Consider the following 57,671-nt stretch of genomic DNA (forward strand, 5'->3'; position numbering starts at 1 on the left):
CAAAAAATGGCAAGAAATCCAGCCTGCCCAAATTTGACCGGATAGTTCCGGTAATGGTGCGGCAGGACTGCTATTCAATACATCAGCTGCCGTCAGGCACATGGGTCATTAAGTTCCCCGTCTCCTCCGGCAGGAGTCAGATAGCAGTGCCCATTGCCACTTCCGAATACCATACAAAAAGGCTCCAGGACCTGGCAGGAGGTTCCTGCCGACAAGGGTCCATGGAGATATGGCATGGTAAAGACGGAGAGTGGTATGCTGCTATATCATTAATATACGAGACTCACTTAAACGAGCCGTGCGGCGTAATCGGGGTCGACTTCGGCATAGTAAAGCTTGCCGTGCTGTCCAACAACATCTTTTTTGATGGCCGCCAGGTCAGATGGCGCAAGGAAAGGTGGGCAGCAAGGAGGGCTGCACTTCAGCAGGCGGGCAGGCTTTCCCGAGTCAAGAAGGAAGCCGGCCGCGAAACAAGGTGGATGCGGTATATCAACCACTGCATCTCAAAGCGCATAGTTGAAATAGCGAAAAAAGAAGGCAAGGCCATCGCACTGGAGAACCTGCTGGGTATCCGCGAGCGAACCAAAGGGTCAAAGAAGTTCAACCGGATGATGTCCGGGTGGAATTTCAGAGAACTGGCTTCATTTATCGAATACAAGGCAGCCCTTGCCGGAGTGCCCGTAATCTACGTCGACCCCAAGGAGACCTCCAAGACCTGTCCAAAGTGCGGGAATGCTTCCCGGTATAACCGGAAGACCCAAGGCTGGTTTAGATGCATAAAATGTGGCTACCAATCTGATGCGGACAGGGTGGGGGCAATAAACATAGCCGCGAAAGCGCTCGATGCTCTTGGGGCATGACCCTGGGAGAAAGGGGAGTGTGACACCCCTTAAGGCCAAGGCGATGAAGGCAGGAAAACTGCCTGAGTGCTGGCTAACCTGCGGCTTAAAGCCGCCGTCCCACGTTGGGATGCCCCCTAATTCATTAGGGGGAGGATGTCGCTATGTAATCTACAGCCTTTTTTTTCGTCTTGCAGCATACTGCCGTAAAACCATTTTCTTCAGGGATTCTACTGCTTTAGACATTTTTGCTCGTAGGTCCAATCAAGAATTTCCTTAGGTGTAGCCACATAAAACACTTCCTTGTAGTTTCAGCTTAATTAGCAACTATGATTGTATTTTTATGCGGTTTTTACACATAAAATATAACCCCTCCAGGAACACCAGACTCTTCTGGTGATTTCTGGAAGGGGCAGTCCTCGGCAAGCCTTGTGTGATGGGCATTTTAAAAATGGTGCGCCTAGGAGGATTCGAACCCCCGCAAACCCGGCTCCGGAGGCCGGTGCTCTATCCCCTGAGCTATAGGCGCACACCAAGAAGTTTATATACATTTTGCAGAAATAATTATAGCATAAGGGGGCGGATAAAACAACAACAAAATCAGAGCGACGGGGATTCATTTAAGAGGGTTTCTGGGTGTGTATTTTCAAGGATTTCCCTGACAATGGGAGAAAGTTTTTCGAAATCCACCAGAAAAGCATCGTGACCCTGATAAGATTCTATTTCCCTGTATTCCCCGTAGCCGCCTGCGGTATTCAGCCGTTTAATAAAATTTCGTAGCTCATCGGGCGGATAAAGCATATCAGTATTTATACCGACCATAAAGACCTTTGCCTTTATCCGCCGCAAGGCTTTTTCAAGCGAACCGTAGGGCTCAGCTATGTTATGTCTGTTCATAGCCTTTACAAGGCAAAGGTAAGTGTTTGCGTCGAAGCGGTTTACGAAGGTTTCTCCCTGGTGTTCTAGGTAGCTTTCTGCAAGAAATAGCCCTTTGTCTGAATCCATATTTCTAGAAAACCTCCGCTTGAAAAGTTCATGGCTCTTGTAGGTAAGGGTACCGATCATCCTGGCGAGAGAAAGCCCTCTCACCGGCTGGCCTATTGAATAATAATTTCCGTTTCTCCATGAGGGATCGTTTTCTATAGCCTTTATACCTGCATAATTGAACGCAATGGCCAAGGGGGAAAGCTCGTGAGTCGCGGCTATTGCCACAACAGTCTCCACGGAATCGGGGAAAGTAACGGCCCATTCAAGGGCCTGCATACCTCCCATGGACCCGCCTATGGCCATCCTCAATTTGTTTATTCCCAGGTGTTCCAGCAAAATTTTTTGCAATCTCACCATATCCCGTATGTTTATCGGAGGAAAATCAGTACCGTAAGGAGTTCCGGTTTTCGGATTGATGGATGTCGGACCGGTAGTCCCGTAGCAGCTTCCCAGTACGTTTGAGCATATAATGAAATATTTATTCGTGTCCAGGGCCTTGCCGGGGCCGATCATCGGGTCCCACCAGCCGGGCTTTGGGTCCCGGCTGGTATAAACCCCGGCTGCGTGGGCATCTCCGGTTAAGGCGTGCAGCACTAAAATGGCGTTGTCCTTTTTCCGGTTCAAGCTACCATAAGTTTCGTAAGCCACCTGAATTGCGTCGAAAGTGTATCCACTTTCAGTGGAGAATTGAATTTCTCCTTTTGTAAAGCGAAAAAAGCGTTTTTTGACGAACATGACCATCCCCTCGGTTAAATTATACGGCTTCAAGGCCCCTTTCCAGGTCTTCCAGTATATCTTCGATATCCTCTATACCAATTGACACCCTTATCATATCTGGTGTGACTCCGGCTGCTTCCTGTTCTTCGGGACTCAACTGCTGGTGGGTAGTGCTGGCCGGGTGTATTATCAAAGACTTTGCGTCCCCTACGTTAGCAAGGTGAGAAAAGAGCTTTACGTTTTCTATGAATTTTTTCCCGGCTTCGTAACCACCTTTTAGCCCGAAGGTAAATATTGCTCCAGGACCCTTTGGCATATATTTTTTAGCAAGGGCGTGATAGGGCGAATCGGGCAGGCCGGGATAGTTTACCCAGGCCACTTTTGGGTGGTTTTTAAGAAATTCCGCTGCCCTTTGGGCATTTTCTACATGGCGCTGCATCCTGAGGTGCAACGTCTCCAGCCCCTGTAACAGCAGAAATGCATTAAAAGGACTAATGCAGGCGCCCAAATCCCTCAGGAGCATGCATCGTACCTTGGCGATATAGGCGGCCTTTCCGAAAGTTTCTGTAAACGAGACTCCGTGGTAAGCGGGGTCAGGTTCGGCAAGCTCTGGGAAGTTGCCGTTTGTCCAGTCGAATTTGCCCGAATCGACGATTATTCCGCCCAGAGTTGTACCGTGTCCTCCTATGAATTTGGTTGCGGAATGGACTACAATATCGGCGCCAAATTCAAAAGGCCTGCAAAGATACGGAGTGGCGAAAGTATTATCCACTATGAAAGGAATTCCGGCATCATGGGCTATTCTGGCAACCTCCTCCAAGTCCAGAATATCTATCTTGGGATTTCCAATAATTTCTCCGTAAATGGCTCTTGTGCGGGAAGTTATGGCCTTTTTGAAATTCTGTGGGTCACCAGGGTCTACAAATTTTACTTCTATTCCGAATCGCTTTATTGTGGTGGAAAAAAGGTTGAAAGTTCCTCCATAGAGGGTGCTTGAAGATACTATTTCATCGCCGGCCTTTGCTATGTTCATTATTGCATAAGCTACTGCTGCCTGCCCGGAGGCGAGGGCCAGCGCGCCCACCCCACCCTCTAATGCTGCAATGCGTTTTTCAAGCACATCCTGGGTGGGATTCGACATTCGGCTGTAAATGTGTCCTTCCTCTTTTAATGAAAACAAATTAGCGGCATGTTCGGTATTTTTGAAGACAAAGGAAGTAGTCTGGTAAATGGGAACTGCCATCGAACCCGTGGTGGGATCGGGTTCCTGGCCAGCGTGAACTGCCAGGGTGTTAAATCTGAAACCTGCCATAACCAATTCCTCCTTTATGTTTTTATGTAAAAAAAACCCTCTTCGATAAGAAGAGGGTTTTTTTCAACCTTCCTCTTATCTCTCAAAACGCCTTTAGCGTTTTGCAGGAATTGGCACCTTTGCGCCTTTTTAGCTAAAAAGACGCAGGTTGCCGGGCTTCATAGGGCCAGTCCCTCCGCCACTCTTGATAAGAGGCCGCTTTTTAATTTTTACGTTAAAGCAATTATACCAGCATGCTATGGATTATGTCAATATATTTTATTCGTAACAAGGTAGACTAAACCGGTTATGTTTTGATATCATAAAGGAGAAATAAAAATATGCCTTGAGAGGTGGACCATGAAGCTTCTGGAAAAATTTAAAGAGGCGGAGAGACTCCTTGAATTTGCAAAGGACTGTGAGGGTGTAAGCCGGGTTGAACTCATATCGGCCCGCGATGTGGTGGTGGACGAACGAGTGCGATTTCAATGCAGCCATTCGGGCTGCAGGGAATACGGGAAAAGGTTCATGTGCCCTCCCTACGTGCCGGAAGTAGAAGAATTTAAAAAATTACTCTCCAAATATTTAATGGCGATCATCCTCCAGGTCGAAGGCCAAACTGCGGGCGAAACGGCCGATGAAGAAGCAAAAAGGCTTGCCCTGCTTTTGCACGAGGCGGTGTACCGCACGGAAAAGCAGGCCTTTTCTTCGGGCTTTCCCTTTGCTGCCGGGTTCATAGGGGGTCCGTGTATCTTATGCGAGAAATGTCCAGCAGGGGACGGACATAAGTACTGCTTGCGGAGGGAAAAGGCAAGGCCTTCGATGGAAGCGATGGGTATAGATGTATTAAAGACTTGCGAAAAAGCCGGTTTAAAAATTGCTTTTATGCCGGGGAAGGTGATCTGGACCGGAATGGTATTGCTGGACTGAAAAGGGGGTTGCACATTGTGAGGAATATCCGAAAAATAGCTGTTCTTTTTTTGGTTGGAGTATTTTTACTGTCGATGGTGCCGCCTTTTGAAGTCTACGGTGCGGGAACTATAAAAATTTTCCTGAACGGCAAAGAAATAAAACCTGATGTGCCTCCAGTGATGAAATCTAACAGGGTGCTTGTCCCGTTCAGGTTCTTGAGTGAAAATTTGGGTGCGGGCGTCCACTGGGATGAAAGGACGAGGACGATTACGGCGGAAAAAGGTGGTACCGAGATAATCCTCAAGATAGGGAATCCCGTCGCTTACATAAACGGAAAGCCCGTCAAACTCGATGTTCCGGCCTTGATTGTGAACGGGAGGACCCTGGTGCCGATACGTTTTTTTAGTGAGGCTTTCGGCGCTCAAGTTGGCTGGGACGGCGCTAAAATGGCTGTATTTATAACTATAAAAGAAGGACTTGCCAAATATGTACTGGGTTATTATTATTCGCAGTCCTACGATGATTTTGTAAAAAACGCGGACAAGCTGTCCTCCATCGCTGCCAAGTGGTACACCCTTGACCAAAATTCAAATCTGACAAGCTACGACAATTCCCGCTGGATTATGAAACCGGAGGAACACGGTTCCGTCCTCGAGACGGCACGGCAAAATGGCGTTAAGGTTTTTGCCCTGATTTTTGAAAACGACCGCGCGCGGTTGAGTCAGGCCCTGGGTACCCCAGAAAAAAGGAAAGCTTTGGTGGACCAGATTGTAAATGAGGTGGAAAAGGAGAACTACGACGGCGTCAATATCGACTTTGAGTATATAAAACCGGAGGATGGAGAAAATTTCAGCAATTTTATACTCGAACTGTATAATGCGTTAAAATCGAAAAACAAGACTCTAAGCCTTTCCCTGCCCGCCAAGACCGAAAAGCATGACTGGTGGCCGGCGTACGACTATGAAATTTTAGGCAGGTACAGCGATTTTGCCGTGGTTATGGCTTACGACAGAAACCCCGGCACACCGGGGCCGCAGGCAGGCGTGGATTGGACAAGGGAAGTAGTGGATTACGCCATAGCGAGAATACCTGCCCAAAAGGTGGTTTTGGGAATAGGTTACTACGGCTATGCCTGGGCGGAAAGTGGAAGGTACACAGTGCTGGAAGAGAAGAATCAAATGACCTACTCAAGAATACTCTTTTTGGATGAATTAAAAAGCAAATACGGCTTAAAAATGAACCTCGACGGAAGTTCGCTTATGGCATACGGCAGCTTTAAAGACGAGAAAGGTGCGACGTATCAAATCTGGATGGAAAATAGAGCATCGGTGGATGCCAAATGCAAATTGGTCATTGAAAAGGGCCTTAAAGGAATAGCGGTCTGGAGGCTGGGTTATACCACAGCGAACTTCTGGCAGGCCGTAAACGATAATTTTAAACCTGCAAAGTAATATTTGCCAAAGCACCCTCGGAAGAACACAAACTGAGGGTGTTTTATGTAAATAGTCATGTTAATAATTTCACAAGCATCTTTATGTCCCTGTACTGTTGTGATAATATAAAAAGTGTAGAACTTGAAGCAGGAGTTGATAGTTTGGAAGTAATCGCTTTTGTCGGCAAAAGCGGTACCGGAAAAAGCCACCGGGCTCATCTGGTGGCAAGACAGCAGGGTGCCGAACTTATAATAGACGATGGGCTTTTGATACACGGAAATAGGGTGGTAGCCGGTTATTCGGCCAAGCGGGAAGAAACGAGGGTGGGTGCCATAAGGCGGGCGCTTTTTCAGGAGCCGCTTCACGCCGAGGAAGTCAGGGAAAAGTTAAAGGAAATTGCCGCGGAGAAAGTTCTCGTTATAGGCACTTCGGAAAAAATGGTGAGGTCCATATGCAAAACTTTAGAACTCCCGGAGCCGGCGAAAGTGGTATATATAGAGGATGTGTCGACTCCCAGGGAAATAGAAGAAGCAAGAAAGGTGAGGATGGTAGATGGAAAGCATGTCATACCCGTACCTACGCTCGAAATAAAAAAGTATTTTTCGGGGTATCTTCTGGACCCGCTCAAAATTTTTTACCGGCGAGGGAAGCAGGAAATTATTACGGAAAAGTCGGTGGTAAGGCCTACTTACAGCTATCTCGGACGGTATACGGTTGCCGATACAGTAATCACCCAGATTGCTTTACATGCTGCAAGGAGCGTAGAAGGTATAGGGGTCGGGGGTAGGGCTATTGTTGAAAACCACGGCTCGGGAGTTACAATAAGTTTGGAACTTTCGGTGGAATACGGAGTGCCGATTCCGTCGCTGATGGAGAAAGTCCAGCAGGAAGTGAAGGAAAAAGTGGAGTACATGACGGCTTTAAATGTGTTAAGGGTCGATATCAAGGTAAAAAGACTCTTTTTCAAGAAGGAAAAAAAGGAGCGGTGATAGAATAATCTATAAGTTATGCATTCCGATACTGATGCGAATTCTGTGAAAGGGAGGAAAAATTATATGGGTTGCTGTGAAGGCAAAGAATCGGGCCTTGAAGCCAGATTTCCAGACGAAGAAGTCGACCTTGCTCTCCTGGAAGGGGTGCTCGAAAAGTACAGGGGGAATCCTAGCAGCCTCATAACGGTGCTTCAGAAGGCCCAGGATATTTACGGATACCTGCCGAGAAAAGTGCTCTACCATATCGCCCGGGAAATAAGAGTAAAACCCGCGAAAGTATTTGGGGTTGCCACATTCTACGCTCAGTTTAGATTAAGACCCATTGGCAAGCACCTTATTATGGTATGCCACGGCACTGCCTGTCATGTAAACGGGGCTGAACTGATTACCAGTGCCCTCTGCGATGAACTGAAAATTAATGAAGGAGAGACTACAAAAGACGGACTTTTTACCCTTCAAAACGTGGCCTGCCTCGGGTGCTGCAGCCTTGCTCCGGTGATGATGATAGACGGTGAAGCTTACGGCAAGCTTACCCCAGATAAAGCCCGAAGTATAATAAGGGAAATTTTGAAGAAAGAAACGGAAAAAGAGGGGGTGTAGGAAAATGAAAGTAATAGTTGGGCTTGGAAGCTGCGGGATTGCCGCAGGGGGAAACAAAGTGCTTCAAGCGGTGGAAGATGAGGTAAAAAAGAGAAATTTGGACGTGGAAGTTAAAAAAGCTGGATGCATAGGAATGTGCTACCTCGAGCCGCTGGTGGAAGTGGTGGACGACGAAGGCAAAAGCACGATGTACGTGAAGGTGACGCCAGAGATAGTGAGGGATATTTTCGAAAATCACATTGAAAAGGGAATGGTGGTGAGCGAACACGCCCTTTCCGCCGAAGACCGTTCCTATATAGAAGGGCAGCTGAGAATCGCACTCCGAAACTGCGGGAAGATTGATCCCGAGTGCATAGATGAGTATATCGAAAAGGGAGGGTATAAAGCCTTAGAAAAAGCCATAAAGGAGATGACACCGGAAAGGGTAATAGAGGAAATTAAAATTTCAGGCCTGAGAGGAAGGGGAGGCGCCGGCTTTCCCACCTGGTTTAAATGGAATGCCACGAGGACCGCGCCTGGAACGCCAAAATACGTGGTATGCAATGCCGATGAAGGGGACCCGGGGGCCTTCATGGACAGGAGCGTTTTGGAAGGCGACCCCCACTCGGTGCTCGAAGGTATGGCCATCGCCGCCTACGCCATAGGAGCCGAAGCCGGCTACATCTATGTCCGGGCCGAGTACCCCTTGGCTATAAAAAGGTTGGAAATAGCCATAGCTCAGGCCCGCGAAAGGGGCTTTTTGGGGAAAAACATTATGGGCACGGGCTTTTCCTTCGATATAAATATAAAGGCCGGAGCGGGAGCATTCGTGTGCGGTGAAGAGACGGCCTTAATTGCATCCCTTGAAGGGGAAAGGGGTATGCCCAGGCTGAAGCCGCCTTTTCCGGCCCAAAAGGGTTACATGGGCAAACCCACCAACATCAACAACGTTGAGACCTTCGCCAACGTGCCTTGGATTATACAAAACGGCGGGCAGGCCTTCGCTTCCGTCGGCACCGAAAAGAGCAAAGGGACCAAGGTCTTTGCCCTGGCAGGGAAGGTAAAGAGAGGAGGCCTTGTGGAAGTCCCTATGGGGGTGCCGCTTCGGGAGGTAATTTTCAGTATAGGCGGAGGTATAATAGGCGACAGGAAGATAAAAGCTGTGCAGCTGGGAGGACCTTCCGGTGGCTGCATACCGGAATCCCTTTTGGATACGCCGGTGGACTATGAATCCATCGTAAAAACCGGTGCCATCATGGGCTCCGGCGGTATGATCGTAATGGATGAGACCACCTGCATGGTGGACATGGCAAGGTTCTTTTTGGATTTTACCCAGAAGGAGTCCTGTGGAAAGTGCACCCACTGCCGAATAGGTACCAAGAGGATGCTGGAAATCCTTGAAAGAATCTGTCAGGGCGAGGGCAAGGAAGAAGATCTGGAGATATTGGAAGAACTTGCCATGAACGTTAAGGAAGGGTCGCTTTGCGGACTGGGGCAAACGGCGCCTAACCCGGTGCTTACCACGCTCAAGTACTTCCGGCACGAGTACGAAGCCCACATAAGGGACAGAAAATGCCCGGCCAAGCAGTGCAAGGCCCTTATAACTTATAGAATTGACCCGGCAAAATGCAAAAGCTGTGGCCTCTGTGCCCGTAAATGCCCGGTAAATACTATAAAGGGCTCAAAAGGCCAACCGTACGAGATAATTCAGGAAAACTGCACCAAGTGCGGCACCTGTATGGAAGTCTGCCGCTTTGGAGCAGTCTTTGTAGAATAAGGTGAGGGAGGGGAAAACGTGGAGAAGATAAGTCTCAATATAAACGGTAGAGAAGTAAAGGGCTACAAAGGACAGACCATCCTGGAAGTTGCAAGGGAAAACGGGATAGACATCCCCACCCTGTGTTATGACGAGAGGGTAAAGATATATGGTTCCTGCGGCCTTTGCCTTGTGGAAGTTCAGGGGGCTCCCAAACTCCTGCGGGCGTGTGCTACGGAAATCAGCGAGGGAATGGTGGTCTACACCGATACCGGGAAGGTACGGAAAGCAAGGAAAATGGCCCTGGAACTTCTTTTATCGAATCACGTCGGCGACTGCAGGCCTCCCTGCCGGCAGGCATGTCCGGCTCACACCGACTGTCAGGGTTACGTAGGGTTGATAGCTAACGGTCAGTACCACGAAGCGGTAAAACTCATAAAGGAAAACCTGCCGCTGCCGGCCAGCATCGGAAGGATATGTCCGCATCCTTGCGAGGATGCGTGCAGGAGAAAGCTAGTGGAAGAGCCCGTTGCCATCGCATGGCTGAAAAGCTTCGTAGGAGATGTTGATTTAGCTTCCGAGCATCCATATATGCCAGAGATAAAACCGCCAACTGGCAAATCGGTGGCTATTGTGGGAAGCGGGCCCGCAGGGCTTACTGCGGCGTACTATCTTGCCAAGGAAGGCCACAAGGTCGTGGTATACGAAGCTATGGAAAAACCCGGCGGCATGCTGAGATACGGCATACCCCAGTACAGGCTGCCGAAAGAAGTCCTTGACCGGGAAATTGAACTGATAGAAAAAATGGGCGTGGAATTTGTGACGGGCTGCAAGGTAGGAAAAGACGTGAGCCTGGAGTATCTCAGGTCCAAATACGATGCGGTGTTTTTGGCAATAGGTGCGTGGAAAAGTTCCAAATTGCGCTGCCCAGGCGAGGAACTTCCGGGTGTCATGGGAGGTATCGACTTTTTAAGAGCGGTGGCTAAGGGCGAGCCAGTGGATATGGGCAAGAAAGTGGCGGTGGTGGGCGGAGGAAACACTGCCATGGACGCCTGCCGCACGGCGGTCCGCCTTGGAGCAGAGGAAGTTTACGTCTTATACCGCCGGACCAGAAACGAAATGCCGGCCAACGAAGTCGAAATAAAAGAGGCCGAGGAAGAAGGGGTAAAGTTCATCTTCCTCGTGGCGCCGCTGGAAATAATTGAAAGGAACGGGCGTGCTGGGGCTATAAGGCTTCAGAAGATGAGGCTGGGAGAGCCCGATGCTTCGGGCAGGAGAAAGCCGGAACCCATCCCAGGCGAGGAGATAGTCCTAGAAGTGGATACCGTCATCGCAGCCATAGGACAGGAAGTGGACGCGTCGGGCTTTGACGGCGTAAATCTCACAAAGAAAGGTACCATTTCCGCTGCCGAGGGGACCTTTGCCACTAATCTTCCAGGGGTTTTCGCCGGCGGCGATGCCATAAACGAAGGTCCGGGAATAGCCATAGAAGCCGTGGCTGACGGCAAACGGGCAGCTGAGGTGATAATAAGCTACCTCGAGGGCGACATTATACCGTATGAGGAACCGTACCTGGTGCGACGCGATGACCTGACGGAGGAAGATTTCGCCGACAGGGAAAAAATTCCTAGAGTTCCAATGGCGCACCTTACCCCTGAAGAAAGGAAGACCAATTTCCGGGAGATAGTTCTCGGGTACAGCGAAGAGGAAGCCAGAAAAGAAGCGATGCGCTGTCTGGAGTGCGGCTGCAAGGACTACTTCGAGTGCAGGCTAATAAAATACGCCAACGAATACGGTGTAAGTCCGGAAAAATTCGCCGGAGAGGTGAACAGGTACGATTACAAGGATGACCACCCGTTCATCGTCAGGGACCCGCAAAAGTGCATCCTCTGCGGGCTGTGCGTGAGGGTATGCGACGAGGTGATGGGCGTTACGGCTCTGGGGCTTGTGAACAGGGGTTTTGTGACGGTTGTAAAGCCGGAGTTCGAGCTTCCGTTAAAGGAAACCCGCTGCATTTCCTGCGGACAGTGCGTGGCCGTATGTCCCACAGGAGCCCTGCAGGAAAGGCCGCCTGTGGCAAAACCCGTGCCTCTTAAGACCGAGCAAAAAAGGACGGTGTGTTCCTTCTGCGGCGTGGGCTGCAGCCTCAACCTCGATACCAGGGGAGATATGATCTTGAGGGCATTGCCAGACAAGGAAAGCCCCGTAGACGGGGGACACCTGTGCGCCAAAGGCCGGTTCGGATTCGGTGCGCTTTCCATGAAAGAAAGACTAACCGTGCCCATGGTTAAGAAAAACGGTAAGTTAGACAAGGCCGCATACGAGGAAGCGGTGCTCTACGCGGCAAGAAAGGCAAGGGGGTTAAGTGCGCTTTACGGGCCGGAAAGCCTTGCGGTGTTCGTATCTCCGGGACTTACCAATGAAGAAATTTTCACCGCTGTAGAATTTGCGAAGGGTCTTGGAACTCCTTACATCTCTTCTTTCGGCAATACAACTAGCGGCCTGAAAGACGTATTGGGTTATGACGCTTCTACAAATTCTTTAGAAGAACTTTGCTTTGCCGATGTAGTGATTCTCATAGGTTGCCGAGCGATGGAAGATTACGCCGTCGCAGGTTTGAAGATAAGGGAGGCATTGAAGAAAGGAGCAAAACTGGTCGTCATAAACCCCGAGCCGTCTTACCTGGATGAAGAGGCTTTTAAAGTGGTAAGGCCAGAAAACAGCGTAGAGTTCCTGAAAGCCCTGCTTAAGGCCCTTATAGAGGAAGGATTTACGGCGGGAGCCGCAAAGGCCGAAGGTTTCGAGCAAATGAAAGAATCACTTGCTGGCGTAACCGTCCCCGAAGACATCCGGGAAATAGCCTGCATCTATGGGCAGGCAAAAAACGCCCTGGTGGTTTTCGACCACGAAAGGATGACGAAGGATGCCGAAAGGCTGATAGCTTCTATTGCCGTGGTGTCGGGACACATAGGGAGGCCAAGAAACGGCATAATCATGCTGAGGGGTAAAAATAACGCCCAAGGCCTGGTGGACATGGGAGTTTCGGTCCAAGCCGAAGAAGTCGTGAACTTGATAGAGCAGGGGAAAGTAAAGGGGGCGTTCATCTTCGGGGAAGACCCTGCAGGCGCAGAGCCCGCCCTGGCCGAAGCACTGAAGAAACTCGAGTTTTTGGCTGTGCAGGACCTTTTCCTGACCGACACCGCACGCCTTGCCGACGTGGTCCTGCCGCTTGCGGCATTTTCAGAATCCAGGGGTTCCTACACCAGCTGTGAGCGCAGGGTGCAGTGGTTCGAAAGGGCGATTCCGCCGCTGTTTGCCAAGGAAAACTGGCAAGTGATGAAAGACCTGGGCGGTGCCATAGGGTACACCCTTGGGTTTGATTCGGCGGAGGATGTGCTGGAGGCCGTATCCCGAAACGTTCCGGAGTACCGCGGCATAAAGAGGGAATATATAGGGAAAGACGGCGTATTCTGGCCGGCCGGCTCCAAAGATGCCTTCGGAACACCCGTGCTTTATCTCGAGGGATTTAACTTCGAAGGTAAAAAGGCGAAACTGCCGGAAAAAGCCGAAGGACCGGCTTTTAGAACACCCAAGATGTCCGCGGTTCTCGACAGGACCTTTGCAACGAAAATGAAAGAGGAAGGTGTGGCAAGGTAAATATGGGGCCTGCATCCCGGCGATGCAGGTCCTCCTTATTTCGCATTTTTTACAGCAGGAATTTTATGCTAGGCGTTGAATTATATATTAATTTGACAATAAATGAAGGAGAGACCCTGATTGAAAATAGGAGTGCCGAGAGCCCTGGCTTACTACGCGTATTATCCTTTTATAAACACCTTCTTCCAAGAGCTGGGCCTGGAAGTGGTCGTTTCCGACCCCACTTCGAAGGAAATCATCGACGCAGGAGTTGAGGATGCTGTGGCCGATGCCTGCGTGCCTGTTAAACTGTTTCACGGCCACGTGAAAAACCTGATGGGCAGGGTGGATTGCATATTTGTCCCAAGGCTCGTGAGGATAAACAAGGAAGCTACCTTTTGCCCCAAATTTCTTGGTCTTCCTGATATGCTGGCATGTTCTTTGGAAAACTTAAACAACATGCTGGAAGTGAGAATCGACGTCGGAAAGAGCAAAAGACAGCTTTTTTCACTTTGCCTTTCGGTGGCGAGAAAGTTTAACAGGGGTTTTTTTAAAGCCTGGAACGCTTATAGGAAAGCCAAAGAGAGTTTGAAAAACTACAAGCTGGAATTTCTAAGAGGGGCCATTCCTCCCCTTGGAATTAGTGTTCAGGAAAATAAGGCCGAAGTAAGGCTGGGAGTAGTGGGATATCCGTATTTGCTTTACGACCCTTACGTCAGCCTGGACGTTATCAATAAGTTGATAAAAATGGGCGCTTACGTTATAACCCCCGAGATGGTGCCGGAAGGGGAAAAAAGGAAGTACGCCGAAAAGCTGAAAAAAACCCTGTTTTGGACCTTCAGCAACAACGTCCTAAGGACGGCTTTTCATTTTATGGAAACAAAAATGGTAGACGGCATAATCCACGTGACCGCTTTCGGATGCGGCCCCGACTTCATCGTAGATAAGATAATGGAACTGGAAGCGAAAGAAAGGAACGTGCCCTTTTTGACCGTCGCCTTTGACGAGCACACCGGTCAGGAGGGCGTGAACACCCGGCTCGAGGCTTTCATAGATATGCTGAAAAGAAGAAAGATAAAAGAGGCGATAGTGGTATGAGAAAAGTGTCCTTCCCGTATGTCGGGAACGCCACCATAACGTTCAAAAAGCTGATGAACGCCTTCGGAAACGAGGTGGTGCTGCCGCGACGCCCCACGGAGGAGACGCTGAGCCTCGGTACAAAATATGCTCCGGAATTTGCGTGCCTGCCTTTTAAAATAGTCCTGGGAACGTATATAGAGGCCTTAGAAGCGGGGGCCGACACCCTGGTTTCCACCGGCGGTGTAGGGCCGTGCAGGGCGGGGCTTTACACCACGTTGCACGAAAAGATTTTAAAAAGTTTAGGCTACGAATTCGAGATGATAACCTTAGAACCCCCGGGCAGGCACCTTAAGGAGCTTATTGCCAGCATAAAAAAGCTGGTAAACCGCAGGCTCACCTTTGCCGACTATTACAGAATCATACGGTTTGTGTGGAAGGAACTCCAGCTTCTGGACAAGGCGGAAAAGCTTTCCCACAAGATAAGGCCCCTTGAGGTCAAAAAAGGTGAAACCACGAAGACGTACAGAAAATGTGCGGAGCTTATAGCCCAGGCGAAAGATTACAAGGACCTTCTAGAAATTGAAAGGGAAATAGAACTACTTTATGAGAAGATAGAAAAAAAGGACTATGACCCACTGAAAATAGGCATCGTCGGAGAAGTATACGTGGTGATAGAACCGGCGGCCAACCTGGAAATAGAAGAAATGCTGGGAGACCTCGGAGTATATGCGGAACGGTCCATGTTTTTGGCCTCCTACACTTTTTACAACGCCGTTATGGACCTTTTTAGAATGCCGGGCGAGCGCGACGTAAAAAAGCTCGCCTCTCCGTACTTCAAGGAAATGTGCGGAGGACACGGACGGGAATCGGTGGGGAACGCCATCCTTTTTGCCAAAAGAGGTTTTGACGGAGTAATACAGCTTTCGCCGTTTACCTGCATTCCCGAAATTGTGGCAAAAAGCATCCTGCCGAAAGTCTGCGCCGAGTACGACATAGGATTTTTGCCGGTAACTTTAGACGAGCAGACGGGAAAAGAGGGCCTTAGGACCCGCATAGAGGCCTTCGTGGACCTGCTAGCAGCTAAGAGAAAACACAAAGCAATGAACAAAAAAGGAGATGTAGTTTATGGCACATTACTTGGGCATTGACGTGGGGTCGGTGAGTACAAACTTGGTAATTCTGGATGAATATGGGGATATAAAGGAGGCCATATATCTCCGGACCCAGGGCCAGCCTATAAAAGCAATTCAGGAAGGGCTTAAAATTTTGTCGAAAAACGCGAAAAACTGGGACATAAGGGGAGTCGGGACCACGGGGAGCGGAAGGCAGCTGGCGGCGGTAATAGCGGGTGCGGACGTGGTCAAAAACGAGATAACCGCCCACGCGGTGGCGGCAATGAAAGAGATTCCGGACGTGCGCACGGTGATAGAAATAGGCGGGCAGGACTCTAAAATAATCATCCTGCGAGACGGAGTGGTTACCGATTTTGCCATGAACACCGTATGCGCCGCAGGAACCGGGTCTTTTCTGGACCAGCAGGCCAACAGGCTGGGGATACCCATAGAGGAGTTCGGCTATTACGCCCTCAGGTCCAGGAATCCCGTGCGCATTGCGGGAAGGTGTGCGGTTTTCGCCGAATCCGATATGATTCACAAGCAGCAGCTGGGGTACAAGGTGGAAGATATAATCAGGGGGCTGTGCCAGGCCCTTGTTCGAAATTACCTCAACAACGTGGGGAAGGGCAAGGAAATCCTGCCGAGGGTAGTGTTTCAGGGGGGAGTGGCGGCCAATGTGGGGATGAAGGCCGCCTTCGAGGAAGCGCTGGGAATGGAAGTGTACGTTCCCAAATACCACAACGTCATGGGTGCTATAGGCGCGGCGCTGCTTGCCAAAGAGGCCAATGTCGAAAGAACGAAATTCAGGGGGTTTGACGCCAGCGAAATAGAATTTACCGCCGACAGCTTCGAATGTAAGGGTTGCTCCAACCACTGCGAGGTGGTGAACATCAGAATGGAGGGGAAGGTAATAGCCCGGTGGGGGGACAGGTGCAACAGGTGGAAAGTCATCGACGACTAGCCCATTTTAATATGTCCGAAAAATCGTTGTAAGCGAAAGCAGAGATGCCGTTTTGGCGAAGATGTGAAAGGAGAACTCCTTTTGCAAAAATCACGTCCGCCTTTTTGGCTGCGCATATATCGGAGTATCCATCCCCTACGTAAATCGATAAGGCGTTTTCGGGCTTCAGTTTTTCTACGAGTTCGGCTTTGCACGTGCCGCACTGCGCACAGGTACTCGATGAATAGGTGCACTCGATGTCAAATCTTCTCCCGTCAATTATGAGCCTGTTCGCAAAGTAGGGTATCCCCCTTATGCCGTATTTTTCAAGGATGGTTTCGATGTTAAAATCATAGCCGTCGCTTAATATGTAAATTTCATGCCCCTTTTGGCGGCAAAACTCCGCAAAGGTGATGAAATGGTCGTCGATTTTTATATTATCCAGCAAAAATTTTTTCAATTCCTGTTCGCTCGCGTAGAAAAGTTTAAATATCTCCCGGGCGCATTCTTCGGTGGATATTTCCCCCTTTTGCCATTTGAGCTCTAGCTCCTGCCAGTTGCCACGGGCGAAGGTCTCGGTCATGGCGACACAGGTGTCCCTTTCAGTGACGGTGCCGTCAAAGTCTATAAAAAATACCATCTTTGTCATTTTTAATCTCCTTTTTTAAAATCTCATTTATTAAAGGAATTAGACTAAAAAAATTATACCATACGGACAAATATGAAAAAAAGCCTGCAGGTGACTAACTATCGATACCCATTGGGATACGGTACCTCGCTAGCCACCTGCAGGCATTCTTATTTTTTCCCGAAAAACCCGCGGTATTACTATATATTCTTGGAAGCATTGGAAGGGATAACATGCCTTCTGACGTGGAACATTATAACGGGAGGTGAAAGGATGCGAGCTTTATGGAGGGGCTCGATAAGTTTCGGACTTGTCAACGTGCCGGTAAAAATGTACGCCGCGACGGAACGAAAAAGTTTGAGCTTCAGGCAAATCCATAAGACCTGCGGCACGCCGATACGCTATGAAAAAGTTTGCCCTTTTTGCAACCGGAAGGTTGAAGACGACGAGATTGCGCGGGGTTACGAATACGAAAAGGGGAAATTTGTGGTAATAGAAGAAAAAGACCTCGAATCCATACCGGATGAAACCACCCGCACCATTGATATAGTGGACTTCGTGGACCTCGCAGAAATAGACCCGGTTTATTTCGACCGCTCGTATTTCCTAGGGCCCGAGGAAACGGGACAAAAAGCGTATCTTTTGCTTTTTGAAGCACTTAAAAAAACGGGGAAAATCGCCATAGCTAAGGTGATGATAAGGTCAAAGCAGCACCTTGCCTGCGTTCGGCCTTACGGTGAAAACCGACTCGTGATGGAAACCATGTTTTACCCCGATGAAGTGCGGGATGCCGGCGAGATACCGATTTCTCCGGGCGTAAAGCTTCATGAAAACGAGATCAAAATGGCAGTGCAGCTAATTGATTCCCTTTCCGCCGACTTCAGACCCGAAAAATACACCGACGAGTACAGAAAGGCGATGCTGGACATCATAAGGGCTAAAGTCGAGGGAGAAGAGATAAAAGTACCTCCCGGCAGGGAAGAGAAGGTGGTCGACCTGATGGAGGCGTTGAAGGCCAGCCTCGAAATGGTGGAAAAGGAAAAAAGGAAGGGCCCTGGTGTCAAAAGGAAAAAAGCTGCAACATCATAAAATCTACAGAATACCCCGGAGGACGGGGTGCCTCAGAAATCCCTCGCTGGTGTACTCTAAAAATTCTACTTCTACGGCTATGCGAGGCAAAACCCATACGGGTTTTTCCTTTTTTGAAAGGGGCGGCAACACGGAAAAGGGGCATTCTTCGATTACAAGTCTAGAAAGAACGTCGTAAAGGAGAACACTTTTTTCCTCGTCAAGGCCGCTGGAAGCCCTCCCGATGTATATCAAGTACCCTTCTACCAGCCGGCCGAGAAAAACAGACCTTACCCTCTTCCCTTCGCCCAGAAATCCGCCCACCAGTGCGGTTATCGTGCGGCGGTTTTTGATCTTGAGCCATTTTTGCTCTTTTTCCCGATTTCGTAACGGCTGTCGAGTTTTTTTGCCACTATGCCTTCAAGACCCTTTTCCTTGACAGCTTCGAAAAGGGCGATTCCTGTGCCGGGGAAGGTATCCGTGACCACTACCGGGTCGGAGGATGAAAGGCAACCCCTCAGTATGCCGTAGCGTTCGGAGAATGGGAGGTCGACGAGGCACTTTCCGTTAAGGTAAAGGATGTCGAAGACCACATAAGTTACCGGTATTTTTGCGGCGAGGTATTTTACGGTGGCCTCCTCCGTCGCCATGTCCCGCCTCATGAGGTTTTGAAAATCGGGTTTTCCGCCGCATAGGGCTATCATCTCGCCGTCGAGCACCGCGCTTTTGTGCGAGAAAAACCGGGAAAGGGCATCGACCACTTCGGGGTAATGTTTTGTTCGCCTTTTCATCTTTCTGTTGAAAAGCTCCACCGCGTCATCTATGTGAGCTAAAATTCTGGTCCCGTCCCACTTTACCTGAAAGCCGAAACTTTCGTCGTCGAAAGCTTCGGGATAGGATGTGGGTTCCATTGGGATAAAGGGAATACCGGGCTTAATCATGACAACCACCCTATATATTTTCTCCGTTTTAAAAAAATTTTTGCATAAAAGGGAAATCGGCCGACAAAGTCTAATATAAAAATAAAGGGAAAGGTGCGGAAGAATGACGCTTGTGATGGTGGAAGGCGAAAAGCTAAAGCTCAGCAACCTTTCGAAATTGATGTGGCCCGAAGATGGCATAACAAAGGCGGATTTTATAAACTACTTTGTTCAGATAGCCCCCTATTTGCTGCCTCACTTAAAAGACCGTCCCGTGGTTTTTACGCGTTACCCCGAAGGTATACACGGTGAAAGTTTTTACCAGAAAAATGCGCCAGATTATGCACCCGATTGGCTGAACACCTATACCGTTGTAAGTTTTTCAGGCGGGCAAAAAAAGGAAATACGCTACGTACTGATTAACGATTTAAAAAGCCTTGTTTGGGCTGCAAATCAGGCCAGCCTCGAAATACACCCGTGGCTTTCCCGAATAGGCAGCATAGACTATCCCGATTTTGCAGTATTCGATCTTGACCCGATGGAAAACACCGATTTTGAAGATGCGAGGTTCCTTGCCCTCGCCTTGAAAAGACTGCTTGAAATGGAGGGACTGAAAGGTTTTCCCAAGACCTCCGGAGCTACCGGAATTCAGGTTTACGTTCCGCTCGAATCCCGTTATACCTACAGGCAGGTAAGGACCTTTGCGGAATTTTTCTGCAGGGTTCTGGAAAAGACATTTCCCGAAAAGGCGACTATTGAGAGGAACGTAAAAAAAAGAAAGGGCAGGGTGTACCTGGACTACCTGCAAAATGTAAAGGGAAAGACGTTAATAGCTCCTTACAGTCCGAGACCTTTTAAAGGTGCCCCCGTTTCCGCGCCGGTTACGTGGGATGAACTGGAACGCGGCGTTGTTCCTTCAATGTTCACCGTGAAAAACATGCCCGAAAGGCTGAAGAAAACGGGCGATCTCTTTAAGGGCGTCCTGGAAGAAAGGCAAAAAATTGACCGGTGGCTTTAAAGGACAAAAATTTGGGGAGGGAGAGATGGCTTTGGCAAGAGTGCTTGTCGTAGGTGGCGGGCCGGCCGGCCTTTCGGCGGCGATAAATGCCGCCCGAGTGGGTCACCAAGTAAGGCTCGTTGAGAAAGACAGGATTGGCGAAAACATTAGGTGCGCCGAAGGATTCTTCGATCCTCTGAAGAAACTAGGGAAACCGTCGGCGGGGGTTAAATTTAAAGTTGAAAAACTCATCGTAAGTATAAAAAACACTTATGAGATAGATGTAAGAAAGTTGAACCTCTGGAGGCTCGATAGAAGGGAGTGGCAAAAAAGCCTGGCTGCGGAGGCTTTGGAAGAAGGAGTGGTCATCGAGGAAAACTGTCCGGTTTTTCCAAAAGACCTTGAGGTTTTAAAAAAGGATTACGACTTCATAATAGATGCCAGCGGAGCACCTTCCGTAACCTCGAGAGCTTACGGTTTTTCGGACTTTTACAAACAAAACTGCGGGAAAACGGTGCAGTTCGTCATGGAGGGGGATTTTTCTCACATCGGGAACAATTTTAAAGTAGGTTTGCTCCCTGGATTGTTCGGCTATTACTGGATATTTCCGAAAGACCGGAATTCAGCCAATGTGGGAGTGGGCAATTTCGGAAGGGAACCCGTGAAACTATGGAATTTACTGGAACAGGTGCTAGAGAGGGAAGGGCTTTCGGGATACCGCGTGGTAAGGGAGCTCGGGGGTATATGCCCCGTCAGGATGCTTCCCCGGCTTACCTACGACAATATACTGCTTGTGGGGGATGCCGCGGGGCTCACGTCGCCGCTTCATGGCGGAGGCATAGACATGGCCCTTTTAAGCGGTATATACGCCGCAAAGAGCATTGTTATGGGCGGAAAATTTTATGAAAAAAATCTTCGAAAACTGCTTTTACCAAGGCTTGAAATTGAATTGGCCGCATCGCGGATGTGGGAAAAATTGGGCTTTGATAAAATGGAAGAGCTGGTAAACAAACTGGTGAAGACAGGGCTTTACAGGCTGCTTTTAAACCCTACGGGCCTCAATATTTTGTTGTTCAGAACCTTTGCCAGAATCTTACATTATTATCCCTGAGAGTTTGGTATTTTTTTATTGTGTTATAATATACTAGAGGTGGTTTTTAGTGTATGAGCTTCTGGCTCAGGTCATGAAATTTCTGCTAATCGGGCTTATATATTATTTTCTTTATAACTTTCTAAAGTTGATGGTCCTCGACCTTTACGAGGAAAGAAGGTCGTCGGATGAGACCGACTATTGCTTAAGGTGCGAAGATGGGAGGGAATTTCCTATCCGGAGGGTGACCACCATAGGTAGGGCAAAGGACTCGGATATTGTGATAGACGACCCCTACCTTTCCAGCAAGCACGCCATGATTTACAGGAGAGGAAAAAGACTTATAATTCAGGACCTGAAGAGCACCAACGGCACGTATATCAACGGCCGGCGGATTAAAAAACCGGTGGCGCTAAAGGAGAAGGATGTGATAACGATGGGCAGCCGGAAATTTACCTTTTTGAGGAGGGAGGCCCGTGGACTCGAGAGAGGAAGCGATTTATAACAGGTCGCTTGCCGCCATGGCCCTGGTGGGTTTTTTATCTTTTTTGCTTCTTTCCGCATACAGGAAGCCCCTGGACTTTTTGCCCTTTTACGGAGCTATAGCGTTTTTGACCGTGGTATTTGTCGGGTATTTTTTCACGGGGTGGATATTAGCCAATTCTGACAAATTTTTGTTACTGCTTTCTTCTTTTTTGGCCCAGCTTGGACTTATCATGCTGTGCCGGATTAACCCGGAGCTTTTTAAAAGGCAGGTCATCTTTTTTGCAATAGGCGTGGCATTTTTTATTTTGGTTAGTTTCTTTACGAAATATTTGCTCAGGCTTGAACTTGCGCCTTTTTTTTACTGGGTGGCGACCGCGGCTTTGCTCATTCTTCCCCTCTTATTTGGAGTGGAAAAAGGAGGGGCTAAAAACTGGCTTGTATTCGACGGATTTACCTTTCAGCCCTCTGAGCTTGCGAAAATCACCTTTGCCTTTTACCTGGCAGGCGCTTTAAAAAACGGAAGGATAACTTCACTGCCTAGGATGGCAACGGAAATCCTTGCAGTTGTGGGACTTTTGGCCCTATCCAAGGATTTGGGAGGAGCGATGCTGTTTTATTTCACCGCCCTGATTGTAATTTTTGTGGCGACTTCAAGGGCGGACATATTGGCCGTTGGAGGGGGCCTTTCCGCAATTCTTGGGGTTCTTGGATACTACCTTTTCGACCATGTAAAGGTGAGGATAGAGGCCTGGCTCAATCCCTGGCAGGATGTGCCCGGCAGGGGTTATCAGATAGCGCAGTCGCTCTTTGCCATAGCCGAAGGGGGATATTTCGGTACCGGCCTGGGCTTGGGAAGGCCGGACTTCATCCCCGCGGTGGCGACGGATTTTATTTTTTCCGCCTTTGCCGAAGAGTTCGGCTTTCTGGGAGCTGCCGCGGTGGTGCTGATGTACTTTCTGCTCGTGTACAGGGGCATCAGGATTGCACTGAGACTCCAAAAAAACTTCGATATTCTGCTGGCGGTAGGACATACGGTGATGTTCGGGATGCAGATTTTTACCATAATAGGCGGGGTGATAAAGCTCATACCGGTGACCGGCGTTACGCTTCCTTTCATGAGTTACGGAGGAAGTTCAATGGTCATGAGTTTTGCATCCCTCGGAGTATTAAACGGGTTGTGGCAGAGGGCCCTGGAGGATGAAGACGATGACGAGGCTTAAAAGAAATGTGAGACTAGTATTTATAATGTTTTGCGGACTTTTCTTAAGCCTTCTCGGGTACCTCACCTACTTTCAGGTGTACGAGCGCCAAAAGCTCATCGAAAGTTCGTATAATCGCAGGCTTTGGGAGCAGGAAGAAACTGTAACGAGGGGCACCATATACGATGCAAAGGGCAGGGTGCTTGCCAAGACCGTAGAGGAAAACGGAGCAAAAAAGCGGGTTTATCCCGAAGGTGAAGCCTTCGGGCCGATCATCGGGTATTCCAACAAGAAACTGGGAAGGGCCAATTTGGAACAGGCATTGAACGGAGAACTTTTGGGGATTTCCCAGCAAGACCCCATGATGGTTTTGCGGCAAAAAGTGTTGGGGGTTTCAAAGGGAAACGATGTGTATTTGACGATAGACTCGGAGCTGCAAAATAAAGCCTACCAGCTCTTCAGAGGAAGGCGGGGAGCTTTGGTCGCCCTTGACCCGAACACCGGTGCCGTACTAGCCCTGGTGAGCTCGCCCGGTTACGACCCCGATTTTATCGAACAAATGTGGGAGTCGCTCTCGAAGGATGAGAATAGTCCCCTCCTCAACCGGGCTGTTCAGGGGCTCTATCCGCCGGGGTCCACGTTTAAAATAGTGACCCTCGCAGCAGCCCTGGAGAGCATCCCCGATATAGAAAGCAGAACTTACGAGACGCCGGGACATGTGGAGGTAAACGGCAGGGTCATAAGGGATTATGAAGGTTTCAGGCCGGGTAATTATGACATAAAAAGAGCTTTCAGCCTTTCGAGCAACTCGGTTTTCGTAAAAGTGGGTCTAGAGGTAGGGAAGGAGAGGCTTATCGACAAGGCGATAGATTTCGGATTTAACGATAAGATTTCCTTCGAACTTCCCGTGGCGGCCAGCCGATTTCCGCGATTTTCTATGATAGGGGATGACGTGGAGCTTGCCGAGGCTTCCATAGGTCAGGGAAAAATCCTTACAACCCCCTTTCAGATGGCCGTGGTGGCTTCGGCAGTAGCCAACGGCGGGCGGATTATAAAGCCTTACATCGTTCAGAAAGTTGTTACCCCTTTAGGCGAGGTTAAAAATTTTTCCAATCCCTCAGTTTTAAAAGAGGCGATCGATGTGGTGACAGCGAATAAGATAAGGGAATATATGGTGGATGTGGTCGAGCACGGGACAGGCCGGGCAGCCGGGATAAAAGGTATAAAGGTGGCCGGCAAGACCGGTAGTGCCGAAAACCCCCACGGAAAGCCTCACGCCTGGTTTGTAGGATTTGCGCCGGCCGACAACCCTAAAATCGCGGTGGCGGTCGTGGTAGAAAATGCCGGCTCTGGAGGGACGAACGCCGCTCCGATAGCCAGGGACGTAATTCGGTATTTCTTGATGAATGGCAAGTAGAAATATAAAATCGAATTGTGGTGGAGGTAAAATTTATGAAAATCAAAAAGAGCCTTTTGGCTGACGGGGCCTTGCTCCTTGTGACCATGGCCTGGGGGCTCAATTTCGTGGTGATGAAAAACGCCCTTCAGAGGATAACGCCTTTTATGTACCTTGCCGTGAGATTCATGCTGGCATTTCTCATCCTCGCGGCCATCTTTAAAGAAAATCTGAAGACGATGGACAAAGAGGATATCGTAGGGGGCACCGTCATAGGTTTTTTTCTCTTTTTGGGCTTTGCGACCCAGGCGCTAGGGCTTATATATACGACTCCTGCCAAATCTGGTTTCATAACCGGGAGCAATGTGGTTATGGTGCCGTTCTTGGCGTACTTTGTAAACAAAAAGTTCCCCGGCTGGTACCAGGTGCTAGGGGCTATCGTCACTTTCGCAGGGCTTGGAGTCATTTCCCTGGAAGGTGGATTTACGATAAATATAGGGGATTTTCTTACCCTGCTTTGCGCTGTGTTTTTTGCCCTGCAGATAGTTACCACCGAATACTACGCCAGGCAGGGGAATCCCGTTAACCTTGCAATCCTTGAAACGGGTGTGACGGGCATGCTATCGCTCATAACAGGTGCTTTGACGGAACCGGAGCCCACAACCCTTGATTTTTCGATGTGGGCTGCTATCTTGTATGCGGTGGTATTCTGTACTGCGGGTGCTTTTCTCGTCCAAAACGTGGCGCAAAAATACACCACTTCCACCCATGCGGCGGTTATCATGTGCATGGAAGCCGTGTTTGCCGCGGTGTTCTCGTTCCTATTCTGGGGCGAGGCTTTGACCTTAAGGGCCTTGATAGGATATGCACTGATACTCGCCGGTGTGCTGATAACAGAACTTTCTCCATCATATGCAGTAAAGGCGGAATCTTTCTTAGAGTCCATCGATAATTAAATCCCACCTTAAAAAATACATGGGAGGTAGCAGTATGTCGAAGCTTTTTTCAAAAATAAGGATAAAAGACATGGAAGTGAGAAACCGAATCGTCATGCCGCCGATGTGCATGTACAGCTCCGATGATACAGGCTATCCAAACTCTTGGCATTTTATACATTACGCCACCAGGGCCATCGGCGGGGTTGGCCTGATTATCATGGAGGCCACGGCAGTAGAAAAAAGAGGAAGGATATCCGCAAGGGACCTCGGTATATGGGATGACTCCCATGTAGAAGGGCTCGCGAGAATAGTGGCCGAAGTTAAAAAACACGGCGCTAAAATAGGCGTACAGCTGGCCCACGCTGGAAGAAAATGCACCGCGCCGGACGAAGATTTAATTGCCCCGAGCCCCATAGCCTTCGACGAAACCTATGGCGTACCCCGTGAGATGACAAAAGAGGATATAAAAGAGGTGGTAAGCGCGTTTAAGGCGGGAGCTTATAGGGCTTTAAGTGCGGGATTCGATATAATAGAAATCCACGCTGCTCACGGCTATCTCATAAATGAATTTCTCTCTCCGCTTACAAATAAGCGGACCGATGAGTACGGCGGGAATATCGAAAACAGGGCGAGATTTTTAAAAGAGGTCATAAAGGCGGTAAGGGAAGTGTGGCCCGAGGAAAAACCGCTCATGGTCAGGGTTTCCGCGGAGGAGTACGCCGAAGGCGGGAATCACGACGTGGATTTGGCGCAGATTATAAACCTGGTGAAAGAAGAAGGCGTGGATGTAATCGATGTCAGTTCCGGGGCGGTGGTCCCGGCAAAGATTAACGTATACCCCGGATACCAGGTAAGGTTTGCCGAGACCATTAAAAAGATGACCGGACTTTTTGTCATAGCTGGAGGGCTGATTACCGCGCCCGAAATGGCTGAAGAAATCCTGCAAAACGAGAGGGCTGACATGGTATACTTAGGCAGAGAGCTTCTTAGAAACCCCTACTGGCCCTTGGCTGCGGCGAAGGAACTTGGAGATGATATCAAATGGCCGGAGCAGTACGAAAGGAGCAGGAAATGAGCGGGGTTAAGAAAATTTTGCGATTCCAAAAAAATGACGAGGTGCTGCAGGCACTTTCGAAGGCCGACGAAAAAATTAATTATCTTATTCAGTTGATTGGAGATTATACGTTGGAGCTGGAGAGGGATTTCTTCAAAGCCCTTGTCCAGTCCATTGTGGGACAGCAGCTTTCCATAAAAGCGGCTGAGACTATCTTCGCAAGGCTCGAAAACCTTTGCGGCCAGGTAACACCGGAGAGGATCTTAAGTTTAAGTGAAAACGAACTAAAGAGTGCCGGGCTTTCAAAGAAAAAAATAGAATATATAAAGGACCTATCGGAAAAAGTGATCTCAGGAGCAGTAGACCTTGAAAAATTGGATTCTATGAATGATGAAGAAGTGATTAGGACTCTAGTTCAAGTCAAAGGTATCGGGCGATGGACCGCCGAAATGTTCCTGATTTTTTCGCTGGGAAGACCCGATATTTTTTCACTTCTGGACTTTGGACTGCAGCTAGCCGTAAAAGGGCTCTACGGACTTTCTGATTGGCCGGATAAAAAAACGCTTGATTCTATAAGTCAGCGCTGGAAGCCATACAGAACCGCTGCCTCGCTCTATCTTTGGGAGGCAAAAAACCGGGGCTATATAAATTTGACATAGCTTGTATATTATACCTTTCCATTGTAAAATAAATAAAAAATAAAATACAGGATGGGATGGGGAAATATGACTGGCAAAAAAAGGATATTCAGCGGTGCACAGCCTTCGGGCTCCGTAACCCTGGGAAACTATCTCGGAGCTATAAAAAACTGGGTTGAACTTCAGGATGAATACGATTGCATATACTGCATCGTGGACCTTCATGCGCTTACGGTAAGGCAGGACCCGAAAGTTTTTAGGGAAAGATGCTATTCCTTTTTAGCCCAGTACCTGGCGTGCGGGCTGGACCCGGAGAAAAGCGTAATATATTTCCAGTCCCACGTCAGCGCCCACGCCGAACTGGCGTGGATTTTGAACTGTTACACTTACGTTGGAGAACTGAGTAGGATGACCCAGTTTAAAGAAAAGGCAAAAAAGCACAGGGACAACATAAACGCAGGGCTTTTCACCTATCCCGTGCTGATGGCGGCGGATATCCTGCTTTTCAAGACGGACCTAGTGCCCGTAGGAGAGGACCAAAAACAGCACATCGAGCTCACCCGGGACATCGCCGTCAGGTTCAACAACCTCTATGGAGAAGTGTTTAAAATACCCGAGGCCTACATTCCGAAAGTCGGTGCCAGGATAATGAGCCTGCAGGATCCGACAAAAAAGATGTCAAAGAGCGATGAAAACGAAAACAGCTATATCCTGGTGCTCGATTCCCCCGATTTGATAATGAAAAAATTTAAAAAGGCGGTTACTGATTCCGAAGCCGTCGTGCGTTACGATGAAGTGGCGAAGCCCGGCATAAGCAACCTGATGAACATATACGCGGCCATGACCGGGCGGTCTTTCGAGGAAATCGAGCGGGAGTTTGACGGTCAGGGTTATGGGGCATTTAAAAAAGCCGTGGCCGAAGCCGTCATAGAAGGCTTAAAGCCCATCAGGGAAAAATACGAAGAGCTTATGGCAGATAAGGGTTACCTTGAAAGCGTAATAAAAAACGGAGCTGCTAGGGCGGAAAATATTGCTTCAGAGACCTTAAAAGAGGTGTACGATAGGATAGGACTGGTACCACTGCCCCGCAGATAATTTATTAGAAAAATTTTTAAAACGCCGTTGACTTTTGCGCTTGATGGTGTAAAATGGAATGTGAAGACTTTCTCAACCTGACGCAAGGGTAGTCCTGAGCGAAGGGGGAATTTTTGATGAAAAAAGATACAAGATTTTTAACCAGGACGGCTATTTTACTGGGTATAACGTTGATTGTGCAGTACATGAAAATGCCCCAGCTCCTGACCGGCTCGCTGGTAAACGCAATGCTGATTATCGCCGGGGGAACTGTGGGTACGCTTTCCGGCATAACCATAGGCCTCTTAACTCCTGTTATTGCCTTTTTGGTGGGCATACTCAAGTTCCCGCCGATGGTTCCCTTCATAATGGCGGGAAATGCCCTTTACGTCTACCTTTATTCCACACAAAGGAACGCGATATTAAGGATAGCACTGCCGTCCTTGGCGAAGTACGCCTGGCTTTCGGTTTCGGTCCTCTACATTTTAAAGGGGTTCGGCATAAAAGTGCCGCCGCCGGTCGTCAAGACCTTTACTTTGCCGCAGCTTATCACAGCCCTAATCGGTGCAGCGATAGGCATAGCTGTGACGTCCGTTTTGTGGCGAAGTTTTTCAAATGAGAAAATGTAAATTTATGCAAATTAAAACGAGCCCAGGGGGCTCTTTTTTGTGTACATGATACACATTATACAAAGAGAAGAGGAAATAAAATTCCGTTGACGTCACAGAATGTTATGTTTATAATAAAAGTATCGCGCATTTTGTCGGGAACGGCATAAAGTAGATTAAATATGAATAATAGTTCATATTTATGAATAAGTTACTTTCTCGATCTTAACGGTTAACGAATCCCGCTGTGGGAGGATATCAATTCAAAAGGGAGGCGAAAGAAGAGAGGGTTCGATTATCGAAAAATTTATAATTATAAAAATAAGGGAGGTACGACAATGCTGAAAAAGGTTGCTGTATTAATCCTTTCGGTCCTTCTCATAACAGCTTTTGCCACTGGATGCGGACAAAAGAACCAGGGCGCGGCCGGCGATGTGGTTAAAGTCGGCTGGATAGGCTCTCTCACCGGGGATCAGGCCGTATGGGGCCAGAGCGAACTTAATACTCTAAAGATGCTAGCCGAGGAACTCAACAATTCAGGCGGCCTCCTGGGCAAGAAAATAGAAATTGTGGGATACGACACCCGCGGCGATGCCACTGAAGCCGTAAACGCTGTAAAGAGGCTGATTTCCCAGGATAAGGTAATCGCCATCATAGGTCCCAACACCAGCAGCTCGGCGATGGCCATTTCGGGAATATTGGAAGAGTTTAAGGTGCCCGACATAGCCACCGTTGCCACCAATCCGAAGGTAACGGTTTTGGACGGGAAGGTGAAGCCTTTCAACTTCAGGGTATGCTTTATAGACCCGTATCAGGGTGCCGTTGCAGCCGGTTACGCCTACGATGTATTGGGATTTAAGAAAGCGGCAGTCCTTTACGATGTAACAGATGAGTACTCCCAGGGTCTTGCCGAGTTCTTCATAAAGACCTTCGAGGAAAAGGGCGGAAAGATAGTGGCAAAGGAAGCCTTCAAGAGCGGAGATACCGATTTCAGACCGCAGCTTTCAAAAATCAAAGCCGCCAACCCTGACGTAATCTTCATGCCTTACTTCTTCAAGGAGGTGGCCCTCAGCGCAAAGCAGGCCAGGGACCTCGGCATAAATAGCGTGCTGATGGGCGGCGACGGATGGCCTTCGGATACATTGCTTGAAATGGCGGCCGACGCTGTCGAAGGGAGCTACTTTGTAAACCACCTGGATTTCGACGACCCTGCAGTGCAGGAATTTAAACAGAAGTACAAGGCAAAGTACGGCAAAATGCCCGAGCTAAACGGATACCTCGCCCATGACGCTTTCTTCATGCTGGTGGATGCCATAAAGCGCGCCAACAGCTTCGACCCGGTGGCCATAAGGGATGCATTAGAGACGGTGGATATCCAGGGTATTACCGGCAGGATAAAGATAGGTAAGGATACCCACAATCCCGAAGGGAAGGAAGCAGCCATAATCAAAATAGAAGGCGGCAAGTACAAGTTCCAGCAGAAGTACGCTGTAACTGAGTAAAAAAAATAGGGGTCCTGCGCTTTTTTGGCGCAGGACCACCGCAAATAAGGGGGATTCTATGAACCAGATTTTGCAACAGCTGATTAACGGCCTTTCAATAGGCAGTGTATACGCCCTCATGGCGGTGGGTTATTCGTTGGTCTACAGCATTATGAATTTCAGCAATTTCGCCCATGGCGGGGTGATAATGCTGGGGGCGTATTTCGGCTTTTTCTTCGTGACCCTTTACGGGATGCCGTTTTGGGTGGCTTTTTTAGGGGCCGGGGTATGTTCCATGCTCGTTGCGGTGCTGGTGGAGCGGGTGGCCTATAAACCTCTAAGGGCAAGGAATGCGCCCTTTTTATATTTCATGATTTCCGCGATGGGGGCTTCGATGTTCATGGAAAACTTTGTGATAGCCACCATCGGCCCGACCTTCCGGACCTATCCCCAGATTTTTCCATCACAGCCCTTTAATCTGGGCGGGATATACGTGGGACGACTCGATATGGTGATGTTCCTTATTTCCTGCACCAGCCTCATGGCTCTGGTCTATTTTATCGAGTTTACCAAACTGGGCAAGGCCATCCAGGCCACCGCCTTCAATCCGAGGGCTAGTGCCCTAATGGGAATAAACACCGATTTTGTAATAATTGTGGTTTTCGCTCTTGGCGGGTTTCTAGCAGGGATTGCCGGCGTACTTTTCGGCATGAAATACACCGTTTACCCCCAGATAGGCTCGATAACGATAAAATCGTTCATAGCAGCAGTTTTCGGCGGGCTCGGCAGCCTCACGGGAGCGGTGATAGGCTCCTTCATCCTGGGCATACTTGAGACGCTGGTGTCGGGCTATATGATGTCCCAGTACAGGGATCTGATATCTTTCAGCCTGCTGATACTAATCCTGGTCTTCAAACCCATGGGCCTCATGGGTAAATCCTCCGAAGAGAAGGCGTAAGGAGGGATTGTATGGACTGGTTTTATATCGAAGGAGTGCTGATTCTCGCTGGAATAAACATCATAGCGGTTTTGGGCCTTTCCCTCCTAACCGGCTTTACGGGACTTTTTTCCTTCGGCCATGCAGGCTTCATGGCCGTCGGAGCCTATACTTCCGTATACTTCGGAGAAAGGATGGGGCTGCCCTTTCTGGTTGCCATCATCGCCGGGGGCCTATCAGCGGGCCTCATGAGCCTTTTCATAGGCAGGCTGACACTCAAACTAAAAGGCGACTACTTTTGCATTGCAACTTTGGGATTTGGAGAGGCCATACGCCTATTGCTAGATAACCTTCAGGTATTCGGCGGAGCCAGGGGCTGGCCGGGAATACCCCCGAAGGTGGACCTGACGACGGTAGTTATATTTAGTTTGCTCGGAATCATATTTTTGGTATTTTTGATAAATTCCAGACACGGCCGCGCGATGATAGCGGTAAGGGAAGAGGAACTGGCTGCGAAGGTTATGGGGATTGACGTCTACAGGTATAAGGTTATTTCCCTTTTTATCAGCGCCGTATATGCCGGCGTGGCGGGAGGGCTTCTGGGTTATTACCTGACCTTCCTCCAGCCCAAGCTGTTCGGCTTGCAAAAGTCCACCGAGTACACCATAATGGTCATATTCGGCGGTATCGGAAGCATTTCGGGTAGCGTGCTTGCTGCCTTCCTTTTAACGGTGCTGCCCGAAATCCTGAGGTCCTTTGCAGTGTGGAGATTCGTGATATACGGCGCTGCCGTGATATTCATAATGATAGCAAGGCCGCAAGGTCTTATGGGCGGTAAGGAGATAACGCTGAAAGGCGTAACTTCGATTTTGGGAATTCCGGGCAAAAATAGAAGGACTGCCCGAAGCGGGGAGGTATAGGATGGAACTATTAAGAATTGAAAACCTTACCAAAACCTTTGGAGGCCTTACCGCCGTGAAAGATGTGAGCTTTGCCGTCAGAGAAGGGTCCATATCGGGGCTCATAGGACCGAATGGTGCGGGCAAGACGACCGTTTTCAACCTTATAACGGGAATTTACAAGGTTACAAGCGGCTCCATATATTTTCAGAATACCCCAATCCATGACAAAGAGCCCCACGTAATTGCCAGAATGGGAATTACAAGGACCTTTCAGAACATCAGACTCTTCAAAAACCTTACAGTTTACCAGAACGTGTTGACCGCCTGCCATAACAACGCCGATTACGGCATATTTGACGCAGCTTTGAGGCTAAAAAAGTTCTGGCGGCAAGAAAGGGAACTAAAAGAATTTACCGAGCGGCTGCTGGAGCTCATGGAGCTTTCCGACTGGAAGGACAAGGTGGCCAATTCCCTTCCGTACGGACTCCAGCGGAGGCTGGAAATCGCAAGGGCCCTGGCGCTGAAGCCCAAGCTACTATTACTGGATGAGCCCGCTGCGGGCATGAACCCCGACGAAACGCTGCAGCTCATGAACCTCATCCGGAGGATAAGGGACGAGTTCAGCTGCACCATACTCGTCATAGAGCACCACATGGACTTGATAATGGGGATCTGCGAAAACATCGTAGTGCTCAACTTCGGCGAGAAACTGGCGGAAGGGCCTCCGGAAAAAATACAACAGGACCCGAAAGTGATAGAGGCGTACCTGGGCGAAGGGGGAATGCCGGTTGCTTGAAATCAAAGGCCTACACGTATATTACGGCGGCATACACGCCCTTAAAGGCGTCAGCATATCAGTGGAAAAGGGTGAAATAGTCACAATAATAGGCGCAAACGGTGCGGGAAAATCCACGCTTTTGAACGCAATATCGGGAATCGTCAAGTACAGGGAAGGAAGTATATCGTTTAAGGGAGAACCACTCCCAAAATTGCCACACCTCATCGTCAAGAGGGGTATCGTCCAGGTGCCCGAGGGAAGGTTGATTTTCGCAAATCTTACGGTGAAGGACAATCTCATGCTGGGTGCCTACCTGAGGAATAACGTTGAAGGGATAAAGCGCGACCTGGAAATGGTGTACGAACTCTTTCCCCGCCTTAAAGAAAGGGAAAAGCAGATGGCGGGGACTCTCTCGGGCGGGGAACAGCAGATGCTGGCTATAGGGCGGGGACTCATGAGCAATCCGGAACTTGTGCTCCTGGATGAGCCTTCTTTAGGTCTTGCGCCCATGATGGTGGAGACCATTTTCAGGGTTATAAAGGACATCAAGAGCATGGGCAAGACCATCCTGTTGGTGGAGCAAAACGCCTACAAAGCCCTGGCCACCGCAGACAGAGCGTATGTGCTCGAACAGGGCAGGATAGTAAAAAGCGGCAGGGCTCAGGACCTCCTCAATGATCCGGCAATAAAGGAATCATACCTTGGAGTGAATAATCGCAGTTAAAGCGAAAGCCCTCTTTTGAGGGCTTTATGTATTACTATATTTTCTGAAGATTAAATTGACTAATTTCCAATTCTGATATAAATTGTTGACAGAAACTTATTTGTAAAGGAGGTAAACCTATGGTTTCTGTTACCTTTCACGGTCATGCGTGCTTTACAATAAGCTCTTCTAAGTTCAATCTCATCATAGACCCGTGGCTTAAGGATAACCCTCTTTCCGATATTAAGCCCGAACAGGTGAAGGCAGACTACATACTCGTGACCCACGGCCACGGAGACCACCTGGGGGATGCTTTGGAAATAGCAAAGGAAAGTGGCGCCACCATAATCGCACCCTACGAGCTTGCAGTCTACTGCCAGTTGAAAGGTGCTAAGGTCCACCCAATGCACATAGGCGGAGATTATACCTTTGATTTCGGCTGGCTGCAGCTTACCCCGGCGATGCACGGCTCCGGCGGAGTTTTCGGCGAGCAGATCGTCTACCTCGGGAACCCCTGTGGATTTCTCCTAGAGATCGAGGGCAAGACCTTATACCATGCAGGGGATACCGGCCTTTTCGGGGACATGAAGCTCATAGGGGAAAAGGTTTCGCTGGACGTTGCGATGCTGCCCATCGGTGGAAATTTCGTCATGGGGATAGACGACGCCGTGAAGGCCGTGGAGTTTTTAAAGCCGAGGACGGTTATCCCCATGCACTACAACACTTTCGACGTAATAAAAAAGGATCCGCAGGAATTTAAAGAAAAGGTGGAGGAAAAAATCGGCGCTAGAGTCGTCATACTCGAACCGGGCGAGACGATTACCCTTTAAATACAGCGGCGAATGGCCTACGGGCCAATGAATAAGGCCCTGGGCAATGTCTACTTGCAGTCCCAGGGCCTGATGAGCGGTGAACCGTCGGATGCAGACCTGCGTGTCCGGTGGTGTGTGTGAGAAGACGAATATTTTTATATTGACGGTATCTCACCTAATCTCACGGTTGATGTCACCAAGATATCGACTTTTAGAACCACTTTCTGCAAGAGCTGCGTCTCGCTCAGCAGCTCAGGTATAACGCTTTCAATGGTGGGGACTGAGGTGCAGTTCATGCCCGGAGCGGCACCTGTTAAGTCCACGAAAAAGCTGAAATTTACGTCTTCTCCCTGTTCATATTCGATGTTGTCGGTGCCGATGTAAAAGATCTGCTTGTGGATGGTACCCTGGATAATGACTTTATTGGTGATTACCTGGCAAGAAATATCAGTTACGGTAGCATCAATATTTCTTATCTTCTGGGTAGGCCTTTCCATTGTAACGATATCCTGGAGGAGCGTTTGCCCGGTAGCCTCGCCTACGACTTCCTCCACCAATATGGTCTTACCAGTGATGGGGAGTAAATTGAGCTTTGTATTTTGCGTCACTGTTACGGAAAATTGGATTACCACCTTTTGCTGCAGTGTGGTCTCATTTTCTAGAGTATAGTTTATGCTTTCTATAACGGGTTGGACCTGCACGTTCATCCCCGGTGCGGCTCCGGTGGTATCTACAAAAAGACTGAAGGGCACGTCTTCCGCCTGGTGGTACTCTACATTATCGGTGCCTACATAGAATATCTGCTTGTGGAGCACTCCCTGAATTACTACCTTGTCGGTAATGACATCAGTAGTTATATCCTTTACCGTTGCTGTGATTTCATCCACTTTTTGAGCGGGATTGGTAAGCTGAACCGTAGTTTCCACTATGAGCTGCTGGGAGCCCTGCCCTGCCACCTGTGGCACATAATATAGCGGAGTTCCGACGCCCGGTAGTACATTAAGTACTTGAGTATCAGTCACCACGGCATTAAACACCAGTATTACTTTCTGGTGTAAAGTGTTCTGGTCCAAAAGAGTGTAAGCGATGTGTTCTATCGTTGGAGTCACAGTTACGTTCATGCCCGGTGCGGCTCCAGAGATATCCATGAAGTAGCTAACTGGAATGATCTCTGTCTGATGGTGGATCACAGCATCGGTACCCACATAAAATATCTGTTTGTGAAGCATCCCCTGGATGATCACCTTATCCTGGATAACTTCCGTCCTTAAGTCATCAACTCGAGCCCTGATTTCCCGAACCTTAACCGCAGGGTTTGCCAGGGTTACAGTGGATTCAACCATTTTCTGGATGGAACCTTCCCCGACCAAAACGGGGACTTGAATCAATGGATCCATTATATCCTCCCCTTTTTGTTTTTTTTCAAAAATATCAGTTAACCCCTTTTCCTCTTCCTGTTGGATTTCGTTATCTTCTATTGGTTCCCGATAGTATTCCTCCCCTTCGGAATCCTCCTCATCCTCTCTTTTAACTTCCTGCCCTCTTTCGCAAGCTGCCTGTATTTCACTTTTCCCTTCCAGCGTTTGATCCTGTTTTTCCTGACCCTTCTCCTCCAGTTTTTCGGTTGTCACATGGCTACAGACCCCCTCTTTGTTGCTTCTGCAGACTTCCATTATGGACTCAGCATCATTTGTCTTATCGGTTTCTTGTTGGGCGAAAAACGATTTTTCTGTGTTGTTCGGGGCTCTTAATCGGTCTTTCATACGCAGTCTTACGATAAAAAGAGAGCAGGCCACAATAACGACAATTATTGCGGCGAATGCAATTAGTTCGGCCATTATCTCTCCTCCTCTATAATATGGCGTCATGCCTTTTGTTGTTACACCCGTTGCTATTTTTTTGTGCCAAGAGGATTTCATAAAATGTTTTTATTTTAATTTTTTAATTTTATAGTATGAGTGATTTTTTTCAGAGGTTACCTACAACTTTTGCTGCGGGATGACAATCTGCAGGGTCCGTAGGTTCTCCGGACAAAAAAATAAAAAAAAGAGGTTTTTGCCTCTTTCCCTTTTCCGTAAGATTTTTCCTTATCTTTTCCTACTATCCCTTGCTTGCCAACTTTTTTAAAATCGGTGATAAGATTTTGTATATAGGATCAATGATCTGGCTTATCCTGCTACATGCCACAGCCTTTTCGCTGTTGGATACTACCGGCATTCCGGTTTCCTGTTTTGAGCTTGAAGCCGGTTTCAAAGGTCCACTTGGGAGTTTCACCACATCCTTTATATACGGCTTTTTACGGTAGTAGGCTTTTACCGAAAGGTCGCTACCCAGGATTACCTGGTACTCTCCGTCAGGTAGCCTGCAAAGCGCATTTGCGCCGTTGGGCCCAAGCTGCACGTCGATCACTTCCACTTCAACTTGCGAAAAATCCTTAAAGAAAGCCGCTATCTTTCCGGCAATGTCCTGCATCAATGTTTCCCTCCCTGCCTTACAACGTTTTTAGATAATAATTTTTAATAGATATCTCAAACTCACCTTCCAGCATCTCACCTCCAGCTACCAGGACGACCTTTTTAGGCCTCGCCGATAAGCTTACCCTGCTTGTGTCCAAACCTTCTTTGCCCTTAATGAAGAACTTAAATTCCAGCTCGTCGATGTCATGATGGACAAGGTGATCCCTGCCCACATAAGCCGCATTTACCCGGAGTTTGCCCCCTATCCAAAAACCTGCTTCATCCACTTCTACCCATTTTTCTGTCACCTCAGGGAATATGTCTTTCGCAAAGAGTGCTGGTGCTGTAAGGGGCATTATATAGGAAAGGCGGCGCAGCCTCTCTTCCACATAAACCTGCCGGTACCGCCGGTTTTGGAGGACCGTAGGACCGGTCACAAGATAGAGGTCCTGCTGGCAGGTTGCCTCAATGTCAAAGCTCAATAAAAAAATAGTGTCTAACCTGGTAAGGGTTTTAATTTCCGTAGAAACCTCTGATATCCTGGCATCTACCCGGACGTGCATATCCTTTCGGCCGCCTTTCACGTCCCCCAGCACGCCGAAAGGAAATAGATTTTTTTGGCAGCGAATGATACCGTCGACTCCCGCATAATAAATGTGAACTGACAGCCCGCCCTGGATCAAAAATCTGTAGTCCAGGACTGTTACATTTAAGTTTTCTACCTCGCCCTTTATGTCCTCTACAAGCTTTACTGGATAATCTAGGATTATCTCATTTTTTTCGATAAGTTCGATGGTTTTTGCCTCCAGGATCTTTTCAACCCGGAAAAGTTCCCTTTCTATACCTTCGCGGGGAATGATATCCACCACAACAGGGGTGGCTCTGCGGCAAACTGCTGTATATTCTATTTCCACGAGTGACGTTATCTTTATACTGCCATCTTTTAAAACCCCCGAGAGGTGAAGTATTCTGGGTTTCAGTTCGTACGACACCTGCGTTTGTACGGTTCCTACCGGGTGGCTCCTGCTGAAGTTTATTTCAATATACCGGTACGCCGAAAGAAGGTTTTCATCTATGTAAAAAACTTCAACGCCAATCGCACCCTGAGCTACCAGCAGTCCCCCGTTCACCTCGTAAGAAACCCTTTCCACCCTTCCATACAAATCCACCAGGTTCTTTCCCTTTAAGGGATAACTTTCCGCGACAAAAAAAGAAAACGCTCCCTCGTCCAACACTTCTTTTAACTGCAGCTCTTCTTTTACTGTCTGATACCCCTCGTGTTTGAAATCGGTTACCACCTGGCTTTCCTCTTTTTTCAACACCTTTACATCCAGCCGCAAGACCATCATAATGCCGTAATTCCCTGCCTTATGAGACGGCCGAAAGTGAACTTCCGAAAAAGCAGCCGTCACCCTGGCAAGGTGTTCCGGCTCCGCTTCGTTGCACGAAATCACCCTTTCAAGAGGGACTGCTACCTGGCTGTGTCTTTCTAAGCCAGAGCCATCTACATAAAAAACGTCCGCAGAAATCTCGCCTTCTACGGCTACAAGACCTTTGAATACTTTTGTTTCTACCTTGGCCAAATGGGGCTTTACGGTTATAATCCTCCGGCAATCGGGTTTTTCAAAAAAAAACCTTATACCGGCCACATCCTTTTCTTCCTTAATAACCCGGAAGGTTGCTATCCTCTCTGTTTTTGCTTCCAGAGTCTTTGCAAAAACAGCGGGCCTTTCGATTACGGCTTCAAGATTGAAGTTCAATAAAAAATCCACGGAAAGAGTATCTTCGGCCAAATGATAATTATGAGTTTCCGGGGTGCAGTCGATTCGCACTTCCATCCCGTCGAGGACTTTTTCCGGGCAAAAAACGTACCTGACCGGCTGCAGGACTTCAATATAGCGGAGGGTACCTTCCCTGCTCAGAAAATACACTCCCGCCGTAAGGGTTGCGGAAAATATTACCGCACCTTTTTGAATACGGTGGTCTACATCCTGAACTCTCGGCACAACACCGGTTACTTTCACGGGGTAAGGTTTCAGCTTTATATCCTGCTTCAATTCCTTTGTATAAACCTTCTGCCACAGGATTTCTTCAGTTCTGAAGAGTTTCACGGCTACCCCCTCCACTTATAATCTTTATGAAAAAAATTCCCCTTTTATGAAAAATAAGGCCCGGGAAATGTTCAGGTTCCTGTAACAGTTTTAAATTTCACTGAATATGATTTCAACAGGAGGTGAAAGAAATGGCTCTTACCTTTACCGCCAGTTCAACCGGAAGCACGCTGCAAACTGCCAACGTGTCCATCGTGGTATCGCCGACCAGCGGTGTGCTTTCCGCTACGAATATGCTGCCCAGGGATACCGTAACCGCTGTAATCAACGTCTCGAATACCGGAGATGTAGATGAATACTATTTTGTGACAGCTGACTGGAAACCTTCGGGTTCCACAACCGCATCGCTCGCGGCATTGCTGGCCGATAATTTAAACGTCAGCGTTTCCGCCAGCCCCGGCTCCACCATATACACCGGTAAGCTCAGCGGTTTGATAGACCAGCCTGCAAGTCCCGGCCACGCCCTGGCCCTCAGCACCGGAAACCAAGATGTGACTTTTACTTTTCACCTGCCGAGCACCGTGGGCAATGCGGTTCAAAATATAGATATCACGCTGGACTTCGTATTTGTGGCCACAGCATAAACTCAACCTAGTGAGAAAATAGGGCCTTCCGAAAGGAAGGCTCTATTACAAGGAGAGATCATCATGAGGAAAAAGAGCGGGAATCGCATAGTGGCGATGATGCCCGTAAAAAATGAATCCGGCCGCTATCTGTCCCGGGTTCTGGAACACCTTTCGCTCTGGGTCGATAAAATCGTGGTAATCGATGACGCCTCCGAGGATGATACGTATGAAGTTGTAAAGAGCTTCGATAAAGTTATAGCTTACAGGAACGAACGGCCACTTTTCCTCGGAAATGAAGCGGCACTGCGATCAAAGCTCTGGGACCTTACGGTAGAGCAGAATCCCGACTGGATAGTCGCCCTCGATGCCGATGAGATGTTCGAAGATAGAATTATTGATGAGGCGGAATTTCTCATAAACCAGGACTATTATGATGCCGTATACTTCAGAGTATTTGATTTCTGGGCGTCCAATACCCATTACAGAATCGACGGCGGTTGGAATCCATGGGTTAAATTCCAGCCTTTCCTGGTGCGTTATAACCCGAACCTCAATTACATTTGGCCCCAAAGGGAAATCCACTGCGGTCGCTTTCCAAGTCCATGCCAGGATTTTATACCCTATTATTCTGACATAAGGCTCAAGCATTTCGGTTGGGCCGATGAAAAAGAACACCACAAAAAGTACCTTTTTTACCGAGAGAAAGATTTAAAGCTTCACGGCAAGGTCCTTCCCCACACCCAGAGCATTATAATATCACCGAAGCTAAACGATCTGGAAGAATGGCGTGACTCAAAGCGGCTTTATTTCCTGAAGGAGGGGATGCTGGATGGGAAAGAAAGTCGGGATATTGACCACTAATTTTTTCAGCCCCGATGGGACGAGAATGGTATACGGCGGAGCTGAACGCTACGGACTGGAACTTACAAAGCTCCTTTTGGAACTGGGTTATGAAGTAGTGTGGTGGCAGATAGGAAGCGGGTGGGAAAAAGAGATACTGCCGGGTGTCAAAATATACACAATCCCGGAGACGAAAAATGAGTTCATGACATTTCCCAATGTCAATCAGCATTTTTACGAACAGGCGGTTGAAATGGATTACGCCATCTATTTTGTCACCTTCCTGGCGTACCCCCAGGCTTTGGAAAAAAGCATATCCATTTCCCACGGCATATTCTGGGATTTTCCCGGCTTTGACCGTCAACTTGCTACCGAAGCTGACCGCAAAGAGTGGCTCCGGCGGCTTCACATAGCCTTGAGTGGGGTGCAAAAGGTGGTATCGGTGGATACTAATACCATAAATTGGATAAACGCCACATGGCCGGGGCTTTATCACAAATTAGAATACATTCCTAATTTTGTGGATCTGGGAAATTGAAGACCTCGGGTAGAACATCCGGGCAAGGTAAGAGTCATATTTCCACGGCGCCTCACTTCGGTGCGGGGTGTAAACGAAGCGGCCAGGGCCGCGAAAGTATTGACAGCAAAATACCCTGGTAAGGTGGAATTTCATTTCGTAGGGAGAGGGCACTCAGACCAGCTGGAGGCCGAAGCATTGAAATGGGCATCGGAAAATGAAAACATATATTATTACTGGCAGCCGCCCCATATGATGCAGGAGATTTTTCGCCACATGGACATAGCTATAATACCCACTAAAGCGGCGGAAGGAACCTCTCTTTCCTGCTTGGAAGCCATGGCCGCCGGCTGCGCCGTGATAGCCTCACCCGTCGGCGGGCTCACGGATATTGTTATAGACGGCTATAACGGGTTGCTGGTAAAGCCCACATCAAATAATCTGATAGAAGCCCTGGATTACTTAATATGTAATGAGGATGAAAGGAGAAGGCTTGGAGAAAACGCCGCGAAGGTGGCCGAAGCCTTCAGTTTAACGCGCTGGAAAGAAAAATGGCAAAAAGTGATTTCCGAAGTTTTTCGCTAGGAAGTGGTAATGTGTACACCCATGTGGCAAAATGCACTGGGAATTTTATAAGAGTTCCACCAGCTCCTGAACCTCTGGAAGTCCGGCTTCCGGTCGTTGTAGCAAAAAAAGAGGCCTCATTTCTTTTTGCGCAAGAAAAAAACCTGCCGGAAATTCCCGAGGGTATAAAGAAGATCGAAACATCTCTTCAGAGCTCTAAATTTGTTGTTATAAAAGGTTATGTTATCTTCGAAATAACGGCCTCTCAGGACGTTTATTATATTTTCAGGGATATGGTAAAGCTTTTCACAGCTCCTTGCTTTTTCACAGGCAGCGTTCCAGTCCCCGAAGCAAGGGAAGGAATGGAGGTCATCCCCCGGATTTCCGTAGGGATTTATTACACTAACTCTGGAGCCAGGATTTCGGAGCAGGTGCTGATAAGTATAGGGCTGCAGTGCATCGAATACCGCAATGTCTTTATTTGATGAGCAATTGGATGGAATATGACAGTTGGTAAGTCCGCTGAATATAATAAATTAACAGGTTATATAAGAGGGGGGTGCAGCATGGCTTTAGGATCAGCCCTTTTTTTGACCAGAGAGCTACCGGTGGTCGCCAGGAAGATTAAAAAGGTCACCGGAAGAATAAACGCCCTGAATTATATAATGCTGACTGATAAAATAATCGTTCAGGGCGTATTTCACAAACAGGTGTTTTTTGTCGGAACCGATGACATCGTCCACCACCTATCTGGAGACATACCTTTTAAGACCATGCTCTATGTCCCCGGTGCAAGGCCCGGCATGACCGCTAGTATTTCTGCTGAGGTAGAGAAAATAAGGACCACGCTTTCGCCCGGCGGTGATAGCGTTCTTACCGAGGCCATTGTAAAAGTAGCGACTACGGTGGAAGATGTAGCTTTTGTAAACCTGGCACCTGGCACCGATGAGACGATACTGGCAGAATTGGCGATTGGTGAAGGTTCGGCCCAGGTGCTGGTGGAAGACACCTTTATCTTGGAGAATCCGGCCCAGAAGATAACCGAAGTGAATTCTGAAGTTGTTATGCAAAATACAGAATTGATCGAAGGTAAAGTTCTGGTTCAGGCGGTTCTCCACCACCAGGTGTATTACGTGGGAGAAGATGACGTGTCCTATTACCAGGCCTTTGACATGCCCGTGAGCGAAATTGTAAACGTACCCGGCATTCAGCCAGGAATGAAGGCCTACGTGGAGCCGGTTGTTGAGATGAGTGAAGCCTATTTGGTTTCTTCTCGGGAACTTTTTTTGAAAGCGGTAGTTGGCTGGAATGTGGTGGTAGTAAATGAAACCCTTACAGATATAGGAGTTTCAACGTCAGACCCAAATTACAGGGTAAATGTATTGGTAGGTCAGCCGGTTACTCACCAGCACATGGTGGAGTCCAGGGTTTTGCTGGAAAATGAGGCGTCGAAAGTCAGAGAAATAAGTGCCACTGTCAGCGAGTTATCTGCAGTGCTTGTGCCGGACAAGGTGATAATCCAGGGGGTGCTGCACAAGCAAATTTATTACGTGGGAATCGATGAAGTAAATCGTCACCAGGCTGAAGATGTACCTTTTTCTACTTTCGTGGATTACGAAGGCGCCATGCCAGGACAAGTGGCCAGAGTGAACGCTGGGGTAGAATACTCCGCGTTTACGCTTTTAAGCCCCAGGGAGGTTTTACAAAAAAATATAATTGCCTTTAACGTGATGATACTGGAACCCCGGAATCTGCCCGTGATACTGGGGGCGGGCCCGGTGGTGCGGATTCCCAGGATTGTAGAAGAGACGACAGGCCAGGTTGTGGTAAGCGATACGGAGCCAACGGTAGTGGAAGGGCTTACCGTCACAAAAGCACCGATTGTAGTATCCGAAGAACAAGCAGGGTCAAGACAAACCCAGGTAATTCATACCGTTGATGTATTTCCACTGGCCATTGGCCTCGGCGAAACTCGATGTGAGGTCAAAAACGTAAGGGTAACGCCGCTGGAAAACCAGGTGTTGGTGGAAGGTGATGTAAGCTGTGACATTTCGTATATAGGCCCTGATGATGTGGTCTATCACATTAGAGTCGATGACAGGTTTTCGGTCTTGGTGCCCCTCGAAGGATGTTTGCCTTCGCATGTGGTAGAAGCCAGTGCGGAAATTGAACATGCGGACTTTGAAATATTGCCCGGGGGAAATCAAATAAGGTTGACTATAACCTTAAGGGCGACAGCGCGCTGCATAAAGGAAGAGACGGTGTACGTGGTCACCGACGTAACGGGCCCCGGCGTGACAACTGATAAGCTCTTGGTTAGGGTTAAGGTTCCCTCCGGGGAAACCGTCGATCTTTACGTGGTTACGGAGATCTACGGCGCCGGTATTACCGTCACAAAGAAAACTTTCATTTTATATGTAGTGGGTGAAGGTCCAAGACCGGTGGATATAGTCGTGGATGTGTCTAGAAATTGAGATTTGCTATGCGGCCAGCTCTCTCAGGGAGCGGGCTGCGACCACCGACGAAAACACCAGTACCGCCGTTATGACGAACAGGTGGACGTAGGACAGAAATTGGATGATGACCCCGCCGAGGAGCGGCAAAAAGGTGGTGGGGGCTGTAAGGGTGTTTAGAAGGCCTATGTAAAGGGGCCTTTTTTCTTCCGGAGCTATTTTTAAGAGGTAGTTGAAGATTCCGACCCACACTCCGCTGTAAGTGGCTCCTACGAGGGTGAATATGAGGGCGTAAAGCCAAAAAAACGGCAAACGCATCCTGTAAAGGAAAAAGCATATCAACGCCAGAACCGGCTGAAGGGCAGTAAGTTCCGCGGTAAAAATGACGACCTTCCTGCTTCCGTATAAATCGATGGCCTTTCCGAAAAATATGCCGGCCAGTATGGAGCCGAGCATCTGTGCCGAAACGAAAATGCCTATGTTTTCCTGGGGAACGCTCAAAACCTCCCGGGCAAATACGGCGTAAAACGGCAGCGGCAGAAAAAACGACCTCAAGAGAGTGTTTACGATTATAATAAGTCGAAAACTGCCATCCTCTTTGAGAATTCTCGGAATTCCCATAAGGTATTTTACCAGACTTTCGTATCGGCGGGGAGTTCCATCTTCCACTTCCTTGAGCCTGAGGAAGGACAAAAAGGATAGAGTGGAAAATATAAACCCCAGGAAGAATATGATGGTGTAGTTGTAAGGGAAGGCTAGGGTTTTAAGGCCGAGAACTGCCTTTACAACAAATCCCGCCGCAAATGCCAGGAGTCCCCCTAAGGCCTGAGTCTTGGCATAATAGGCTCCCCTGCGCTCCTGGGGGATGGATTTGGCAAAAAGGTCTATCCAGGGCACCCCGCTTACGCCGTCGGAGAAGGAAAGGATTACGAAAAAAGTATAAAAGAGAAAAAGGGAAAGTACGGGATTTTTGCCCGCGATTAAGGACGAGAGAACCATCATGCCGGCGGATATCCTCAAAAGTCCCCCGGCCAGCACCACGAGAGGTTTTTTTCGAGGCAAAGCTTCGGCTAACCGGGCGACCAAAAGTTGTGGCAGGAACCACCCGCAGTTTCTTATGGTCGTGGTAAGGCCTATCAGCACCGGCGAGCTGGTAAGGTTGCTCACAAAGGATGACACCACCGTGCCGGGCTCCAAAAAGCCATTGGATGCCGCAAAAAATATGGCATCATAGCTCAAGGCGTTGAAGTTGGTATAAAAGTCCTTTTCTTGTAAAGTTTTTTGATTTTCCACGCGATACCCTCCATTCATAAATTCTTTATGTTCGACAAAGACGCTCGCATTCCTTTTTTTATAAAGAAAAAATTTTGATGGAGGGAGGAATTGCAGGAGTCTGTATAGAACATATTAAAACAAAAAGACATTTTTGAGAAATTAAAGGAGAATCGTCACATGCAGCTTTTTGAGGCCTTGAAGATCGATGAAGCCTTAAAAGTCCTAAAAGAAAATTTAATAAATGTTCGGGCGAGAAGCGAAGAAGTTGAGCTGTTAGATGCGCTTAACCGGGTGCTGGCGGAGGACGTCTATTCGCCCGAAGACATCCCGCCGTTTAACCGTTCTACCGTCGACGGCTATGCGGTTATAGCGAGCGATACGTTTGGCGCCAGCGAATCGCTGCCTGCCATATTGAAGGTGGCAGGGGAAATAAAAATGGGGGAAAAGCCGGCATTTTCTCTGAAAGCGGGGGAAGCCGCCAGGATTTCCACCGGAGGGATGCTGCCTGAGGGTTCCGATGCGGTCGTTATGCTTGAATATACACAACCCCTTGAGGACGGAACCCTTTTGGTGGAAAGGCCCGTCGCTCCGGGAGAAAACGTCATTCTGAAAGGAGAGGATGTGAAAAAGGGAGACCTGGTGCTCAAAAAAGGACACACCTTAAGGCCCCAGGACTTGGCGGTGCTGGCAGGCATGGGCTTTCAAAAAGTGAGGGTGGCAGTTTCACCGAAAGTTTCCGTGATTTCCACCGGCGACGAGATAAAACCCCCCGGTGTCGAAATAAGAGAGGGTGAGATTCGCGATATGAACAGTTTCTCGGTTGCGGGCCTGGTGTTGAAATGGGGGGGAATACCTGAAGTATTCGGTGTTGTGCGGGACGATTTCGACGAAATAAAAAAAGCGGTGTCGGAAGCCCTGAAAATAAGCGACCTCGTCGTGATTTCCGGCGGAAGCTCGGTCGGAACCAGGGACCTTACGGTGAAGGTTTTAGAAAGTTTGGGAAAGCCCGGCGTGATCGCCCACGGCCTTGCGGTGAAGCCAGGGAAGCCGACGATAATCGCGGTGGTGGAGGAAAAACCAGTGGTGGGACTTCCCGGACACCCGGTATCCGCCATGGTCATCTTTGAGCAGGTGGTAAGGCCCATCATTTCCTGGTTTCTGGGAAGGCCGGAAGATTACGGCGGATTAAAAGTTAAAGCGAAAATCGCCCGCAACATTTCGTCAGCGGCGGGAAGGGAGGACTTCATCCGGGTAAGACTTGAGCAAAAGGAAGGCGAACTCTGGGCTGTGCCGGTTCTGGGTAAATCCGGCCTTATTTCCACCATGGTGGAATCCCACGGCCTTGCGAGGATTGCGCCGGAAAAACTGGGAGTAAAAGAAGGAGAGTACGTCGATGTGGAGCTTTATTGAAGGAGGGATACGGTTGAAGGAAAGGGAAGTTTACCTGGACAATCCGGCTTTAGGCGAAGCTTTGGAAAAATACTTTAAGGAACTTGAAGAAGCGGGGGCCTTAAAGCCAACAGGTGCGGAGGTGGTAGATGTAAGGGAGGCTCTTGGGCGCGTCACATCCGAGCCGGTTTTCGCCCGGATTTCTTCGCCTCACTACAACGCTGCCGCCATGGACGGGATAGCGGTTAGCGCGAAGGACACCTTCGGCGCTTCCGAAAAAAATCCCGTAAGGCTGAAAGAAGGGGTGAATTTCTGGCCCGTTGATACCGGCGACCCTTTACCTTCCGGCTGCGATGCGGTAATTATGATCGAGGAAGTGCATCCTCTGGGAGGTGGAGAGGTCGAAATAGTATCGCCCTGCTCGCCCTGGGACAACGTGAGGAGCATCGGCGAAGATGTGGCAGCAACGGAGCTTATCGTGCCGGAAAACCACAGGCTCCGCCCGCAGGATTTGAGTGCAGTACTTGCCGCCGGCCATACCGCCGTAAAGGTGAGGAAAAAGCCGAAGGTCGCCATAATCCCGACCGGCAGCGAGCTTGTAGACCCCGGAACGCCCTTGAAACCCGGCGACATAATTGAGTCCAATTCCGCGATGCTCGCAGGGCTTGTGGAGGAATGGGGCGGAAAGGCAATAGTGATGGAAAAGGTAAAGGACGATTTCGAGCTTATAAGACACAGCGTCCAAAAGGCCGTGGAACTTGCCGACGTGGTGCTGATAAACGCCGGTTCTTCGGCGGGGACGGAGGACTACACTTCAAGCTGCATAAAAGCGCTGGGGAAGCTCTCCGTTCACGGTGTCGCCATCAAGCCCGGAAAGCCGGTGGTGCTGGGGCATATCGCGGGGAAACCCGTGATAGGCGTGCCCGGGTATCCGGTGTCCGCCTACATTGCCATGGAGCTTTTCGTAAAACCGGTACTTTACCGGATGCAGGGCCTCCCGGTGCCGGGCAGGGAAAAGATAAAGGCCAGGCTCTCGCGGCGGGTGGTTTCCTCGATAGGGACTTTGGAGTTTTTGAGGGTGAAGGTGGGCAGGATGGGCGGCGAATACATAGCGTCGCCGCTTTCAAGAGGTGCCGGAGTGATAATGTCGGTTGTCAGGGCTGACGGGATGGTAAGAATACCCGAGGCTAAAGAAGGCATAGAGGCCGGAGAATATGTGGAGGTGGAGCTTTTAAAAAGCCAAGAAGAAATAGAAAACTCGGTTCTGATGATAGGTAGCCACGACGTTACCATCGATATCCTCGCTAGCGAAGTAAAGCGGCTTTATCCGGAAATCACCCTTTCTTCAGCGCACGTGGGAAGCATGGGAGGCATAATGGCCCTGATGAGGGGCGAGGCCCACATGGCCGGAATTCACCTTTTGGACCCCGAGACCGGTGAGTACAACGTCCCCTATATAAAAAAATACCTCCCCAATCGCAGGGTTTTTCTGGTCAATCTGGCCTACCGCCAGCAGGGACTGATGGTGAAAAAGGGAAATCCCAAAGGCATAAAGGGCATCGAAGACCTGATGCGCGAAGATATTACCTTCGTAAACCGCCAGAAAGGAGCGGGAACGAGAATTCTCCTCGACTTAAAGCTAAAGGAGCTCGGCATCGACCCGGGGCGCATCAAAGGTTACGGCAAGGAGGAGTATACGCACCTTGCTGTGGCAGCTGCGGTAGCCGGAGGCGGGGCCGATGCGGGCCTCGGGATAATGGCGGCTGCCAGGGCTTTTGACCTGGATTTCATACCGGTGGCCCTTGAGAGGTACGACATAGCGATTCCCGAAGAATTTTATCGTACGGATTTAATGCAGAAGATATTGAAAATCATAAGGTCCGATGAATTTAAGAAAAAAATAGAATCCCTGGGAGGGTACGACACGTCCATGACCGGGGAATTGATTGGGGGCGATTAAGTGAAGGACCGTTTCGGAAGAGGGATTAACTATATAAGGGTTTCGGTCACCGATCGGTGCAATTTCAGGTGCATCTACTGCATGCCCGAAGAGGGCGTTTTGCCGAAAAGGTGCGGTGACATCCTGCGCTTTGAGGAAATCGCGCGCTTTTTGAAAGTGATAGCGCCCCTCGGAGTTTCGGCGGTGAGGATAACCGGCGGCGAGCCGCTGGTGCGAAAGGGTATTGTGGACTTTATAAAGATGTTGCGGGAGATTCCGGAAATAAGGGATATTTCCATGACCACCAACGGTTCGCTGCTTTCGGGAATTGCAGCGGAATTGAAAAAAGCCGGCCTTGACAGAGTTAATATAAGCCTCGACAGTTTAAATCCCGAAAAGTTTCGGCGGATGACCCGGGGCGGGAATTTAAAGGACGTGCTCGATGGAATAAAAGCGGCTCTGGAAAACGACCTTTCCCCCGTTAAAATAAACTGCGTGGTGGTGAAGGGGTTTAACGACGACGAAGTAGCAGATTTTGCAAGGCTCACCATCGACAATCCCCTGACCGTCCGGTTTATAGAGCTCATGCCGGTAGGCGAGGCGGCAAAAGAGAAAATGGAAATGGTTTCCCAGGACCGCATAACACGCCTTCTAGGGATGAAGCTCGAGTCGGTGAAATATGAAGAAAAAGGTGAAGGACCCGCCGCGTATTTCAAAATACCCGGTGCAAAGGGATATGTGGGCTTCATTTCGTCCATCAGCCATCACTTTTGCGCCCGGTGCAACCGGCTGAGGCTTACCGCCGACGGAAAGCTGAAGCCCTGCCTCGATTCGGAAGACGAGATAGACGTAAAGACGCTATTGCGGAGGAGGGCTGCCGATGAAGAACTGAGGCGGATTTTCATCGAAGCCCTCGCCAAAAAACCGGCGGGGCACAAAATGAACGTGGTGCCTTTCGAAAGAACAAAGAGGAATATGTGTCAGATAGGGGGATGAAGATGGAGCTTACCCACATTGACAAAAGCGGAAGGCCGAAAATGGTGGATGTAAGCGGAAAGCCTGACACGGTGCGAAGTGCCGTGGCAAAAGGATACGTGGTGATGAAGCCGGAAACCCTGCAAATGATAAAAGAGGGCCGGATGAAGAAGGGCGACGTGCTTTCGGTGGCGCAGGTAGCGGGCATAATGGCGGCCAAGAGAACGCCGGAAATAGTCCCCATGTGCCACAATATAAATCTTACCGGGGTGGAGATGGACTTTCGGGTTTTAGAGGACAAAAATGCGGTGGCCGTTCAGGCCGTCGTGCGCTCCGTAGGAAAAACGGGCGTTGAAATGGAGGCCCTTACGGCGGTATCGGCTGCGTGCCTTGCCATTTACGATATGTGCAAGGCGGTGGATAAAAGCATGGTGATAAAAAATATCCAGCTTGTTGAAAAAACCGGGGGCAAAAGCGGAGATTTTAAGAGGGAGGAGGAAGTGCCGTGGGAAGGGTAGTGGCGGTTTCGATAAGCGAGAAAAAGGGAGAAAAAAAGCAAAACGTGGGTAAAGCCCGCCTTATAGAGAATTTCGGCCTTGAAGGCGACGCCCACGCGGGCTCATGGCACAGGCAGGTGAGCCTCCTCGCAAAAGAGAGCATAGAGAAGATGAAGAAAATGGGCCTTGCGGTGGGACCGGGGGATTTTGCGGAAAACATAACCACCGAGGGAATCGACCTTGCCCGCTTGCCTGTAGGAACTAGACTCGAGATAGGTGATGCCCTGCTTGAAGTAACCCAGATAGGAAAGGAGTGCCACAGCGGATGTGCCATCTTTAAACAGGTCGGACAGTGCATCATGCCAAGGGAAGGCATTTTCGCCAGGGTTCTACGGGGAGGCGTTGTTTCGGAAGGCGACGAGATTAAGGTGATTCCTTTAATCAGGGTGGGGATACTGACTGCCAGCGACCGGGGGGCTAGGGGGGAGAGGGAAGATAAAAGCGCCAAGGTTATAGAGGAGTTGATTACGACTGTAAACGGAAGGGTAGAGGAGTACGTCCTGGTCCCCGATGACTTGGATGCGATAAAGGAATCCCTGATGGCCATGTGCGAAAAGGGATTGGACCTGATTTTGACTACGGGGGGGACCGGATTTTCTCCCCGGGACAATACGCCGGAGGCTACCCTTGCTGTGATAGAAAAGGAAGTGCCCGGGATTCCGGAAGCCATGAGGCAAAAGAGCCTAGAAAAGACCCCCCACGCCATGCTCTCCCGCGCCGTAGCCGGCATCCGGGGCAGAACTCTTATCATCAACCTGCCGGGAAGCCCAAGAGCCGTTCGGCAAAATCTGGAAGTGGTGCTGCCCGCCCTGCCTCACGCTGTGGAACTTTTAAAGGGCGGGGTGAGGGATTGCGGGAGGATGGAAGGTTAACGTATATTTTACAGTACATGGAGCAAAATATAATTAGCAAATACACAAAAAAGATTGACCTTGAATTAGAGAGAATTAAGGAAAAATAGCCTAAAAACGCGGTGTTAAAAGATTTTTTTAGTTGTTTTGAGCCGTGATTTAAAATTGATTTTACAATTTTGATAAGATATGATATAAATTGCTATTAGCACTCACCAATTGAGAGTGCTAATAATAAATGCGATTAAGAATATAAAAAAGGGAGGGTTAACATGAACATAAAGCCATTAGGTGATCGCGTGGTTATCAAAGTTTTGGACAAAGAAGAAAAGACCAAAGGCGGTATAGTGTTGCCTGACACCGCAAAGGAAAAACCTCAGAAAGGTGAAGTAATCGCCGTAGGAACTGGCGAAATCATCGATGGCAAGAAAGTGCCGCTTGAGGTAAAGGTGGGCGACAAGGTTATTTTCTCGAAATATGCGGGAACCGAAGTAAAGCTCGACGACGAGGAATACCTCATCCTCAGGCAAAGCGACATCCTTGCCATCTTGGAATAAATTAAAGGGGGAGGTATGTAAGGATGGCAAAACAGATTAAATTCAACGAAGAAGCGAGAAGAGCCCTTTTGAGGGGTATCGATAAGCTGGCAAATACCGTAAAAGTAACGTTAGGACCCAAAGGCCGCAACGTGGTTCTCGACAAGAAATTCGGGACCCCGACGATCACCAATGACGGCGTTACCATTGCAAGGGAAATCGAGCTGGAAGACCCCTTCGAGAATATGGGAGCCCAGCTGATTAAAGAAGTGGCCACCAAGACCCAGGATGTGGCAGGAGACGGTACGACTACCGCTACTTTGCTGGCACAGGCCATAATCCATGAAGGAATGAAGAACGTGGTCGCCGGTGCCAACCCGATGCTCATCAAGAGGGGTATCGAAAAAGCTGTAAAGGCCGTTGTGGAAGAACTGAAGACCTTCAGCAAACCCGTGGAGACCAGAGAGGCCATAGCTCAGGTTGCGTCCATTTCGGCGGCTGACGAGGAAATCGGAAACCTGATTGCCGAAGCCATGGAGAAGGTCGGAAAAGACGGTGTAATCACCGTTGAAGAGTCCAAGACCATGGGAACCACCCTGGAAGTTGTCGAAGGTATGGAATTTGACAGGGGTTACATATCCCCGTACATGGTAACCGACCCCGAGAAGATGGAAGCCGTTTTGGACGACCCATACATCCTGATTACCGACAAGAAGCTCTCCAATGTGCAGGACCTGCTGCCTATTCTTGAAAAGGTAGTGCAGGCCGGCGGAAAACTCCTCATCATAGCCGAAGATGTTGAAGGCGAAGCTCTGGCGACGCTGGTAGTGAATAAACTCCGCGGCACTCTCATGAGCGTAGCCGTGAAGGCACCTGGATTCGGCGATCGCCGGAAGGCCATGCTCCAGGATATAGCAATCCTCACCGGTGGTCAGGTAATTTCTGAAGAACTCGGCATCGACATCAAGTCCGCAACCTTAGATATGCTTGGAAGGGCAAGACAGGTCAAGGTCAATAAAGAAAAGACCATCATCGTGGACGGCGCCGGCAGCAAGGAAGAAATCAAAAAGCGCATCAACTCCATCAAAGCTCAAATCGAAGAGACGACCTCCGACTTCGACAGGGAAAAACTGCAGGAACGCCTGGCGAAACTGGCCGGCGGCGTAGCGGTCATCAAGGTCGGTGCGGCTACCGAAACTGAACTCAAAGAGAAGAAACACCGCATCGAGGATGCGCTCTCTGCTACCAAAGCTGCGGTTGAAGAGGGTATCGTGCCCGGTGGCGGAACGGCATTCATCAACGCCTTACCTGCGCTCGACAGAGTCAACGCTGAAGGCGATGAGAAAATAGGCGTAGACATAATAAGAAGGGCTTTAGAGGAACCCGTAAGACAGATTGCATACAACGCTGGCTTGGACGGCTCCGTAATCGTAGAGAAACTGAAGACCATGGAAAAAGGCATCGGTTTCGATGCTCTGCGCGGCGAATTCGGCGACATGTTCAAGAAAGGTATTGTAGACCCGACGAAGGTAACCCGCTCTACGCTCCAGAATGCTGCAAGCCTTGCCGCTATGGTGCTTACCACCGAAGCTGTTGTCGCGGAAATTCCCGAAAAAGAAAAGAACCAGCCCATGCCCAACCCCGACATGTATTAATCGAAAAAATCCCGCCGAAATTTTCGGCGGGATTTTTTTTGCCTGTTGAAAGTTTTGAGATAGTGCTATATACTTAGATATGAAAACATTTGTTCGATTTAAATTTTTGGGTCATAGATGACAAGTGATATGCATAAAAGTTTTATATGGACAGATTTTGTCCAATTATCAGCTTCGAAAGGTGAGGAGGGGAAAAATAATGAATTCGGTGGTGTTCGAAATAAAGCGAAGGCTTGCCAAGGCCCCCAGGCCTGCGTTCGTAGCGGCCTTGTTAAGGGATGACGGCACGGTTATCGACATTATACCGGCAATAGACAACAGGTCCATAGAAGCGACAGCGAGAAGGCGAAGGGCCAGGAAAGCGGTTATAGTTGCGTTTCTTGAAAGCATATCGCAGGAAAAATTGAAGGAAATAGTTATGAGGTATAACGGCCTGATGCTGGAAACAGAATTCTATGCGATTGTACAGGATAGGCCGACATATTACACCGTGGCCTGGCTTAAAAAGAAAGCGGTGTGAAATGCCTTTATTTCCCGAGTCAGCCATGGCAATATGCAGTGGCTTATATCGGCTATGGCACCGTCACAAGACGATCTTCACTTCTAAAGTTTTTTATCATACACCGGCACGCAGTCAATCACGTCCTGCTGCAGGCAGTAATCAATATCCCTCTCAAAGCCAAGGTTGAGAAGCTTTTTGTAGTGGGCGGCATGGGATATGAGTGCTTTCAGGTCGTCTTGGTGTTTTAGGTAAAGTTCCCTGCAGGCGAAGGCCAGGTCTGAAAGCTCCGGTGGTTCTTTTTTCCTTTCTATGTTCCTAACCAGGCTATCTACGATAAGGCCGGCACAGGCGGCATCGTCAAGCGAGAATTCCCCCAGCGTTCCGGCGCACACCAAGGCCACACAGGAGGTTTCAGAGGACAAAGCAAACCGGAGGGCTTTTTCGGCCACCGCCGATGCGTTCAGAAAACACCCTATAAGTATGTGTTCGGCGCTTTCCGAGGCCTTTATGGCCCTCGTGCCATTGCTGGTGGTGAGGATGACCGCTTTCCCCGCCATCAGCTCTTTTTTGTATTCTAGGGGTGAATTTCCCAGGTCAAAGCCGGGAATTTTTACCGCACCCCGCTCGCCGCCGAGAAGGGCATTACCTTTAAATTCCCTTGCAAGATTCAACGCCTCATCCACTGAAGGCACGGGGATGACCCTTTCCGCGCCGTTAAAAAGAGCCGTGGTTATGACGCTGGTAGCCCTGAGCACGTCTATTACTATTGCGGTTTTCCCGCTCAGGTCTTTTACGCTGTCGCAAGTGGGATACACTTCAATTTGCATTTTTCTCTCCCCATTCTGTAAAGTTAATTAAGCCCTTTTATGTTTTTTTAAATGCTTCCTCAACGGTTTTAAGAACAAACTCCGCATCTTTAATGGCCATTTCGGCATCTTCAGGCCCGTACTCTTCGGTGGGAATGAAATCCTCGGCGCCGTAGAAGCTAAGTTCCCTTTCCTTTCGCAGGCGTTTCGAAATGCTTTTTATTTTGTCGAGGTGTTCCTGCAGGATTTGAGGAAGCGATTCCTTATGTTTTTCGAGTACACGCCCTACATCGTGTATTTTAGGCACTTCAACGCCAATTGCTCTCAAAACAGCTTTCAATAACAGTTCTACCATTTCTTGGGCTTCCCGGACCACATCTGAGTAAGCTCCATTTTCGTAAAAAAAACCCAGGGCTTTGAATCGAACTTTTGCTTTTTCAAGATAGGCTGAAGTTAACGCGTCTATTTTCATAGTTCGGTACCTCCTAAAAATTTTCCGCTTTCAATTTTCCACTCCCAAAAGTTGCCTAACTCTGACTTCTTTGCACCGTACTCTTTCATTAAACTTTTTGTGGACTTTATTATGCGGGATATAATGCCTTCGGGGTCGAACAAGATTTTATTGTGTTCGGTAAGGTCAAAATAAATGGGGTGGAACTTCAGGGCTTCTTCTTTTTCGAGAATATACGGGGAAAGTTCGCACAGGATATCCTCGTTTTCATATAGCTGCTGGCCCAAGGGTTCGAGCGCAAGTTCCACGTTTTCGACAAACTCTCTTATTCTCCCGCTCAAGCTTTGAGCTTCTTTTAAAATGATCAAAAGGTCTAGGTCTGAATTTTTCCGGTTTTCCCCCCTAGCGTAGGAACCGAAAATTGCAAGGCCTAAGAGAGAATTTGCGTAGTATTCGATTATGCGCTCGAGCGCGCAAAGGATGTATTTCCTGTGAAGGGGGGAAAAAGTCTTCAGCTCCGATACACATTTTTCTATCACGAAAATCACCCTTCGGTTCATCAATTCTCAAACAAATTATATCAATCAGAAAAAACATCATCAACCTTTTCGGGTGCGTTATAAAAAAATTGACAAACCTTTCGAAAAATGTTATATCTTTATTTAAAGGAAAAATTGAATAGACGGGATACAGGTTCCGGCAAAATGCCGGCTAAGAGGGAAGTCCGGTGAAAATCCGGCGCGGTCCCGCCACTGTGATGGGGAGCCGCCTTATAAAATGCCACTGGGAAACCGGGAAGGCATAAGGCGGCGGTGAACCAGAGCCAGGAGACCTGCCTGTATCTTTTATACACTTACCTACGGGTGATAGGGGGTGTATAGAGGATGGACTTTAAAAAAACCTCTTAACACTTCGTAGTTAAGAGGTTTTTTATTTTCAAAAAACTGAAAGGGGTTTTTAAAATGAGAACAGCTATTTTAATCATAGCTTTAATTTTACTTTTCTTTTACCATGCCGAGGCTTATGCGATGCACATAATGGAAGGGTTCCTGCCGCTTTTTTGGTGCCTTTTCTGGTACGCCGCCTACATCCCGTTTCTACTATTGGGACTTTCGCACATAAGGAAAAAAATCATGTCCGATGCTTCGGGCAAGGTAGTTCTGGGTTTCGCAGGGGCCTTTGCCTTCGTGCTTTCGGCCTTGAAACTTCCCTCGGTTACAGGCAGCTGCTCCCATCCCACGGGTGTGGGCCTCGGGGCCATCTTATTCGGGCCCCTTCCGATGGCGGTGATCGGTGGCATAGTGCTGCTTTTCCAGGCCTTGCTCCTCGCCCACGGCGGGCTGAGTACCCTAGGGGCTAATTCCTTTTCTATGGCTGTTGCCGGTCACTTTATTTCCTATTGGGTGTATCGGGCGGCGAGGAGGGCCGGAGTTTCCCGCAATGTTTCAGTATTTCTCGGAGCTGCTTTGGGGGACCTTGCAACTTATGCCGTGACTTCACTGCAGCTTGCCTTGGCATTTCCCGACAAGATCGGAGGTTTTTTCCTTTCGTTTTTGAAATTTGCCGGAATTTTTGCCGTGACTCAGGTACCCCTTGCGATAGCAGAGGGAATTATCACGGTGATTGTCCTCGATTTGCTTGAGCAGAGGGCAAAAGGTGCCGTGGAAACCCTTATAGAAGAGGAGGGTTTGCGTTGAAAGATAGACGGCTTTTGAGACTTTCCCTTGTCCTTGTGATTACCCTTTTGTTGTTGCTTTTCTTATCATTTGGACTGGACCTTGGATTTGAAGGCTCCGACGATAGGGCAGTGGAGCTCATCTTAAATACTAATCCAGATTATACGCCCTGGCTTTCGAACCTGTGGGAGCCCGGAAGCGACTTTATGGAAAAGTTGCTTTTTGGCCTGCAGGTGACCCTGGGGTTGGCGCTTGGAGTATATTTTTACATAAAACTGAAGGCGGTACAGGATGTTTCTAGATAGGTATGCTTACACCAACCGTTTAAAAGACGTGAGCCCCCTCATAAAAATGGCCTTTGCATTCTTGATGATGGCCTGGGGATTCGCTGGAGGAGTTTGGATTCACGCTTTAATCTTCTTTATAATGGCGATTGCAACAGTTTTTATAGCAGGCATCGACCTTAAGGTCTATTTAGGGCTAGTGTCAGGAGCGCTATTTTTTCTGCTCCCCGGTGTTTTTGTGGTCTTTCTTTCCTGTGATTCGCTGATGAGGGCGGCGTTGCTTTTCAGCCGCTCCCTTGCCATGGTTTCGTGTTTTTATTTTCTTTGTCTCACCACACCGGCACTGGAAGTAGTGGTAGCTCTAAAGGGTTTAGGTGTGCCCCGGCTTTTCGTGGAACTTTCATTTCTGACTTACAGACAGATTTTTACCCTAGCCGACTATGCTGGGATGATATACAACGCCCAGACGGCGAGGCTCGGATATGTGAGTTTTGCATCTTCGCTTCGCTCCACGGGCTTTCTGGTCGCGGGGCTTTTTGCAAAGGCCATGGAAGGCTCCAATAAGCTTCAGATGGCATTGGATGCCAGAGGGTATGACGGTGGAGAGCTAAAAGTGCTAGATATTCGTCCAACTGACAATAAAAAAGAAAATGATAATAGTCATTTCGGCAATAATTCTGTCGGCGATTTATTCACTAATAAAATGGGGTAAGGGATAAAATGGGAGAATGCTGGATGGAATTGAAAGATGTTTATTACCAATATCCTGGCGGCGAATGGGCTTTGAAAGGGATAAACCTTAGGCTTGAGAAAGGAAAAAAAGTTGCGATATTAGGACCAAATGGCGCGGGAAAGTCTACTTTGCTTCTTCACTTGATAGGGATATTAAAGCCGAAGAAAGGCGCTGTTTATTTTGACGGCTCAAGGGTGGAGTATACAAAGGCTTTCTTGAAGAGGCTGCGGCAAAAGGTAGGGTTGGTCTTCCAGGACCCGGACACCCAGATGTTTGCAGGTAGCGTATTTCAAGAGGTCGCCTTCGGCCCTTTGAATCTCGGCCTCGAAGAACAGGAGGTAAGAAATAGGGTCCTAAAGGCCCTTGAGGTCATGGGAATAGAGGACTTAAAGCATAGACCGGCACACTTCCTGAGCTATGGGCAAAAAAAGAAAGTCACCATAGCGTCGGTGCTGGCAATGAGCCCGGAGGTGCTGGTATTCGATGAGCCGACGGCGTACTTAGACCCGAAGTCTTCGGCGGAGCTAGTGGAAATCATGGAAAAACTAT

The 57,671-nt window shown here is 48.9% G+C and carries 56 protein-coding genes, 1 tRNA gene, 1 pseudogene and 2 riboswitches (1 of these 60 running past the window's edge); of the genes and pseudogenes, 45 read left to right on the top strand and 13 right to left on the bottom strand.

What is annotated here, in order from left to right; genetic code table 11:
- The coding region (locus AN618_RS13470; RefSeq protein WP_222926315.1) for an RNA-guided endonuclease InsQ/TnpB family protein at nt 1-860 on the top strand (860 nt) is incomplete at its 5' end.
- 431 nt (nt 861-1,291) lie between these two features.
- On the opposite strand, the gene AN618_RS04385 is transcribed toward AN618_RS13470, so the two are convergent.
- The 3 genes from AN618_RS04385 to AN618_RS04395 all read right to left on the bottom strand — a co-directional run bounded on the left by AN618_RS04385 (nt 1,292) and on the right by AN618_RS04395 (nt 3,855).
- Nucleotides 1,292-1,368, bottom strand: a tRNA-Arg gene (locus AN618_RS04385).
- Nucleotides 1,369-1,439: 71 nt separating this feature from the next.
- Nucleotides 1,440-2,561 (bottom strand): homoserine O-acetyltransferase MetX, encoded by a 1,122-nt coding sequence (gene metX / locus AN618_RS04390; protein ID WP_066352564.1) that lies wholly within the window; start codon nt 2,559-2,561, stop codon nt 1,440-1,442.
- A gap of 19 nt (nt 2,562-2,580) precedes the next feature.
- Entirely contained in the window at nt 2,581-3,855 is a 1,275-nt protein-coding gene (locus AN618_RS04395; protein WP_066352566.1) for a homocysteine synthase, read from the bottom strand.
- A 72-nt stretch (nt 3,856-3,927) separates the two neighbouring features.
- Nucleotides 3,928-4,049, bottom strand: a riboswitch (SAM riboswitch).
- A gap of 145 nt (nt 4,050-4,194) precedes the next feature.
- Between AN618_RS04395 and AN618_RS04400 the strand changes: the two genes are divergently transcribed.
- The 9 genes from AN618_RS04400 (at nt 4,195) to AN618_RS04440 (ending at nt 16,298) form a co-directional block, all read left to right on the top strand.
- Nucleotides 4,195-4,764, top strand: coding sequence for a DUF2284 domain-containing protein (locus AN618_RS04400; protein ID WP_066352568.1), 570 nt, complete (start codon nt 4,195-4,197; stop codon nt 4,762-4,764).
- Between the two features lie 17 nt (nt 4,765-4,781).
- Nucleotides 4,782-6,197, top strand: a complete 1,416-nt coding sequence (locus tag AN618_RS04405) for a stalk domain-containing protein (protein WP_245628397.1) — start codon at nt 4,782-4,784, stop codon at nt 6,195-6,197.
- Nucleotides 6,198-6,340: 143 nt separating this feature from the next.
- On the top strand, nt 6,341-7,168 hold the full coding sequence (locus AN618_RS04410; RefSeq protein ID WP_066352572.1) for an Asp23/Gls24 family envelope stress response protein: 828 nt from the start codon (nt 6,341-6,343) through the stop codon (nt 7,166-7,168).
- A gap of 66 nt (nt 7,169-7,234) precedes the next feature.
- Nucleotides 7,235-7,771: an NADH-quinone oxidoreductase subunit NuoE gene (nuoE, locus tag AN618_RS04415; protein ID WP_066352575.1), complete on the top strand. Its 537-nt coding sequence runs from the start codon at nt 7,235-7,237 to the stop codon at nt 7,769-7,771.
- 4 nt (nt 7,772-7,775) lie between these two features.
- Nucleotides 7,776-9,527: an NADH-quinone oxidoreductase subunit NuoF gene (nuoF, locus tag AN618_RS04420; RefSeq protein WP_066352576.1), complete on the top strand. Its 1,752-nt coding sequence runs from the start codon at nt 7,776-7,778 to the stop codon at nt 9,525-9,527.
- An 18-nt stretch (nt 9,528-9,545) separates the two neighbouring features.
- Nucleotides 9,546-13,163, top strand: coding sequence for an NAD(P)-binding protein (locus tag AN618_RS04425; protein ID WP_066352578.1), 3,618 nt, complete (start codon nt 9,546-9,548; stop codon nt 13,161-13,163).
- Between the two features lie 120 nt (nt 13,164-13,283).
- Nucleotides 13,284-14,240: an acyl-CoA dehydratase activase-related protein gene (locus AN618_RS04430; RefSeq protein WP_066352584.1), complete on the top strand. Its 957-nt coding sequence runs from the start codon at nt 13,284-13,286 to the stop codon at nt 14,238-14,240.
- A complete protein-coding gene (locus AN618_RS04435) occupies nt 14,237-15,370 on the top strand; it encodes a 2-hydroxyacyl-CoA dehydratase (protein ID WP_066352585.1) in 1,134 nt (377 codons plus the stop codon). The genes AN618_RS04430 and AN618_RS04435 overlap by 4 nt, the downstream gene beginning before the upstream one ends.
- On the top strand, nt 15,348-16,298 hold the full coding sequence (locus AN618_RS04440) for an acyl-CoA dehydratase activase (protein WP_066352586.1): 951 nt from the start codon (nt 15,348-15,350) through the stop codon (nt 16,296-16,298). The genes AN618_RS04435 and AN618_RS04440 overlap by 23 nt, the downstream gene beginning before the upstream one ends.
- Here AN618_RS04440 and AN618_RS04445 read toward each other — a convergent pair.
- Complete coding sequence (locus AN618_RS04445) at nt 16,285-16,926, bottom strand: MtnX-like HAD-IB family phosphatase (protein WP_066352587.1); 642 nt, start codon at nt 16,924-16,926, stop codon at nt 16,285-16,287. The genes AN618_RS04440 and AN618_RS04445 overlap by 14 nt on opposite strands.
- Before the next feature lie 252 nt (nt 16,927-17,178).
- On the opposite strand from AN618_RS04445, the gene ku reads away from it, so the two are divergent.
- Complete coding sequence (gene ku, locus AN618_RS04450; protein ID WP_066352588.1) at nt 17,179-17,994, top strand: non-homologous end joining protein Ku; 816 nt, start codon at nt 17,179-17,181, stop codon at nt 17,992-17,994.
- Nucleotides 17,995-17,997: 3 nt separating this feature from the next.
- Here the strand turns inward: ku and AN618_RS13475 are convergent, their stop codons facing one another.
- Together AN618_RS13475 and AN618_RS13480 are read right to left on the bottom strand one after the other, a co-directional pair.
- A complete protein-coding gene (locus AN618_RS13475; RefSeq protein WP_222926317.1) occupies nt 17,998-18,297 on the bottom strand; it encodes an ATP dependent DNA ligase in 300 nt (99 codons plus the stop codon).
- A gap of 8 nt (nt 18,298-18,305) precedes the next feature.
- On the bottom strand, nt 18,306-18,884 hold the full coding sequence (locus tag AN618_RS13480; protein ID WP_222926319.1) for an ATP-dependent DNA ligase: 579 nt from the start codon (nt 18,882-18,884) through the stop codon (nt 18,306-18,308).
- A gap of 133 nt (nt 18,885-19,017) precedes the next feature.
- Between AN618_RS13480 and ligD the strand changes: the two genes are divergently transcribed.
- The 16 genes from ligD (at nt 19,018) to AN618_RS04535 (ending at nt 34,004) form a co-directional block, all read left to right on the top strand.
- On the top strand, nt 19,018-19,911 hold the full coding sequence (ligD, locus tag AN618_RS04460) for a non-homologous end-joining DNA ligase (protein ID WP_066352590.1): 894 nt from the start codon (nt 19,018-19,020) through the stop codon (nt 19,909-19,911).
- A gap of 25 nt (nt 19,912-19,936) precedes the next feature.
- Nucleotides 19,937-21,001 (top strand): NAD(P)/FAD-dependent oxidoreductase, encoded by a 1,065-nt coding sequence (locus AN618_RS04465; RefSeq protein WP_157081625.1) that lies wholly within the window; start codon nt 19,937-19,939, stop codon nt 20,999-21,001.
- 49 nt (nt 21,002-21,050) lie between these two features.
- Nucleotides 21,051-21,485: an FHA domain-containing protein gene (locus AN618_RS04470; protein WP_066352592.1), complete on the top strand. Its 435-nt coding sequence runs from the start codon at nt 21,051-21,053 to the stop codon at nt 21,483-21,485.
- Nucleotides 21,457-22,686, top strand: a complete 1,230-nt coding sequence (locus tag AN618_RS04475; protein WP_157081626.1) for an FtsW/RodA/SpoVE family cell cycle protein — start codon at nt 21,457-21,459, stop codon at nt 22,684-22,686. The genes AN618_RS04470 and AN618_RS04475 overlap by 29 nt, the downstream gene beginning before the upstream one ends.
- A complete protein-coding gene (locus AN618_RS04480) occupies nt 22,673-24,082 on the top strand; it encodes a peptidoglycan D,D-transpeptidase FtsI family protein (protein WP_066352594.1) in 1,410 nt (469 codons plus the stop codon). The genes AN618_RS04475 and AN618_RS04480 overlap by 14 nt, the downstream gene beginning before the upstream one ends.
- Nucleotides 24,083-24,117: 35 nt before the next feature.
- Entirely contained in the window at nt 24,118-25,017 is a 900-nt protein-coding gene (locus AN618_RS04485; RefSeq protein WP_066352595.1) for a DMT family transporter, read from the top strand.
- A gap of 34 nt (nt 25,018-25,051) precedes the next feature.
- Nucleotides 25,052-26,074 carry an NADPH dehydrogenase NamA gene (namA, locus tag AN618_RS04490; protein WP_066352598.1) on the top strand — a complete coding sequence of 341 codons (1,023 nt, stop codon included), beginning with the start codon at nt 25,052-25,054 and terminating at the stop codon, nt 26,072-26,074.
- Complete coding sequence (locus AN618_RS04495) at nt 26,041-26,712, top strand: DNA-3-methyladenine glycosylase family protein (RefSeq protein ID WP_245628398.1); 672 nt, start codon at nt 26,041-26,043, stop codon at nt 26,710-26,712. The genes namA and AN618_RS04495 overlap by 34 nt, the downstream gene beginning before the upstream one ends.
- 66 nt (nt 26,713-26,778) lie before the next feature.
- The gene (gene trpS / locus AN618_RS04500) at nt 26,779-27,786 is read left to right on the top strand and encodes a tryptophan--tRNA ligase (RefSeq protein WP_066352600.1); all 1,008 of its coding nucleotides are present in this window, start codon (nt 26,779-26,781) and stop codon (nt 27,784-27,786) included.
- Between the two features lie 116 nt (nt 27,787-27,902).
- The gene (locus AN618_RS04505) at nt 27,903-28,394 is read left to right on the top strand and encodes an ECF transporter S component (protein WP_066352603.1); all 492 of its coding nucleotides are present in this window, start codon (nt 27,903-27,905) and stop codon (nt 28,392-28,394) included.
- Between the two features lie 317 nt (nt 28,395-28,711).
- A complete protein-coding gene (locus AN618_RS04510) occupies nt 28,712-29,875 on the top strand; it encodes an ABC transporter substrate-binding protein (RefSeq protein ID WP_066352606.1) in 1,164 nt (387 codons plus the stop codon).
- A gap of 58 nt (nt 29,876-29,933) precedes the next feature.
- The gene (locus AN618_RS04515; protein ID WP_066352608.1) at nt 29,934-30,812 is read left to right on the top strand and encodes a branched-chain amino acid ABC transporter permease; all 879 of its coding nucleotides are present in this window, start codon (nt 29,934-29,936) and stop codon (nt 30,810-30,812) included.
- An 11-nt stretch (nt 30,813-30,823) separates the two neighbouring features.
- On the top strand, nt 30,824-31,711 hold the full coding sequence (locus tag AN618_RS04520) for a branched-chain amino acid ABC transporter permease (RefSeq protein ID WP_066352612.1): 888 nt from the start codon (nt 30,824-30,826) through the stop codon (nt 31,709-31,711).
- A 1-nt stretch (nt 31,712) separates the two neighbouring features.
- On the top strand, nt 31,713-32,489 hold the full coding sequence (locus AN618_RS04525; protein ID WP_066352613.1) for an ABC transporter ATP-binding protein: 777 nt from the start codon (nt 31,713-31,715) through the stop codon (nt 32,487-32,489).
- A complete protein-coding gene (locus AN618_RS04530) occupies nt 32,482-33,195 on the top strand; it encodes an ABC transporter ATP-binding protein (protein ID WP_066352616.1) in 714 nt (237 codons plus the stop codon). Before AN618_RS04525 ends, AN618_RS04530 begins: the two co-directional genes overlap by 8 nt.
- A gap of 119 nt (nt 33,196-33,314) precedes the next feature.
- Entirely contained in the window at nt 33,315-34,004 is a 690-nt protein-coding gene (locus tag AN618_RS04535) for a metal-dependent hydrolase (protein WP_066352621.1), read from the top strand.
- 137 nt (nt 34,005-34,141) lie between these two features.
- On the opposite strand, the gene AN618_RS04540 is transcribed toward AN618_RS04535, so the two are convergent.
- The 3 genes from AN618_RS04540 to AN618_RS04550 form a co-directional block, all read right to left on the bottom strand.
- Nucleotides 34,142-35,824, bottom strand: coding sequence for a DUF3794 domain-containing protein (locus AN618_RS04540; RefSeq protein WP_066352623.1), 1,683 nt, complete (start codon nt 35,822-35,824; stop codon nt 34,142-34,144).
- Between the two features lie 262 nt (nt 35,825-36,086).
- Nucleotides 36,087-36,458: a hypothetical protein gene (locus AN618_RS04545; RefSeq protein WP_066352625.1), complete on the bottom strand. Its 372-nt coding sequence runs from the start codon at nt 36,456-36,458 to the stop codon at nt 36,087-36,089.
- Between the two features lie 19 nt (nt 36,459-36,477).
- The gene (locus tag AN618_RS04550) at nt 36,478-38,553 is read right to left on the bottom strand and encodes a DUF3794 domain-containing protein (protein ID WP_066352628.1); all 2,076 of its coding nucleotides are present in this window, start codon (nt 38,551-38,553) and stop codon (nt 36,478-36,480) included.
- A 131-nt stretch (nt 38,554-38,684) separates the two neighbouring features.
- Here AN618_RS04550 and AN618_RS04555 point away from each other — a divergent pair, with 131 nt between their 5' ends.
- The 6 genes and pseudogenes from AN618_RS04555 (at nt 38,685) to AN618_RS04575 (ending at nt 43,514) form a co-directional block, all read left to right on the top strand.
- Nucleotides 38,685-39,137 (top strand): hypothetical protein, encoded by a 453-nt coding sequence (locus tag AN618_RS04555; RefSeq protein ID WP_066352636.1) that lies wholly within the window; start codon nt 38,685-38,687, stop codon nt 39,135-39,137.
- A gap of 63 nt (nt 39,138-39,200) precedes the next feature.
- Nucleotides 39,201-39,980: a glycosyltransferase gene (locus AN618_RS04560; RefSeq protein WP_066352639.1), complete on the top strand. Its 780-nt coding sequence runs from the start codon at nt 39,201-39,203 to the stop codon at nt 39,978-39,980.
- Nucleotides 39,949-40,497 (top strand): glycosyltransferase family protein, encoded by a 549-nt coding sequence (locus tag AN618_RS13665; protein ID WP_245628399.1) that lies wholly within the window; start codon nt 39,949-39,951, stop codon nt 40,495-40,497. Before AN618_RS04560 ends, AN618_RS13665 begins: the two co-directional genes overlap by 32 nt.
- 33 nt (nt 40,498-40,530) lie before the next feature.
- A pseudogene (locus AN618_RS13670) lies at nt 40,531-41,061 on the top strand (glycosyltransferase family 4 protein); the annotation flags it as partial.
- Between the two features lie 23 nt (nt 41,062-41,084).
- Complete coding sequence (locus tag AN618_RS04570; protein WP_157081627.1) at nt 41,085-41,525, top strand: hypothetical protein; 441 nt, start codon at nt 41,085-41,087, stop codon at nt 41,523-41,525.
- Nucleotides 41,526-41,606: 81 nt separating this feature from the next.
- Nucleotides 41,607-43,514, top strand: coding sequence for a DUF3794 domain-containing protein (locus AN618_RS04575; RefSeq protein ID WP_066352641.1), 1,908 nt, complete (start codon nt 41,607-41,609; stop codon nt 43,512-43,514).
- 6 nt (nt 43,515-43,520) lie between these two features.
- On the opposite strand, the gene AN618_RS04580 is transcribed toward AN618_RS04575, so the two are convergent.
- Nucleotides 43,521-44,786, bottom strand: coding sequence for an MFS transporter (locus AN618_RS04580; RefSeq protein ID WP_066352643.1), 1,266 nt, complete (start codon nt 44,784-44,786; stop codon nt 43,521-43,523).
- Between the two features lie 159 nt (nt 44,787-44,945).
- On the opposite strand from AN618_RS04580, the gene AN618_RS04585 reads away from it, so the two are divergent.
- The 8 genes from AN618_RS04585 (at nt 44,946) to AN618_RS04620 (ending at nt 53,190) form a co-directional block, all read left to right on the top strand.
- Entirely contained in the window at nt 44,946-46,178 is a 1,233-nt protein-coding gene (locus AN618_RS04585) for a molybdopterin molybdotransferase MoeA (RefSeq protein WP_066352645.1), read from the top strand.
- Complete coding sequence (locus tag AN618_RS04590; protein ID WP_066352649.1) at nt 46,162-48,117, top strand: molybdopterin biosynthesis protein; 1,956 nt, start codon at nt 46,162-46,164, stop codon at nt 48,115-48,117. Before AN618_RS04585 ends, AN618_RS04590 begins: the two co-directional genes overlap by 17 nt.
- Nucleotides 48,118-49,092 carry a GTP 3',8-cyclase MoaA gene (moaA, locus tag AN618_RS04595; protein ID WP_066352650.1) on the top strand — a complete coding sequence of 325 codons (975 nt, stop codon included), beginning with the start codon at nt 48,118-48,120 and terminating at the stop codon, nt 49,090-49,092. It begins immediately after the preceding gene.
- Between the two features lie 2 nt (nt 49,093-49,094).
- The gene (gene moaC / locus AN618_RS04600; protein ID WP_066352651.1) at nt 49,095-49,589 is read left to right on the top strand and encodes a cyclic pyranopterin monophosphate synthase MoaC; all 495 of its coding nucleotides are present in this window, start codon (nt 49,095-49,097) and stop codon (nt 49,587-49,589) included.
- Entirely contained in the window at nt 49,577-50,500 is a 924-nt protein-coding gene (locus AN618_RS04605) for an MOSC domain-containing protein (RefSeq protein WP_066352653.1), read from the top strand. The genes moaC and AN618_RS04605 overlap by 13 nt, the downstream gene beginning before the upstream one ends.
- Nucleotides 50,501-50,751: 251 nt before the next feature.
- Nucleotides 50,752-51,036: a co-chaperone GroES gene (gene groES, locus AN618_RS04610; RefSeq protein WP_066352656.1), complete on the top strand. Its 285-nt coding sequence runs from the start codon at nt 50,752-50,754 to the stop codon at nt 51,034-51,036.
- A 23-nt stretch (nt 51,037-51,059) separates the two neighbouring features.
- Nucleotides 51,060-52,670 (top strand): chaperonin GroEL, encoded by a 1,611-nt coding sequence (groL, locus tag AN618_RS04615; protein ID WP_066352658.1) that lies wholly within the window; start codon nt 51,060-51,062, stop codon nt 52,668-52,670.
- Nucleotides 52,671-52,869: 199 nt separating this feature from the next.
- Nucleotides 52,870-53,190, top strand: a complete 321-nt coding sequence (locus AN618_RS04620) for a hypothetical protein (protein WP_066352659.1) — start codon at nt 52,870-52,872, stop codon at nt 53,188-53,190.
- A gap of 83 nt (nt 53,191-53,273) precedes the next feature.
- Here the strand turns inward: AN618_RS04620 and comB are convergent, their stop codons facing one another.
- From comB to AN618_RS04635, 3 genes are read right to left on the bottom strand one after another with little or no spacing between them, the layout of a single operon-like run.
- Nucleotides 53,274-53,999: a 2-phosphosulfolactate phosphatase gene (comB, locus tag AN618_RS04625; protein ID WP_066352660.1), complete on the bottom strand. Its 726-nt coding sequence runs from the start codon at nt 53,997-53,999 to the stop codon at nt 53,274-53,276.
- A gap of 37 nt (nt 54,000-54,036) precedes the next feature.
- Nucleotides 54,037-54,450 carry a HEPN domain-containing protein gene (locus AN618_RS04630; RefSeq protein WP_066352663.1) on the bottom strand — a complete coding sequence of 138 codons (414 nt, stop codon included), beginning with the start codon at nt 54,448-54,450 and terminating at the stop codon, nt 54,037-54,039.
- Nucleotides 54,447-54,989 (bottom strand): nucleotidyltransferase family protein, encoded by a 543-nt coding sequence (locus tag AN618_RS04635; protein WP_066352666.1) that lies wholly within the window; start codon nt 54,987-54,989, stop codon nt 54,447-54,449. Before AN618_RS04635 ends, AN618_RS04630 begins: the two co-directional genes overlap by 4 nt.
- 114 nt (nt 54,990-55,103) lie before the next feature.
- Nucleotides 55,104-55,283, top strand: a riboswitch (cobalamin riboswitch).
- A gap of 108 nt (nt 55,284-55,391) precedes the next feature.
- On the opposite strand from AN618_RS04635, the gene AN618_RS04640 reads away from it, so the two are divergent.
- The 4 genes in view from AN618_RS04640 to AN618_RS04655 are tightly spaced (at most 23 nt apart) and all read left to right on the top strand, a layout consistent with a single transcriptional unit that may run on beyond the window.
- Entirely contained in the window at nt 55,392-56,126 is a 735-nt protein-coding gene (locus AN618_RS04640) for an energy-coupling factor ABC transporter permease (RefSeq protein WP_066352667.1), read from the top strand.
- Nucleotides 56,123-56,410, top strand: coding sequence for an energy-coupling factor ABC transporter substrate-binding protein (locus AN618_RS04645; RefSeq protein WP_066352668.1), 288 nt, complete (start codon nt 56,123-56,125; stop codon nt 56,408-56,410). Before AN618_RS04640 ends, AN618_RS04645 begins: the two co-directional genes overlap by 4 nt.
- Entirely contained in the window at nt 56,397-57,101 is a 705-nt protein-coding gene (gene cbiQ, locus AN618_RS04650; RefSeq protein WP_083515045.1) for a cobalt ECF transporter T component CbiQ, read from the top strand. Before AN618_RS04645 ends, cbiQ begins: the two co-directional genes overlap by 14 nt.
- Before the next feature lie 23 nt (nt 57,102-57,124).
- On the top strand, nt 57,125-57,671 hold the 5' portion of the coding sequence (locus AN618_RS04655; RefSeq protein WP_245628401.1) for an energy-coupling factor ABC transporter ATP-binding protein. It continues 278 nt past the right edge of the window; the window shows 547 of its 825 coding nt (coding positions 1-547); it begins with the start codon at nt 57,125-57,127; its stop codon lies off the right edge, out of view.

It is taken from the genome of Fervidicola ferrireducens, assembly GCF_001562425.1.
Taxonomy (GTDB): domain Bacteria; phylum Bacillota; class Thermosediminibacteria; order Thermosediminibacterales; family Thermosediminibacteraceae; genus Fervidicola; species Fervidicola ferrireducens.

Bases quoted from the DNA above. Each gene is read 5' to 3' on its own strand.
- metX (WP_066352564.1), bottom strand. From the start codon at position 2,561: ATGTTCGTCAAAAAACGCTTTTTTCGCTTTACAAAAGGAGAAATTCAA.
- AN618_RS04395 (WP_066352566.1), bottom strand. From the start codon at position 3,855: ATGGCAGGTTTCAGATTTAACACCCTGGCAGTTCACGCTGGCCAGGAA.
- AN618_RS04400 (WP_066352568.1), top strand. From the start codon at position 4,195: ATGAAGCTTCTGGAAAAATTTAAAGAGGCGGAGAGACTCCTTGAATTT.
- nuoE (WP_066352575.1), top strand. From the start codon at position 7,235: ATGGGTTGCTGTGAAGGCAAAGAATCGGGCCTTGAAGCCAGATTTCCA.
- nuoF (WP_066352576.1), top strand. From the start codon at position 7,776: ATGAAAGTAATAGTTGGGCTTGGAAGCTGCGGGATTGCCGCAGGGGGA.
- AN618_RS04435 (WP_066352585.1), top strand. From the start codon at position 14,237: ATGAGAAAAGTGTCCTTCCCGTATGTCGGGAACGCCACCATAACGTTC.
- AN618_RS04440 (WP_066352586.1), top strand. From the start codon at position 15,348: ATGGCACATTACTTGGGCATTGACGTGGGGTCGGTGAGTACAAACTTG.
- AN618_RS04445 (WP_066352587.1), bottom strand. From the start codon at position 16,926: ATGACAAAGATGGTATTTTTTATAGACTTTGACGGCACCGTCACTGAA.
- ku (WP_066352588.1), top strand. From the start codon at position 17,179: ATGCGAGCTTTATGGAGGGGCTCGATAAGTTTCGGACTTGTCAACGTG.
- AN618_RS13480 (WP_222926319.1), bottom strand. From the start codon at position 18,884: ATGGAACCCACATCCTATCCCGAAGCTTTCGACGACGAAAGTTTCGGC.
- ligD (WP_066352590.1), top strand. From the start codon at position 19,018: ATGACGCTTGTGATGGTGGAAGGCGAAAAGCTAAAGCTCAGCAACCTT.
- AN618_RS04465 (WP_157081625.1), top strand. From the start codon at position 19,937: ATGGCTTTGGCAAGAGTGCTTGTCGTAGGTGGCGGGCCGGCCGGCCTT.
- AN618_RS04480 (WP_066352594.1), top strand. From the start codon at position 22,673: ATGACGAGGCTTAAAAGAAATGTGAGACTAGTATTTATAATGTTTTGC.
- AN618_RS04485 (WP_066352595.1), top strand. From the start codon at position 24,118: ATGAAAATCAAAAAGAGCCTTTTGGCTGACGGGGCCTTGCTCCTTGTG.
- namA (WP_066352598.1), top strand. From the start codon at position 25,052: ATGTCGAAGCTTTTTTCAAAAATAAGGATAAAAGACATGGAAGTGAGA.
- AN618_RS04495 (WP_245628398.1), top strand. From the start codon at position 26,041: ATGGCCGGAGCAGTACGAAAGGAGCAGGAAATGAGCGGGGTTAAGAAA.
- trpS (WP_066352600.1), top strand. From the start codon at position 26,779: ATGACTGGCAAAAAAAGGATATTCAGCGGTGCACAGCCTTCGGGCTCC.
- AN618_RS04505 (WP_066352603.1), top strand. From the start codon at position 27,903: ATGAAAAAAGATACAAGATTTTTAACCAGGACGGCTATTTTACTGGGT.
- AN618_RS04510 (WP_066352606.1), top strand. From the start codon at position 28,712: ATGCTGAAAAAGGTTGCTGTATTAATCCTTTCGGTCCTTCTCATAACA.
- AN618_RS04515 (WP_066352608.1), top strand. From the start codon at position 29,934: ATGAACCAGATTTTGCAACAGCTGATTAACGGCCTTTCAATAGGCAGT.
- AN618_RS04520 (WP_066352612.1), top strand. From the start codon at position 30,824: ATGGACTGGTTTTATATCGAAGGAGTGCTGATTCTCGCTGGAATAAAC.
- AN618_RS04525 (WP_066352613.1), top strand. From the start codon at position 31,713: ATGGAACTATTAAGAATTGAAAACCTTACCAAAACCTTTGGAGGCCTT.
- AN618_RS04535 (WP_066352621.1), top strand. From the start codon at position 33,315: ATGGTTTCTGTTACCTTTCACGGTCATGCGTGCTTTACAATAAGCTCT.
- AN618_RS04540 (WP_066352623.1), bottom strand. From the start codon at position 35,824: ATGGCCGAACTAATTGCATTCGCCGCAATAATTGTCGTTATTGTGGCC.
- AN618_RS04545 (WP_066352625.1), bottom strand. From the start codon at position 36,458: ATGCAGGACATTGCCGGAAAGATAGCGGCTTTCTTTAAGGATTTTTCG.
- AN618_RS04555 (WP_066352636.1), top strand. From the start codon at position 38,685: ATGGCTCTTACCTTTACCGCCAGTTCAACCGGAAGCACGCTGCAAACT.
- AN618_RS04560 (WP_066352639.1), top strand. From the start codon at position 39,201: ATGAGGAAAAAGAGCGGGAATCGCATAGTGGCGATGATGCCCGTAAAA.
- AN618_RS13665 (WP_245628399.1), top strand. From the start codon at position 39,949: ATGGGAAAGAAAGTCGGGATATTGACCACTAATTTTTTCAGCCCCGAT.
- AN618_RS04575 (WP_066352641.1), top strand. From the start codon at position 41,607: ATGGCTTTAGGATCAGCCCTTTTTTTGACCAGAGAGCTACCGGTGGTC.
- AN618_RS04585 (WP_066352645.1), top strand. From the start codon at position 44,946: ATGCAGCTTTTTGAGGCCTTGAAGATCGATGAAGCCTTAAAAGTCCTA.
- AN618_RS04590 (WP_066352649.1), top strand. From the start codon at position 46,162: ATGTGGAGCTTTATTGAAGGAGGGATACGGTTGAAGGAAAGGGAAGTT.
- moaC (WP_066352651.1), top strand. From the start codon at position 49,095: ATGGAGCTTACCCACATTGACAAAAGCGGAAGGCCGAAAATGGTGGAT.
- groES (WP_066352656.1), top strand. From the start codon at position 50,752: ATGAACATAAAGCCATTAGGTGATCGCGTGGTTATCAAAGTTTTGGAC.
- groL (WP_066352658.1), top strand. From the start codon at position 51,060: ATGGCAAAACAGATTAAATTCAACGAAGAAGCGAGAAGAGCCCTTTTG.
- AN618_RS04620 (WP_066352659.1), top strand. From the start codon at position 52,870: ATGAATTCGGTGGTGTTCGAAATAAAGCGAAGGCTTGCCAAGGCCCCC.
- comB (WP_066352660.1), bottom strand. From the start codon at position 53,999: ATGCAAATTGAAGTGTATCCCACTTGCGACAGCGTAAAAGACCTGAGC.
- AN618_RS04630 (WP_066352663.1), bottom strand. From the start codon at position 54,450: ATGAAAATAGACGCGTTAACTTCAGCCTATCTTGAAAAAGCAAAAGTT.
- AN618_RS04635 (WP_066352666.1), bottom strand. From the start codon at position 54,989: ATGAACCGAAGGGTGATTTTCGTGATAGAAAAATGTGTATCGGAGCTG.
- AN618_RS04640 (WP_066352667.1), top strand. From the start codon at position 55,392: ATGAGAACAGCTATTTTAATCATAGCTTTAATTTTACTTTTCTTTTAC.
- cbiQ (WP_083515045.1), top strand. From the start codon at position 56,397: ATGTTTCTAGATAGGTATGCTTACACCAACCGTTTAAAAGACGTGAGC.